Source organism: Burkholderia sp. Ac-20345 (genome assembly GCF_017104825.1).
Taxonomy (GTDB): domain Bacteria; phylum Pseudomonadota; class Gammaproteobacteria; order Burkholderiales; family Burkholderiaceae; genus Burkholderia; species Burkholderia lata_B.
This window is the reverse complement of record NZ_JAAGPO010000023.1, coordinates 1-57671: the sequence shown is the minus strand read 5'-3', so window position 1 is coordinate 57671 and position 57671 is coordinate 1. Positions and strand designations below refer to the sequence as shown.

Annotated in this window: 45 protein-coding genes and 1 pseudogene (1 of these 46 running past the window's edge); 28 read left to right on the top strand and 18 right to left on the bottom strand. The window is 64.9% G+C overall.

The window, feature by feature from the left end:
- From G3O06_RS11555 to G3O06_RS11525, 7 genes are all read right to left on the bottom strand, one after another.
- Positions 1-1975 carry the 5' portion of an AMP-binding protein gene (locus G3O06_RS11555; RefSeq protein ID WP_205816086.1) on the bottom strand. The gene continues 1844 nt to the left of window position 1, outside the view, so only the first 1975 of its 3819 coding nucleotides appear in the window; it begins with the start codon at positions 1973-1975; the stop codon falls past the left edge of the window.
- An 89-nt stretch (positions 1976-2064) separates the two neighbouring features.
- Positions 2065-2961, bottom strand: a complete 897-nt coding sequence (locus G3O06_RS11550; protein WP_205816085.1) for an MBL fold metallo-hydrolase — start codon at positions 2959-2961, stop codon at positions 2065-2067.
- Between the two features lie 5 nt (positions 2962-2966).
- Positions 2967-3965 (bottom strand): ketoacyl-ACP synthase III, encoded by a 999-nt coding sequence (locus G3O06_RS11545; protein WP_205816084.1) that lies wholly within the window; start codon positions 3963-3965, stop codon positions 2967-2969.
- The gene (locus tag G3O06_RS11540) at positions 3962-5071 is read right to left on the bottom strand and encodes a 3-oxoacyl-ACP synthase III family protein (RefSeq protein ID WP_205816107.1); all 1110 of its coding nucleotides are present in this window, start codon (positions 5069-5071) and stop codon (positions 3962-3964) included. Before G3O06_RS11540 ends, G3O06_RS11545 begins: the two co-directional genes overlap by 4 nt.
- Positions 5071-5958: a hypothetical protein gene (locus tag G3O06_RS11535; protein ID WP_205816083.1), complete on the bottom strand. Its 888-nt coding sequence runs from the start codon at positions 5956-5958 to the stop codon at positions 5071-5073. Before G3O06_RS11535 ends, G3O06_RS11540 begins: the two co-directional genes overlap by 1 nt.
- A complete protein-coding gene (locus G3O06_RS11530; RefSeq protein WP_205816082.1) occupies positions 5955-7610 on the bottom strand; it encodes an AMP-binding protein in 1656 nt (551 codons plus the stop codon). The genes G3O06_RS11535 and G3O06_RS11530 overlap by 4 nt, the downstream gene beginning before the upstream one ends.
- A gap of 806 nt (positions 7611-8416) precedes the next feature.
- A complete protein-coding gene (locus G3O06_RS11525) occupies positions 8417-9328 on the bottom strand; it encodes a LysR family transcriptional regulator (RefSeq protein WP_205816081.1) in 912 nt (303 codons plus the stop codon).
- Between the two features lie 183 nt (positions 9329-9511).
- Between G3O06_RS11525 and G3O06_RS11520 the strand changes: the two genes are divergently transcribed.
- Genes G3O06_RS11520 through G3O06_RS11510 form a run of 3 tightly spaced genes read left to right on the top strand, consistent with a single transcriptional unit; the run spans position 9512 to position 15394 of the window.
- Complete coding sequence (locus G3O06_RS11520; protein ID WP_205816080.1) at positions 9512-12958, top strand: molybdopterin-dependent oxidoreductase; 3447 nt, start codon at positions 9512-9514, stop codon at positions 12956-12958.
- A gap of 23 nt (positions 12959-12981) precedes the next feature.
- Complete coding sequence (locus tag G3O06_RS11515; RefSeq protein ID WP_205816079.1) at positions 12982-13917, top strand: ornithine cyclodeaminase family protein; 936 nt, start codon at positions 12982-12984, stop codon at positions 13915-13917.
- Between the two features lie 25 nt (positions 13918-13942).
- Positions 13943-15394: a TIGR00366 family protein gene (locus G3O06_RS11510; RefSeq protein WP_205816078.1), complete on the top strand. Its 1452-nt coding sequence runs from the start codon at positions 13943-13945 to the stop codon at positions 15392-15394.
- 119 nt (positions 15395-15513) lie between these two features.
- Here G3O06_RS11510 and G3O06_RS11505 read toward each other — a convergent pair whose 3' ends face one another.
- The gene (locus G3O06_RS11505; RefSeq protein WP_205816077.1) at positions 15514-16179 is read right to left on the bottom strand and encodes a TetR family transcriptional regulator; all 666 of its coding nucleotides are present in this window, start codon (positions 16177-16179) and stop codon (positions 15514-15516) included.
- A 94-nt stretch (positions 16180-16273) separates the two neighbouring features.
- Between G3O06_RS11505 and G3O06_RS11500 the strand changes: the two genes are divergently transcribed.
- Together G3O06_RS11500 and G3O06_RS11495 are read left to right on the top strand one after the other, a co-directional pair.
- The gene (locus G3O06_RS11500; RefSeq protein WP_205816076.1) at positions 16274-17104 is read left to right on the top strand and encodes an NAD(P)H-binding protein; all 831 of its coding nucleotides are present in this window, start codon (positions 16274-16276) and stop codon (positions 17102-17104) included.
- The gene (locus G3O06_RS11495; protein WP_205816075.1) at positions 17101-17586 is read left to right on the top strand and encodes an anthrone oxygenase family protein; all 486 of its coding nucleotides are present in this window, start codon (positions 17101-17103) and stop codon (positions 17584-17586) included. The genes G3O06_RS11500 and G3O06_RS11495 overlap by 4 nt, the downstream gene beginning before the upstream one ends.
- A 9-nt stretch (positions 17587-17595) precedes the next feature.
- On the opposite strand, the gene G3O06_RS11490 is transcribed toward G3O06_RS11495, so the two are convergent.
- Together G3O06_RS11490 and G3O06_RS11485 are read right to left on the bottom strand one after the other, a co-directional pair.
- Entirely contained in the window at positions 17596-18711 is a 1116-nt protein-coding gene (locus G3O06_RS11490) for a hypothetical protein (protein ID WP_205816074.1), read from the bottom strand.
- A gap of 32 nt (positions 18712-18743) precedes the next feature.
- The gene (locus G3O06_RS11485) at positions 18744-19544 is read right to left on the bottom strand and encodes a helix-turn-helix transcriptional regulator (protein WP_174969563.1); all 801 of its coding nucleotides are present in this window, start codon (positions 19542-19544) and stop codon (positions 18744-18746) included.
- 90 nt (positions 19545-19634) lie between these two features.
- On the opposite strand from G3O06_RS11485, the gene G3O06_RS11480 reads away from it, so the two are divergent.
- Positions 19635-20543 carry a DMT family transporter gene (locus tag G3O06_RS11480; protein WP_205816073.1) on the top strand — a complete coding sequence of 303 codons (909 nt, stop codon included), beginning with the start codon at positions 19635-19637 and terminating at the stop codon, positions 20541-20543.
- Between the two features lie 26 nt (positions 20544-20569).
- The gene (locus G3O06_RS11475; RefSeq protein ID WP_205816106.1) at positions 20570-21517 is read left to right on the top strand and encodes an ATP-binding protein; all 948 of its coding nucleotides are present in this window, start codon (positions 20570-20572) and stop codon (positions 21515-21517) included.
- Positions 21518-21720: 203 nt separating this feature from the next.
- Here the strand turns inward: G3O06_RS11475 and G3O06_RS11470 are convergent, their stop codons facing one another.
- Positions 21721-24528, bottom strand: coding sequence for a TonB-dependent receptor (locus G3O06_RS11470; RefSeq protein WP_241019812.1), 2808 nt, complete (start codon positions 24526-24528; stop codon positions 21721-21723).
- A 1118-nt stretch (positions 24529-25646) separates the two neighbouring features.
- Here G3O06_RS11470 and G3O06_RS11465 point away from each other — a divergent pair.
- From G3O06_RS11465 to G3O06_RS11420, 10 genes are all read left to right on the top strand, one after another.
- The gene (locus G3O06_RS11465; protein WP_205816104.1) at positions 25647-26351 is read left to right on the top strand and encodes an energy transducer TonB; all 705 of its coding nucleotides are present in this window, start codon (positions 25647-25649) and stop codon (positions 26349-26351) included.
- Positions 26352-26423: 72 nt separating this feature from the next.
- Positions 26424-27317: a MotA/TolQ/ExbB proton channel family protein gene (locus tag G3O06_RS11460; protein ID WP_205816072.1), complete on the top strand. Its 894-nt coding sequence runs from the start codon at positions 26424-26426 to the stop codon at positions 27315-27317.
- 18 nt (positions 27318-27335) lie between these two features.
- Positions 27336-27758 carry a biopolymer transporter ExbD gene (locus G3O06_RS11455; RefSeq protein WP_174969567.1) on the top strand — a complete coding sequence of 141 codons (423 nt, stop codon included), beginning with the start codon at positions 27336-27338 and terminating at the stop codon, positions 27756-27758.
- A 9-nt stretch (positions 27759-27767) separates the two neighbouring features.
- A complete protein-coding gene (locus G3O06_RS11450) occupies positions 27768-28193 on the top strand; it encodes a biopolymer transporter ExbD (RefSeq protein WP_175006785.1) in 426 nt (141 codons plus the stop codon).
- Between the two features lie 309 nt (positions 28194-28502).
- Positions 28503-29078: an XRE family transcriptional regulator gene (locus G3O06_RS11445; RefSeq protein ID WP_205816071.1), complete on the top strand. Its 576-nt coding sequence runs from the start codon at positions 28503-28505 to the stop codon at positions 29076-29078.
- A gap of 352 nt (positions 29079-29430) precedes the next feature.
- Complete coding sequence (locus G3O06_RS11440) at positions 29431-32181, top strand: TonB-dependent receptor (protein WP_174969570.1); 2751 nt, start codon at positions 29431-29433, stop codon at positions 32179-32181.
- Between the two features lie 113 nt (positions 32182-32294).
- Positions 32295-34181 (top strand): extracellular solute-binding protein, encoded by a 1887-nt coding sequence (locus G3O06_RS11435; protein ID WP_205816103.1) that lies wholly within the window; start codon positions 32295-32297, stop codon positions 34179-34181.
- 14 nt (positions 34182-34195) lie between these two features.
- Positions 34196-35248 (top strand): ABC transporter permease subunit, encoded by a 1053-nt coding sequence (locus G3O06_RS11430; RefSeq protein ID WP_205816070.1) that lies wholly within the window; start codon positions 34196-34198, stop codon positions 35246-35248.
- Positions 35202-36308 (top strand): ABC transporter permease, encoded by a 1107-nt coding sequence (locus G3O06_RS11425; RefSeq protein ID WP_174969572.1) that lies wholly within the window; start codon positions 35202-35204, stop codon positions 36306-36308. Before G3O06_RS11430 ends, G3O06_RS11425 begins: the two co-directional genes overlap by 47 nt.
- The gene (locus G3O06_RS11420) at positions 36308-37984 is read left to right on the top strand and encodes a dipeptide ABC transporter ATP-binding protein (protein WP_241019792.1); all 1677 of its coding nucleotides are present in this window, start codon (positions 36308-36310) and stop codon (positions 37982-37984) included. Before G3O06_RS11425 ends, G3O06_RS11420 begins: the two co-directional genes overlap by 1 nt.
- 132 nt (positions 37985-38116) lie before the next feature.
- Here the strand turns inward: G3O06_RS11420 and G3O06_RS11415 are convergent, their stop codons facing one another.
- A complete protein-coding gene (locus G3O06_RS11415) occupies positions 38117-39076 on the bottom strand; it encodes a LysR family transcriptional regulator (RefSeq protein ID WP_205816069.1) in 960 nt (319 codons plus the stop codon).
- 122 nt (positions 39077-39198) lie between these two features.
- Between G3O06_RS11415 and G3O06_RS11410 the strand changes: the two genes are divergently transcribed.
- Both G3O06_RS11410 and G3O06_RS11405 read left to right on the top strand, forming a co-directional pair.
- On the top strand, positions 39199-40587 hold the full coding sequence (locus G3O06_RS11410; RefSeq protein ID WP_205816068.1) for an MFS transporter: 1389 nt from the start codon (positions 39199-39201) through the stop codon (positions 40585-40587).
- A 131-nt stretch (positions 40588-40718) separates the two neighbouring features.
- A pseudogene (locus G3O06_RS11405) lies at positions 40719-40928 on the top strand (LysR family transcriptional regulator); the annotation flags it as partial.
- Between the two features lie 169 nt (positions 40929-41097).
- Here G3O06_RS11405 and G3O06_RS11400 read toward each other — a convergent pair.
- Complete coding sequence (locus G3O06_RS11400) at positions 41098-42570, bottom strand: PLP-dependent aminotransferase family protein (protein WP_205816067.1); 1473 nt, start codon at positions 42568-42570, stop codon at positions 41098-41100.
- A 190-nt stretch (positions 42571-42760) separates the two neighbouring features.
- Between G3O06_RS11400 and G3O06_RS11395 the strand changes: the two genes are divergently transcribed.
- The 6 genes from G3O06_RS11395 to G3O06_RS11370 all read left to right on the top strand — a co-directional run bounded on the left by G3O06_RS11395 (position 42761) and on the right by G3O06_RS11370 (position 51666).
- A complete protein-coding gene (locus G3O06_RS11395) occupies positions 42761-43408 on the top strand; it encodes a response regulator transcription factor (protein WP_174998321.1) in 648 nt (215 codons plus the stop codon).
- An 857-nt stretch (positions 43409-44265) separates the two neighbouring features.
- Positions 44266-46854, top strand: coding sequence for a YadA-like family protein (locus G3O06_RS11390; protein WP_241019790.1), 2589 nt, complete (start codon positions 44266-44268; stop codon positions 46852-46854).
- 142 nt (positions 46855-46996) lie between these two features.
- On the top strand, positions 46997-47890 hold the full coding sequence (locus G3O06_RS11385; protein ID WP_205816065.1) for a LysR family transcriptional regulator: 894 nt from the start codon (positions 46997-46999) through the stop codon (positions 47888-47890).
- Positions 47891-47992: 102 nt separating this feature from the next.
- Positions 47993-48775 (top strand): aldolase, encoded by a 783-nt coding sequence (locus G3O06_RS11380; protein ID WP_205816064.1) that lies wholly within the window; start codon positions 47993-47995, stop codon positions 48773-48775.
- A 37-nt stretch (positions 48776-48812) separates the two neighbouring features.
- Positions 48813-50141, top strand: coding sequence for an MFS transporter (locus G3O06_RS11375; RefSeq protein ID WP_174998325.1), 1329 nt, complete (start codon positions 48813-48815; stop codon positions 50139-50141).
- Between the two features lie 118 nt (positions 50142-50259).
- On the top strand, positions 50260-51666 hold the full coding sequence (locus tag G3O06_RS11370) for a PLP-dependent aminotransferase family protein (RefSeq protein ID WP_205816063.1): 1407 nt from the start codon (positions 50260-50262) through the stop codon (positions 51664-51666).
- Between the two features lie 211 nt (positions 51667-51877).
- Here the strand turns inward: G3O06_RS11370 and G3O06_RS11365 are convergent, their stop codons facing one another.
- On the bottom strand, positions 51878-52636 hold the full coding sequence (locus G3O06_RS11365) for a Tat pathway signal protein (RefSeq protein WP_205816102.1): 759 nt from the start codon (positions 52634-52636) through the stop codon (positions 51878-51880).
- Positions 52637-52667: 31 nt separating this feature from the next.
- Positions 52668-53489: a hypothetical protein gene (locus G3O06_RS11360; RefSeq protein WP_205816062.1), complete on the bottom strand. Its 822-nt coding sequence runs from the start codon at positions 53487-53489 to the stop codon at positions 52668-52670.
- 346 nt (positions 53490-53835) lie between these two features.
- On the opposite strand from G3O06_RS11360, the gene G3O06_RS11355 reads away from it, so the two are divergent.
- From G3O06_RS11355 to G3O06_RS11345, 3 genes are all read left to right on the top strand, one after another.
- Positions 53836-54390, top strand: a complete 555-nt coding sequence (locus G3O06_RS11355; protein WP_205816061.1) for a four-carbon acid sugar kinase family protein — start codon at positions 53836-53838, stop codon at positions 54388-54390.
- Between the two features lies 1 nt (position 54391).
- Positions 54392-54718 carry an H-NS histone family protein gene (locus G3O06_RS11350; protein ID WP_205816060.1) on the top strand — a complete coding sequence of 109 codons (327 nt, stop codon included), beginning with the start codon at positions 54392-54394 and terminating at the stop codon, positions 54716-54718.
- Between the two features lie 260 nt (positions 54719-54978).
- Positions 54979-55878, top strand: coding sequence for an amidohydrolase family protein (locus G3O06_RS11345; protein WP_174998330.1), 900 nt, complete (start codon positions 54979-54981; stop codon positions 55876-55878).
- A gap of 25 nt (positions 55879-55903) precedes the next feature.
- On the opposite strand, the gene G3O06_RS11340 is transcribed toward G3O06_RS11345, so the two are convergent.
- From G3O06_RS11340 to G3O06_RS11330, 3 genes are all read right to left on the bottom strand, one after another.
- The gene (locus G3O06_RS11340) at positions 55904-56770 is read right to left on the bottom strand and encodes a DUF2071 domain-containing protein (protein WP_205816059.1); all 867 of its coding nucleotides are present in this window, start codon (positions 56768-56770) and stop codon (positions 55904-55906) included.
- 76 nt (positions 56771-56846) lie between these two features.
- A complete protein-coding gene (locus G3O06_RS11335) occupies positions 56847-57149 on the bottom strand; it encodes a helix-turn-helix transcriptional regulator (protein WP_205816058.1) in 303 nt (100 codons plus the stop codon).
- A gap of 13 nt (positions 57150-57162) precedes the next feature.
- The coding region (locus G3O06_RS11330; protein WP_241019773.1) for an MFS transporter at positions 57163-57671 on the bottom strand (509 nt) is incomplete at its 5' end.

Sequence of the window (57671 nt, the reverse complement as noted above, 5' to 3'; positions counted from 1 at the left end):
GGTTCCCGAAATCGAGCACGATGTGCGGCGGAATAGTGCGACGCTCGTCGATGGTTCGGGAATCGATCCGCGTGCGGGCGTAGTGCCTGAGCCAGTCGTTCAGTTCGTCGACGGTGGCGCTGTCATCGCGCCGGCGATCGTTGGCCGCAGGCTTGTCGACCACGGCTGCCGGGTGCGCGGGCTGCCGGCGCTCGGGCGCGGGCGCATGGACGTCGTCCTCGACGTCCCACTGTGCGAGGATCGTCAGCGCGCCGTCGTGCAGCTGCGTGCGACACATGCTGCGGCGCACCTTGCCGCTCGACGTTTTCGGCACGCTGCCGGGCGACACCAGCACGATCGCGCTCGGGCCGATGTCGAGGCGGTTCCAGATCGCCTGGCGAATCGCGTCGATGAAGCTGTCGAGATTGCCCTTGCGCTGCGTGCGCTCGACTTCCGCGACGACGATCAGGCGCTCCGCGTCGACCTGGTCGTCCATGAAGGCCGCGCAACCGTTCGGCACGAGTTCCGGCACGCCGACGATCAGCGCGTACTCGATATCTTCCGAGTAGTAGTTGCGGCCGGCCAGGATCACCATGTCCTTGAGCCGGCCGGTGACGTAAAGTTCGTCATCCAGAATGAAGCCGAGATCGCCGGTACGCATGAACACCTGATCCCGATGGCCCGCCAGGCTGTGCCGGAAGGTCGAATGCGTCTGCTCGTCCAGACGCCAGTAGCCGGCGGCGACGCTCGGGCCGGCAACGCAGATTTCGCCGATGGTCCGGTCGGCGCAACGCTCGTTCGTCTCCAGGTCGCGCACGATCACGTGTTGTTCGCCGTCGGTGCGACCCACGCTGACCAGAACCCGTTCGCCCGGGCGATCCAGCGGCTGCTGCGACACGCCCACGCATTCGCCGCGCAGCACCACGGATTGCCGCTGGAGGGCCGCCTGGTCGACGCATAGCGTCCGGATCGGATGCCGCTCCGTGCGGCCGGCGACGTACAGCGTTCCCTCCGCCAGCCCGTAGCACGGCAGAAAGCCGTCGGCGGCGAAACCCGCGGCGGCGAAGCGCTGCGCAAAATCGGTCAGGGTGCTGGCGCGGACGGACTCGGCGCCGTTATAGGCGACCCGCAGGCACGACAGGTCGAGCGTCGCCAGCTGTTCGTCGGAGATCCGCCGGCAGCACATCCGGTACGCGAAATCCGGCGCGCCCGTCAGATCCGCACGGTACTGGCTGATTGCACGCAACCACAGGTACGGATGCTGGATGAAGCGTTCCGGGGCCATCAGCACGCTCCGGAAGCCGCCGTAGAGCGACGTCAGGATCACGCTGATCAGGCCCATGTCGTGGTAGGGCGGCAGCCAGCTGACGATCGTGCTCTGCTCGTCATAGGCGAGCCATTCGCGCATCAGCCCCAGGTTGTGCATCAGGTTGCCGTGCGACACCATCACGCCCTTGGGGCTACCGGTGGTTCCCGACGTGTATTGCAGAAAGGCGATCTCGGAAGGCTGCACGCTGACGGGCGAATGCACGGGATCCAGCACCTGCGCGCCCCCGACGTCGAGCAGCGTGCTGCCGGATGCGTCGGTATCGGCGAGCCAGGTCGCGCAGCGCGCATGGTCCTCGGCCGAGCACAGAATCGTGTTCGCGCCTGCGTTCTCGACGATGCCGGCGATCCGCACCATATGCTGCCGGTTGCGCGGCGGGTAGGCGGGAACGGCGATGGCGCCCGCATACAAGCACCCCATGAACGCGCTGACATAGTCGAGCCCCGGCCGGCACAGCAGCAGGACCCGGTCGCCGATGTCGATCGCGTTCTGCCGCAGCAGCGCGGCGACCCGGCGAGCGCGTACGTCGAGTTCCGCGAACGTCATCGATTCGGGCTGTTCCTGTTCGGGCGGGCCGCTCAGGAACACGTAGGCGGTCTTGTCGCCGAGTGTGGCGGCCCGGTTCTGAAGCAATTCGCTAAGCGTGGTCGGCAAAATCGCAGTGGTCATGATGTCGTCGGAAGAGGAATGAAAACAGCGAGCAGCGGCCTGACGCCGGGCGGCGCCGATGCGTTGCTGCGGCGGGAATCCGAAGGAGGCTATTCGGCGCGATGGAACAGATCGATCATGTGCATCATGCTTTTGAGATGCAGGAAATGCGGCACCACCCGTTCGCTCCTTGCCGCATAACGTGCCGTCCAGTGGTGGGCCAGCTCGTGCGTGGCGGCGGCGTTGCCGCGCACCGCGCGCGCGTCGGCCTCGCGCGCATCGAGGGCTGCGCGTGCGTGCCGAACGGCCGATCGGGCGAGCTCGCCGGTGAGGATGCCGTGGTGTCCCAGTGCGAGCCGCGGCGGCTGCAGTTGCTCGATGACGTGCAGCGAGTGCCGATAGGCGAACAGGTCCTGAAAGACCAGCGGCAGCCAGCTGGTGGCGCCGTGAAACTCGCCGAGCGCATCCGACACGAAAGCGATGTCCAGCTGCGGGCAGTAGTAGCCGAACTGGCAACGGCTGTGGCCCGGCAGTGCGATCGCGCGAATCTGCATCCCGGCGCCGATGTCGAGCTGCGTGCCCGGATTGACCGGGTAGAACGGCAGGTCGGCCAACTCGGTGAAATCGACGCCGGCGGCGGGCTGCCACGACCGTGACGCGTGCGTGTCGAGCTGACGAATGGTCCGGCACGCCGACGGGCTCTGGAACGCATCGAACGCGTCGGGAGAGCCGGATACATGGAGCCACGGCATGCGCGACTTGAGCGTCATCAGCAGGCTGCAATGGTCATAGTGCGAGTGGGTGATCAGCCAGTAGCGCAAATGCCGGATGCCGCCGAAATCGCGCAGCAGCGCGTGAAGCTGCTGCCATACGAGCTCCGTCATGCCGCTCAGGCCGCCTTCGATCAGCGTCGCTGCCTCGTCGTTGACGATCACGTACAGCGGCACGTCAGCCGTGCCGACGAGGGCCAGCCGCGGCTCGATCCACCCCGGGGTAGCGATCAGCATGTCGTTCAGCTCCGATAGAGCGCACAGGCCCATGTCGCGCCCGCGCCGTAGGTCACGAGGAGGTTGAGCTGCCCGCTCGGCATGCGGCCTTGCTCGCGCGCGAGGGAGAGCGCAACCGGAAACGCCGCACTGGCCATGTTGCCGAGCTGATCGACGGAAATCATGCACCGCTCGCGGGGCAGCCCGAGTTGCCCGATGACCGCGTCGAGGATGCGCAGGTTCGGCTGGTGCGGTACGACCAGACCGATATCCGACAGCGTCAGCCGGTGCTTGTCGAGCATCTGCCGGCACGCGTCGACGATGCGCCGCGTGGCGTCTTCGAACATCGGCCCGCCTTTCATCCGGAAATGGTGCCGGCCGACCGCGAGGTCGTCTGCGTCGATGAAGCGTGGGCGTCGCGCGCCGGGCGCTTCGGTGCTGAGCAGGTCGAACTGGGTGCCGTCGGCGCCGAGCGTCAGGTCGATCAGCCCGTGCGCCGGGTGGTCCGTCGCTTGCAGCAGCATCGCGGCGGCGCCGTCGCTCAGCAGGATCGACAGATTGCGGCCGGCATTGCTGGTGTCGATTCGCCGCGACAGCGCCTCGGCGCAGATCAGCAGCACGTTGCGGTACAGGCCACTCGCGAGGAAATGGCGCGCGATCTCGATCCCGTAGAGGCCGCCGCTGCATTGCGCGCGGATATCGAAGCACGGAATCTCCCGCAATCCCAGCCGAGGCTGGATGTAGCAGGCCTGCGACGGATCGTGATGATCCGGCGACAGCGTATTGACGATCAGCAGGTCGACGTCGTGCGCCGTGACGCCGGCGTCGGCCATCGCCCGTTCCGCGGCCGGGCACGCGAGATCCGCCAGATGCTGATCGGGCGCGAGATAGCGTCGTGCCACGACGCCGGTTCGTTCGCGAATGAACGCGTCGCTGGTGTCGATCATGCCGGCGACTTCGTCGTTGCTGACGATCCGGTCCGGCAGCGCGTGGCCCATCCCGGCGATGACGAGTCTGGCGGTCATGCCTGCACCTCCTGCTCTGTCACGGCGTCGACGGCATCGCCCGCATCGGTCACGACGGTTTCGCCCCAGCGCCACAACTGCGCGCCGAAGCCCCAGCCTGCGCCTGCGCCGGCAAGCACGACCAACGATCCCGGCCGGATCACGCCTTCGCGGATCGACTCGTACAGTGCAAACGGCACGGCGGCCGACACGAGGCACGCACAATCGGCCACGCGAATCACGTATTGGTCGGGCTTGAGCCCGAGCCGCTGGGCCCATGCGCGCACGAGCAGGGCAGACGGCTGATGGAACACCATCGCATCGACATCGGCGATGTCCGTTCCGCTCCGGTGCAACAACTGCTCGACGATATCGGGAATGGCCACGGGCATGAAGCGGGCGATCGCCTCCTGCGCTTCGGGCTTGAGCGTGAAATACACGCCGAACGGGTTGTCGGCGTCGGTTGCCGCGCCGTCGTCCGTCGCGGCGCGGGCGTTACGCCACTGCATCGTCACGAGGTCGTAGTGGGTTGCATCGCTGCGATACGCGGCATCCAGCCAGTCGGCACCGTCGGGATCGGCCGGCTCGGCGACGAGCACGGCCGCGGCCGCGCCGTCGCCGAAGTTCGTCGACGATTTGCTGGTGTAGTCGACCACGGCCGACATGCGCTCCGACGAGCACACCAGCGCACGCTTCACCCGTCCCTGCTTGATGAGGTTGGCGGCGATCTGCAGTTGCAGCACGAAGCTCGCGCATTCCATCTCGACATCGGCGTCGAGCGCGCGCGTGGCACCGAGCCGGTCGCGCAGCGTACGTGCAAGCCGCGGCGCGAAACGGCGCCGGCCGTCGGCGAGCGAGACGAACGGCGACGTCATGTTGAACAGCACCAGATCGAGATCGGCGGCTTCCACGCCGGCACGGGCGAGTGCGTCGCGGGCTGTGCGCTCGGCCAGCGCAAGCTCGGATTCGCCGGCATCGGGATCGATCATGTAGCGCGATTCGATACCCCAGAATTGCCACCATTCCGGCGGAATGGGCTCGACGCCCGCGAACACGGGATCGTCGTTGGGCACCTGGCGTGCCGGCAGGCGGCAGGCGAGACTTGCGATTCGGACGTTGTGCACTATCAGATCTCCATCGTGCTGCAGGCGATGCGCGGCCTGAACGGATCCAGCGTCATGGCGACCACCGTACGTTCATCGTCACGCAACGACATCGAATGTGCGACGCGGGACGAGAGCCACGCCGGCAACTGGAACGGGTTCGGGATGTCCGTCGAACCGGCGACGACATCGACGTGGAAATCGCGGCTCACGCCGACGGCGATCGATGGCCATCCGCTCAACCACGATTCGCAAAACAGCGAGGTGGCGCGCCGGTCGATGCGGCTCTGCACCGCGTCGACCATCGCGCGCACCGCGGTGGCCGCATTGGCCGGTTCGGCGTCGAATCGGCCGGTTGCGTGATCGAACCGGCTCTCGAAGCGGGCCAGCGACAGGATGCCGTTCACGCGCCGGGCGGGAAGGGCGTCGAGCGTCGCGAACGGCGGCGCGTCGAGGTCCGCGTAGCGGCTGGCATGATCGCGGTCCTGCCCGGCAGGCGTCAGGACGATCGCTCCCGCGCCGTCGGCGAAGCCGCTCGTGGCCACCTGTTCGACGTCCGCGAGCGCCTCCGCGCGAACGACGAGCGCGCGTCGATAGCCGAGCTGTTTGCAATGGCTGTGCGCGAGATCGAGGGCGAGCGTCCAGTCGGCGTCGAGCAGATCGAACACGGCCGCATGTCGCGCACGCAGGTCGCGCTGTACCGGGTGCGCCAGCCGCGGCCCGGCGATCGTCGGCGCGTCCGCCATCCGGCTGGGAGAAATCGACAGGCTGACGATCAGGTCCAGTTCCGACGGCAGGCAACCGGCTTGCAGCAGCGCCTGCCTGGCTGCCTTGATCGCGTAGTCGTTGGCGTAGGATTGCGCGGTGGTCGCGGGGTCCGGAATGGCCACCGCGGCTCCGAGAATTTTCATAGGGCGTGCTCGTTCTGGACGGTTTGATTCAGGGGACGCGTCGCGCCATGACCCGCCTGCCGGAGCACGGCGCGACGCAATTTGCCCGATTCGTTACGTGGCAAGCTGGCGGCGTGATAGGTCACGCGATGCGGACATTTGTACGGTGCGATCACGTTCTTGACGTGCTGCTGCAGTTGGGTCGTCAACGCGTCCGAGCCGCCGACGCCCGGTCGCAGCACCACATGCGCGCAGATGAGCGTGCCACCCAATTCGTCGATTTGTCCGACGACGCCGCACTCGGCGATATCCGGATGGCGCAGCAGTGCCTGCTCCACTTCGCCGGGAGACACCGTGTAGCCGGAGCTGATGATCATGTCGTCCGCGCGTGCCTGATAGAACAGATAGCCATCCTCATCGAGGTAGGCGCTGTCGCCCGTCAGGTTCCAGCCGTGCTTGACGTAGTCGCGTTGCCGCGCGTCATTCAGGTAGCGGCACCCGGTCGGCCCCTGCACGGCCAGATAGCCGATTTCGTAGGGCGGCAGGCATTGGCCGTGCTCGTCCACGATGGCAAGGCGGTAACCGGGCACCGCCTTGCCGATTGAGCCGTCCTTCGTGCCGGTGTCGCCGGTGGACGCGAAGATATGCAGCATCTCGGTCGACCCGATTCCGTCGATCAGGTGCAGGCCGGTGCATGCCTGCCATGCGTCGCGCGTCCACGACGGGAGCGCCTCGCCCGCCGACACGCATTTGCGCAGGGACGTCACGTCATGCCTGTCGAGATGGTCGAGCATGGCCCGATAGGCCGCCGGCGCCGTAAACAGGATGCTGACCCGATGCCGGTCGACGGCGGCCAGCAGCCGTTCCGGGCTCGCTTTCTGCAATAGCACGACGCTCGCGCCGACACTGATCGGAAACAGCAACAGCGCGCCGAGGCCGAACGTAAACGCAAGCGGCGGCGACCCGCAGAAGACGTCATCGGCCGTGGGCCTGAGCACGTGTTGCGGAAAGCAGTGGCAGGCCGCCATCACGTCGCGATGAAAATGGACGGTGGCCTTCGGTTCCCCGGTCGTCCCCGACGTGAACGCGATGAGGCAAGGATCGTCCGCACGCGTGTCGGCGGCCGCGAATGCCGCTGAATAGCCGTCGAGCCAGCGCGCGTGCGGATGCATGTCGTCCGTCTCGTAGCGCCGAACGTCGCCGCGCCACTGCATGCGCGCCATCGCCGCGTCGAGCTCGGCCGACAGCCCGGCTTCGCAGATCACGTGCGTGACCCGGGCTCGGCCGATGACGGTCGACAGTTCTCCCGCGCGCAGCTTCGGCATCGTCGCGACGGCCACACCGCCGGCCTTGACCACGCCGAACCACGCGGCGGCCAGCATCGGGTGATTGGTGCCGTGCAACAGCACCCGATTGCCGGGCACCAGGCCCGCATCGCGCACCAGCATGTTGGCGATCCGGTTGCCGGCATCGCGCAATTCGCGATACGACCACGTGATGCCCGACTCGGTCCTGATCGCAACGCGATCGCCCCAGCCCCGTTCATCGACTGCGATATCGAGCAGCGCGGCGGCGCAATTGAGAAACGGCGGAAACTGCAGCCCCGGCAACTCAAAGACAAACGCCGGCCAATCTTCGGCAGGGGGCAAGTTCGCGCGGCAAAAGTCGTCCATTGTCAGCGCTCGCAAGAGTGTGAGTTTGAAGTCCGCGATAGCGGTGCGGCGCCGGCCGGGCCCTATGATCGGGCCCGTCCCGCGCAACCTGAATCGCGATGCCAAAGAGACGTGGTCGGGGCGGCAGGCACATGTCGCCGGGCGACGCACGGAGAGCCCGGTCAATCACATGATGGCTTGCCGGTTTTTATGGATTTATTCAGTCTCATTTTATTTTTAAAACGATCAATAATCGATCGGTTTAATTCGGGTTGCTTTGGATTTGGGGTTCATCGATATATTGGGTGAGTTTAAAAGCGTGCCGTAAGCTTAACGGAAGAAAACTCGGAAAGTAAACTGTAATGCAGGTGAATGATGGGAATTATCTTTGAAATCGATTCCATTCTGCATCGGCATTTCGTTGAATTAACCGATTTCGGTTAACCATCTTGCGATTTGTTGACTTCGGTGGAATCTGCTCGCCGGAGCGCTGAATAAAGCATCGGGAAGTTCAACTAGGCGAAACGAGCGCCGCGTCACGAAGTGGACTGCCCTGCAAGAAAGGCGAAAGACCCATGCTCTCGGGAGCGGCGGGGTATCGAGTCGATCTGGAAGGAAAATCAGGGATTCGAGCGCCGGGGTCTCGGATTGCGCCCGTATGGATTTATGTAATTGTATTAACGAATATTTTGTTTCAAGCGGGAAATCGGAATGTCCCGGTTTGATGGTTCACGCACATCCTGGCTGTCAGGCACCGGTAAATCTTCCGGAAATATCTGCTTGAACATCGTGAGAATTGTGCGCGCCGTCGTCGGCATGGCGCGCGTCTATCGCGCGCTCTTTTTCCACGACCGAAACAATTCCAGTAGCGCACGGCACGGCGTCGACGTTGCACCGCCCCGTCGCCATACCGCACCGACATCCATCGTCGGTACGGTCACACTAAGATTGCGGCGGCTGATCCGGTTTCCTTCCAGAGACCAGGGGCGATAGACAAGATCCGAGAGGATCGTGACGCCTTGTCCGAGCGCCACGAGGCTTCTTACGGCCTCGATCGATTTGCTCTGCATCCAGACGTTCGGCGTGATGCCGTAGCTTCCCCAATACTTGCCGACGGTGCGCAGGTGCTCGTCCATGTCCAGGAGCAGGTAGTTTTCGCGCGCGACGTCCTCCAGCGTGACCCGATGCGCTTCCTGCAGCGGATGATCCGGATGGGTCCACAGCCTGCGAGGCGAGCGAAGCATCGTCTCGTATTTCAAATCCCGAATCTCAGCGGTATTCGACACCAGCAGCAGTGCGATATCGAGGCGGTCATCGACGAGCATTTCCTCGATCGCTTCGCGCTCGCTTTCGACGATGCTCACGCTCAGGTTGCCGAACCGTTGGGAAATGACCGACATCAGCGACGGCATCAGATAAGCCGAAATGGTTTCGGTCACGCCGATACGCACATGCCCCGAGATCTGCTCGGGCTCTTCCTGCGCCGCCGCCACGGCGCGATCGATCGACAGGGTCGCGTGTTGCACGTGACGCAGGAATCGCTCGCCTGCCGGTGTCAGTCGCACCCCTCTCGAATGACGCTGAAGCAGCGTGACGCCCACCATGTCCTCGAGATTCTTCAGCGCGATGGTCATCGACGACTGGGATACCGAGCACAGGTTGGCCGACTGCGAAATCTGGCCGGTGTCGGCAACGGAGACGAAATACTCGATCTGGCGGACGGTGATGTGCGTGCTCACGGGCGAGGCTCCGAGAAATCCGGGCGGTTGCGGAAAGGCGCCGCCTCGAGGGTCCGAACGGTACACCGGATCGGGTCGCGCGATATTGATTCAATATATATCAAAGCATCAAAAGGATGAATTTGTCATGGCCCGTTCCGCTTCTTAGCATGGAGTCAAACATGAAGCGGACGATGCAAACTGATGGAAACGCAGGAGAAAAAAGGCTATTGCACGTTGTGCCGGTCACGGTGCGGCACGATCAACGTCGTGCGTGGCGACCTGATGATCAAGGTGCGGCCCGACGAAACGCATCCGACCGGCCATGCGATGTGCATGAAGGGGAAAGCCGCACCTGAACTCGTGCATAGCCCGAACCGGGTGTTGTATCCGATGCGGCGGACCCGGCCCAAGGGGTCCGCCGATCCGGGCTGGAAGCGCATCGACTGGGAGGAGGCCCTGTCCGAGATCGCCGAGCGTCTTGCGCATTTCAAGCGCGAGAACGGTGCCGAATCGGTGGCGTTCGGCGTCACGACGCCGAGCGGAACACCGATGAGCGACAGTATCGACTGGGTCGAACGATTCGTCTGGTTGTTCGGAAGTCCGAACATCTGCTACGCGACCGAGATATGCAACTGGCACAAGGACAGCGCGCATGTCTTCACGTTCGGCTGCGGCATGCCGACCGCGGATTATCAGCATGCCGATCTCATCGTTCTGTGGGGCAACAATCCCGCCAATACGTGGCTGGCCCAAGCCGATGCGATTGCAAAAGGCCGCCGCCGAGGGGCCAAGCTGATCGTCGTCGATCCGCGGCCGACGCCCCTCGCACGCGAGGCGGACCTGTGGCTGCGAGTCAATCCCGGAACCGATGGTGCGCTCGCGATGGCCATCGCGCGGCAGATGATCGAGATCGGCAACGTCGACGATACCTTCGTGCGGAGATGGACGAACGGCCCGTTGCTGGTGCGTGCCGATACCGGACGGTTTCTGCGTGAGCGGGATATCGACGCACACGCATCGGGCAATCGGTACGCACTCTGGAACCAGACGCTCGATCGGCTGGAACTGGTTGAAGAGGAAGCCGGTACGGCACTCTCCGATCTGTTGATGAGCGGCACGCGCCACGTCGGCGTCACGGACTCGACCGGCCGTTGCAGGCAGGTGGAATGCACGCCTGCGTTCGATCTCTATTCGCGTACGCTCGCAGCCTATACGCCGGAACACGCAAGCACGATCACCGGCGTCGATGCAGCCGACATCATGAAGGCTGCCGAAATGCTGCATCCCGGGCAGGGAATTGCCTATCACGCGTGGTCCGGCGTGGGGATGCACACCAATGCCACGCAGACGGAGCGATCCATTGCGACGCTGTATGCGTTGACGGGCGCGTTCGATACGCGCGGCTCCAATCGGGAATGGACGAAGCAGCCGGCCAATGCGGTCAGCAGTTACGCGATGCTGGACCCGCGGCAACGCGCGAAGGCGCTCGGCCTGGCGGAACGACCGCTCGGTCCGCCGTCCCAGGGTTGGGTGACGGCACGCGACGTCTATTGCGCCATTCTCGACGCGGAGCCCTATCGGATACGCGCGCTGTTCGCGTTCGGCACGAACATGGTGCTGTCCCAGGCGGATGGCGGCATCGCCCACGATGCGCTTTGCGCGCTCGATTTTCACGTTCACTGCGATCTATTCGAGACGCCGTCGTCCCGCTACGCGGACATCCTGCTGCCCGTGAACACACCGTGGGAGCGGGAAGGCTTGCGGCTCGGTTTCGAGATCAACGAGCGTGCGGTCGAACTCGTCCAGTTGAGACAGCGCATGGTGCCGCCGAGAGGGGAAAGCCGTGCCGACTACGACATCGTCCTCGATCTGGCCGTTCGGCTCGGCATGAAGGACCGGTTCTTCGGCGGCAGCATCGAGGCGGGATGGAATCATGTGCTCGAGCCGCTCGGGCTGGACGTCGCGTCGCTGCGCGCGCATCCGGAGGGCATATCCAGGCCGTTGACCCAATGCGAGCGTCGATACGCGTCGTCGACACCTGACGGCGCACGCGGTTTCAACACGGAGACGTTGCGGGTCGAACTGTATTCCGAGAAGTTGCATCGTCACGGCTACCCGCCGGTTCCCCGATATGTGCCGCCGCAGCATGGACAGGGCGGGGAGGCGAACGATCGCCGCCGATTCCCTTGCACGCTGACTTCGATGAAGAACGGGTACTACTGCCACAGTCAGCACCGCGGGCTCCCGAGCCTGCGCCGTCGCGCGCCGTACCCCGTGGCGGAACTCAATGACGATCTGGCGGCGGAACACGGCATCGTCGATGACGACTGGTTCCTGATCGAAACGACGAACGGCACGGCGCGCTTCAGGGCACGTCTCGTGCCGGAGCTTGCGCACGACGTGATCGTGGCCGAATACGGCTGGTGGCAGGCCTGCGACGAGATCGGCATGGATTCGCTCGCCGTGGAGGGGCGAAACAACAGCAACTTCAATCGGCTTGTTTCGGCGGCCAGACTCGACCCGGTGAGCGGCTCCTCGCCGCTGCGTTCCGTCCGCTGCCGCATCCGTCCGGACCCGTCGATCGATCCGTTGCGCCGTTCGTGGAAAGGGCTGCGGGATTTTGTCGTATCGGCCATACACGAGGAAACGAGCGGCGTGCGAACCGTCACGTTCCGGGCGTCGGACGGAGGGGCATTGCCGGACTACTTGCCCGGGCAGCACGTGACCGTGCACGTTCCGACGCTTGGCGACGGCGGTACGACACGCGCCTATTCCTTGACGGGAGCCGCCTGCGAAGACGATCGCCGGACTTACTCCATCTCGGTGCGCCACCAGAAAGGCAGAACTGGGGAGGGTGTTCCGTTCGAAGGTGCGATGTCCTCCTACATACATGGATCGCTCAAGGTGGGAGATCCCGTTCTGCTCGGCGCTCCCGCCGGTACCTTCATCGTACCGCCGGCGTCGAAGCAACCCGTCGTGATGTTCGCGGGCGGCATCGGCATCACGCCATTCATCTCCTATCTGGAGTCGATCCGGGATCGGGGGGCGCAGGCGCCGGAATCGAGACTCTTCTATGCAAACCTGAACAGCACGACGCACGCATTCCGCGAGCGCATCGAGATATTGAAGCAGCGGCTGCCGAAGCTGGAAGTCGTCAACTGCTACAACCAGCCGCACGACGAGGTACTCGGGCGCGCTTACCAGATAAAGGGTTATCTGACGGCGGACGTAGTCAGTGACGATCTGATTCAACGGCGCGCACGGTTTTATTTGTGCGGCCCGGAACCGATGATGCAGGCGATTACCGCGGGATTGATCGAACGTGGTGTTCCGCCCTTCGACATCTTCAAGGAGGCGTTCAGGTCGCCGTCCAGGCCGGCGCCCGACCCGTCGAAGCGATTCGTCGTCCAGTTCACCCGATCGCGTCGCGTTGCCACCTGGACGCCTCGCGACGGAAGCCTGCTGTCGTTCGCGGAGTCGCTCGGGGTCGCCGTGCCGAGCGGTTGCCGTGTCGGACAGTGCGAGAGCTGCGCGGTCAAGGTCGTATCGGGCGAAGTCGCGCATTTGAGCGGGCACGGGCCCGATGAACCGGATGTGTGTCTCGCCTGCCAGGCCATTCCGGCAACCGACGTTGCCATCGATGCATGAACCCGCCTAAGGAAATGTTCACCATGAAATACTTTGACGCCGTGGCAACACGCGATGCACTGGATTTTGAATCGCTGGTATCGCGCTTGAGGCAAGCGTTCGTCGAGGGTTGCAACGTGCCGCTTCGCCATGCGCATGCCGTCAATTCCGGCGGTGAGGACGAGGGCACGGTTCTCATCATGCCTGCGTGGGAAGACAACGGCTATCTGGGCATCAAGACGGTCAATATCTTCCCGGGTAATGCGAGGCACGGATTACCCGGGTTGCACTCGACTTATGTGCTCTATGACGGGCGGACGGGAAAGCCGCTTGCGCAGCTGGACGGGGACGAGATCACATCACGCCGCACCGCGGCTGCATCGGCACTGGCCGCGACCTATCTGGCCCGTCAGGATGCGTCGCGTCTCGTCCTGCTGGGCGCCGGACGAGTCGGCAGCCTGATTCCGCTCGCGTATCGCAGCCAGTTGCCGATTTCGGACGTCGAAGTCTGGGACAGGAACCCCCGGGCAGTGGCCGACCTGATCGGCCGGCTGACCGGTCTCGGCTTCAACGCGGTGCCCGTTACCGATCTCGAGAAGAGCGTCAGGCACGCGGACATCGTTAGTTGTGCGACGCTTGCGACGGAACCGATCGTCCGCGGCGAATGGCTCGCACCGGGATCGCATCTCGACCTGATCGGCAGTTTTACGCCGCGCATGCGCGAGGCCGACGACGATTGCTTCCGGAATGCGGAGATCTACGTCGATACGGACGAGGCGCCACAAAAATCCGGTGATCTCCTGGGCCCGCTGTCGCGCGGTGTCATGGCGATCGGCGACTTGAACCGGACATTGTCGGCATTGTGCAAGGGCGAAGCGAAAGGCAGGCCGAATGACAGCCGGAGGACGGTGTTCAAGGCCGTCGGTACCGCGATGGAAGACCTGGCTGCTGCCATCCAGGTCTATGAAAAATCAAACTAGTGTGTTGATGGACAAGGAGACCAGAATGAAGGATCTGATGGAGGTGCCGCGCGTCGATGCGCCGGCGACGGACCGTGAAGGCACGCTCGAGCGAATGGCCGCCGGCGTGGCGCGCTGGTCGGAGAAGTGGTTCCCGGACGCTTATATCTTCGCTGCGATCGCCGTCGTAGTCGTGGCGGTGGGCGCGACTGCAATCGGCGCGCCGATCAGGCAGGTCGGCGTGGCGTTCGGCGACGGCTTCTGGAGTCTCATCCCGTTCACGATGCAGATGGCGATCGTTGCAATTTCGGGTTATGTCGTCGCGGTATCGCCACCCGCGTCGAAACTGATCGGCGCGCTCGCGCGTTTGCCGTCGTCCGGCCGGGCGGCCGTGACGTTCGTCGCGTTCGTCAGTATCGTCGCATCGTTGTTCAACTGGGCGATCAGCCTGATCTTCAGCGGCCTTCTGGTTCGGGCACTGGCGCGTCGCGCCGATCTGCACATGGACTACCGGGCAGCGGGCGCGGCCGCTTATCTCGGCATGGGGGCGACGTGGGCACTGGGATTGAGCTCGTCCGCATCGCAACTGCAGGCGAATCCGGAGAGTCTGCCCAAGACGTTGCTCGCCATCTCCGGCGTCATTCCCTTCGCGGAAACCATCTTCCTGCCGCAGTCGATGTTGATGGCTGCCGTGCTGACGGTCGTTTCGCTGCTGGTTGCCTGGCTGTCCGCGCCCGGCGGCACGCGTGCAAAGACGGCGGCGGCGCTCGGGATTCATCTCGACGAGGCCCACGCGACGATCCCGCGCCCGACTCGCCCGGGAGACTGGCTCGAGTACAGCCCGCTCATCACCCTCGCGATCGTGGCGATCGGGTCGATCTGGGTTGCGCACACGTTCGCGACGAAAAATCCGATGATCGCGATTTCGAATCTGAACACGTACAACTTCCTGTTCCTGATGCTGGGCATGCTGCTGAACTGGCGGCCGAGGCGATTCCTCAATGCCGTCGCGCGTTCCGTGCCATCGGTTGCAGGTGTGCTGATCCAGTTTCCGTTGTACGGCGGGATCGCCTACATCCTGACCAAGGCGTCGGCGCCTGCAGGGCTGCCGCTCTCCGATCATCTCGCGCATTTCTTCGTCGCGCTGTCCTCGCAATCATCGTTTCCCGCGGTGATGGGGGTGTACTCGGCGGTCCTCGGATTCTTCGTTCCGTCCGGCGGTGGCAAGTGGATCATCGAAGCGCCCTACGTGATCGAAGCGGCAAAACTGCTGCACGTCCATCTGGGCTGGGCGGTGACGGTCTACAACGCGGCCGAGGCCTTGCCGAACCTGGTCAATCCGTTCTGGATGCTGCCGCTCCTCGGAGTGCTCGGGCTGCGTGCCCGCGACATCGTGGGGTTCACGTTCACGCAGCTGATGGTGCATCTTCCTTTGGTGATTTTCATGCTCTGGGCCTTCGCGAGCACGCTCAGCTACCATCCGCCAGTCATGCCGTGACGAACGTCAGGCTCGTTTGCCGTCGGCGGATGTCGTGCGATGCGTCGATGGGCGACCGATTCCGTATCCGGTAGGCGCGGTGTGAAGTCGGTGCCGGCCGCGCACTTCGTTTGACACGACTACGCGCCCAGCACCGACAGATCCCGCGGTAGCCCCCGCTTGAACATCGCAAGGATCTGTCGCGCCGCCTTCGGCGGCAGCGTGATCGCATGGCGCACGGCCGCCGCGATCTGGATCATCATCAGCTCGGCGAATGCGCTCCGTTGCGCCTGCGGGGTGCCGGGCGCGACTTCTCCCAGCGCATCCGCGAACATCCCCGCCAGAAACTCGCCGTCCGCCCGGTCGAGCGCCTGCAGCGCGCGGTCGGCCTGCGTGGCCCGCCAGATGTCGCGCATCAGCGGCTCGTCGACGAACATCCGGTAGTAGCTGTCCGTGATGCGGGCGAGCGTGGCGTGCAGGTCGTCGAGCGTCTTCATCGCGGCCAGGTCGCGCCGCACGCAGTCGTGCCCGGCCTCGTTGTAGCGCTCGGCCAGCGTGCCGATCACGGCCGCCTTGTCCGGAAAGTACTGATACAGCGAACCGAACGAGATGCCTGTGCGTTCGACGATGTCGCTCATCCGGAACGCGTCGCAGCCTTTCTCGATCATCACTTCCGACGCGCACGCGAGGATGCGCTCGAACCGCTCGCGGCTGCGCTGCTGCGTCGGCACCAGCCGCGCGCGCGCCGGCGCGTCCGCTGCCGCCGCTTCGGGCTCGTCGTTCTGCCCCGATTTTTGTCGGCCCATGCCGCCTCCGGAAAAACTTGACGTTGCTAATGCGAGAGTCTATCGTGTTTTTAAAACGCGAGACGTTCTCGCATTTTAGTCAAAGGAGACGGTCATGTCGGCACTTCCCATCCTCATCGTCGGCGGTTCGGGCAAGACGGGCGCCCGCGTCGATGCACGGCTGCGCGCGCGCGGCATGGCGACCCGGTCCGTGTCGCGCACGTCGGCCGTCCGCTTCGACTGGACGGCGCCCGAGACGTGGCCCGCCGCGCTGGAAGGCGTATCAGCCGCGTACGTGACCTACCAGCCGGACCTTGCCGTCGAAGGCGCGGTGGACGCGATCGCCGCATTCGCGCGGCTCGCGCGGGAAAGCGGCGTCGAGCGCGTGGTGCTGCTGTCCGGGCGCGGCGAGCCCCGCGCGCAGGCTGCCGAGGCCGCGTTGCAGGCGTCGGGTGTCGGCTGGGGCGTGGTGCGCGCGAGCTGGTTCAACCAGAACTTCTCCGAGGGCTACCTGATCGACGGCGTGCTGGCCGGCGAAGTCGCGTTGCCGGCCGGCGCGGTGCGCGAGCCGTTCGTCGATGCGGACGACATCGCGGACGTGGCGGTGGCCGCACTCACCGATGCGCGTTTTGCGAACCGCGTGATCGAGGTCACGGGCCCGCGCGCGCTGACGTTTGCCGAAGCGGTCGGCGAAATCGCACGGGCCGCTGGCCGGCCGGTCGCCTATCGCGAGATTCCGGCCGATGCGTTCGTTGCCGGATTGCGCGAGGTCGGCGTGCCGGAGCCGATCGTCGCGCTGCTCGACGATCTGTTCGGCGTGGTGCTCGACGGGCGCAACAGCGCGGTGACGCATGGCATCGAAGAGACGCTCGGGCGGCCGGCACGCGATTTCGCCGACTATGCGCGCGCGACGGCCGCGACCGGCGTGTGGAGCGCACGATCATGATCGCGTTCGTGACTGCCGCATTGCTGTGGGGCTCGGCCATCGGCTGCGGGCTGATGGCCGGCGTGTATTTCGCGTTCTCGACGTTCGTGATGACGTCGCTCGGACGGATCGCGCCGCATGCCGGCGTGGCCGCGATGAACGCGATCAACGTCGACATCGTGCGTTCGCCGTTCATGCCGCTGTTCCTCGTCACGACGCTGATGGCGCTTGCACTGGTCGTGATCGCGCTGCTCGATCGTAACCAGCCGGGCGCGATGGCGGCGGTCGCGGGCGGCGTGCTGTACGTGTTCGGGATGTTCGCGGTGACGATGGCTGTCAACGTGCCGCTCAACGATGCGCTTGCCGCGGCCGATCCGTCGACCGCGCACGGCGCGGCGCTGTGGACGCGCTACGTGCACGACTGGACGATGTGGAATCACGTGCGCACGGTGGCGTCGGCAGCCGCGTGCGTGTTTTTCATTGCGGGGATTGCGGCGCGGTAACGGCGGGCGTCATGCGGTGTGCGCGGCCTGCCCGGGCAACCGGTATTCGGCGATGGTGCCGGCATCGAATGCGATCAGCGAACCGCGCACCGGATCGTGCCGCCGGGCGACGAAGCCCGGAAGGGCCCCGAGCGGCGCACCCGAGGCGATGCGCCAGATCGTCGTGCCGGCGGGCGTCGCCACATATAACGACGCGCCATCGCTGAACAGGCCGCCGATCCGGTCGGGTTCGGTCGCCATCGGGATGCGCCGGTCGTTCGATTGCAGGGCTACGGTCACATCCAGGATGCGTACGCCGGCGTCCTGCCCGGTTTCGGCGAATTCGTCCTCGTCCCAGTCGGCGAGCCCCCAGTACGCGATATGCCGGTTGTCGATCCAGCAGGCGGGCGTGTCCCAGTCGTCGCGCTGGGTCAGGTCGACGACCGATGCGCCGTCTTCGCTTTCGAAGGGGTTGGCGTCGAGCCACACGGCGACCGACCAGGCGCGCGGGATCGAAACGGGATGCCAGACCCAGCCGTCATCGAACAGCCGGCTGCCGTCGGGGCTCGGCACGAGCCGGCCGTGGAAGTAGTCGAGGAAATGCGCGGGCCGGTCGTCGTTGGTGTACGGCGCGATGTCGCGCGCAGTCAGCGATGCACCGGTGGCCGGGTCGGCCGCATCGAGCCGGTTCCAGGCGGTGCGATGCACGAAGATCGTGCGATCGCGATGACGGAGGAAGCACGCACTGAACGGCACGGTATGCGGGTAGTAGTCGCCGCCGTCGAGCCGCATCGTCGGTGCGCCGGTGGCGAGGTCGACGACGAGGCCGTGCCGCCCGTAGTCGGTCACGATCGCCGCGTACCGGCCGTCAGGCGAAGCGTGCAGGCGATAAGCGGGCGTGCCGAACGCGGTGTGACCCGTGGCAGGCGGGAGCGGCGGTAACGACACCGAACACAGCGTCGTGGGGCGCCCCGTATCGAGATCGACGCCATGCAGCGAGCCGTCCGCCGTCAACACGAGCAGATGGCCGTAGCCGGCCTGAACGATGCAGGTATCGACGATCGGCGCGTGTTCCCACGTGTGCGTATTCACGGTACGGGATTCGTGCGTCGATGCAGACAAACGGTGCTGGCTGGTCGTGTTCATGAGCGCAATTCTATCGCTCACGGCGTCCGTGCCTACGCATAAAACGCCGACGGCGACACGCCGAAATGCCGCTTGAACATCGCGGAGAACGCACTCTGGCTGCTGTAGCCGTGATCCATCGCGACGGTCAGCACCTTCTCGCCGTGCGCGAGACGCTTGAGCGCGAGCAGCAGCCGCGCCTGTTCGCGCCAGCGGCGAAAGCTGAGCCCCGTCTCGCGCCGGAACGCGCGATGGAGCGTGCGGACCGACAGCCCGAGCAGGTCGGCCCATTCGGCGATCGTGCGCAGGTCGTCGGGCGCGGCGACGAGCGCGTCGCAGATCGTGCGCAGGCGCGGGTCGTGCGGCCACGGCAGGTACAGCGGCAGCAGCGGCGCGACCGTCACCTCGTCGAGCAGCAGGTGCATCAGGTGATCGTGGCGCGAGCCCGGCGCATAGTCGAGCGGCACGTCGACCGCGGCGAGGATCAGCTCGCGCAACAGCGGATGCACTTCCACGACGCAGCTCCGCGCGGGCAGGTGCTCGACCGCGCCCGGCTCGACGAACACGGTGCGCATCTGCACGTCGCCGCTCATCTGCACCGTGTGGTCGAGACCGGCTTCGAGCCACACGCCGCGCGTCGGCGGCACGACCCACGACGCGCCTTCGGACTGCACGTGCATCACGCCCTCGATCGCATAGAGCAACTGGGCGCGGCGATGCCGGTGCGGTGCGATCGACGTGCCGTGCGCGTACGTCGCCGCCATCGCCGACACGGGCATCGGCGTCGATTCGTAGCGCAGGTGTGCGCCGGGCGGGGTGGACTCGAGTGTCCGATTCGCGACAAGTCGTGACATTTTGGCGTGAGACAGGCAGTTGGGCGGGCGGGCACGATGGCGTTCCCATCCACGCCAGATCCCTGTCAGGATATTAATCCGTCAAATGCGATGAACAAGTCCCCTTTTCTGTTTCCCTTCTGCGCGATCGCGCTGTGGGCCGGCAACGTGGTCGTGTCGAAGCTGTCGGCGTCGACGATCGACCCGTCGGCGATCACGTTCTACCGGCTGGTGCTCGCCGTCGCGCTGATGAGCGTGTTCACGCTGCGCCCCGCGTGGCGCAATCGCGCGGCGCTGGTCGCGCACCTGCCGAAGCTCGCGGTGCTCGGCTTTCTCGCGATGGCGCTGTTCCAGAGCCTGTCCTACGAGGCCGCGAAAACGACCAGCGCGACCAACATGGCGATCATCACGGCGCTTGTGCCGCTGATGACGATGCTGCTCAGCTCGCTGCTGCTCGGCGATCCGCCGGGCGCGGGCATGGTCGGCGGCGGGGTGCTGTCGCTCGCCGGCGTGGTCTACCTGATCGCCGAGGGGCACCCGACGACGATCGCCGCGCGCGGCGTGCACACGGGCGACCTGCTGATGCTGGCGGCGTCGGCTGCGTATGCGTTGTACGGCGTGCTGCTCAAGCGCTGGCGCATCGGTGCGCTGCCGGCATGGCAGTCGACCTACGTGCAGGCGCTCGCCGCGCTCGTCTTCATGGTGCCGATGCTGCTGCGATTGCCCGCGCAGGCGGCGTGGCCGACGCGTGCGAGCGTGCCGCTGATCCTGTATGCCGGTGTGCTGGCGTCGGTGGTGCTGCCGTATCTGTGGATGCAGGGCGTGCGGCTGCTCGGCCCGAGCCGTTGCGCGATGTTCATGAACCTGCTGCCGGTGATGACGGCCGGCGGCGCGATCGTGCTGCTCGGTGAATCGCTGCGCCTGTATCACCTGATCGGCGGCGCCGTGGCGCTCGTCGGCGTCGCGATCGCGCAGCGGTTTCCGTTGCAGGCGAGCGCATCGCAAGGAGTGCGGCAATGAGCGGCGATCGCGACATGCAGAGCTTGATGGCCGCGCTGCCGGCCGCTCGCGCATCCGTCGGTGCACCGGCGCTCGCGCACCAGCTCGAACGGATCGCGACCGCGCTCGAAGCGCTGGCGGGCACCGGTCAGCCGGCGCCCGTCGATTTCGACGCGGGCGTTGCATTCCGCTGGCGCGGCTTCGACGGCGGGCCACGGACAGCACCGCTCGAACCGGTCGCGGCGCCCGCGCTCATCGCGTTCGATGCGCTGCGCAACGTCGAGCGACAGGTGGCGATTGTCGAACGGAACACGCGGCAGTTCGTGCGCGGGTTCGCGGCGAATCACGTGCTGTTGACCGGTGCGCGCGGCACCGGGAAGTCGTCGATCGTGAAGGCGTGCCTGCACGCGTTCGCGCCGCACGGGCTGCGGCTGATCGAGGTCGGCAAGGAACGGTTGAGCGACCTGCCGGCGATCGTCGAAATGGTACGTGCGCGGCCCGAACGATACATCGTGTTCTGCGACGACCTGTCGTTCGAGGCGGGCGAGACCGGTTACAAGGAACTGAAGACGGTGCTCGACGGCTCGGTCGCGAGCGACCTGTCGAACGTGCTCGTGTACGCGACGTCGAATCGCCGCCACCTGATGCCCGAGCAGGCGAGCGACAACGCGAACGTGTCGCGTGCGGAGAACGGCGAGCTGCATCCGGGCGACGCGGTGGAGGAGAAGATCTCGTTGTCCGAGCGCTTCGGGATCTGGGTGACGTTCTACGGGTTCACGCAGGACGCGTATCTGGCGGTTGTCGAAAGCCGGCTCGGTGAGGCCGGGTTCGATGCGGCGCAGATTCGTGCGGCGCGCGAACCGGCACTGCAGTGGGCGCTGGAACGCGGTGCGCGGTCGGGGCGGATTGCCGCGCAGTTCGTGCGGGATTATGCGGGGCGGCTAGCGGAAGAGGGGGCCGCGGGTGAACGCGCGCACGTGCGGCGCACGGGTTGAGCGGGGCAGCCGCCTGATTCGCTGCGCGTTGCCTTCGTAGGCAAGGCCTTCACTTCGTCGGATGCGGGGCAGGCGTTGCTCGCCACGCGTCGCGCGTGGCGTCGCCGTCAACCGCCGGCTGCCGCATCGATTGCGGCAGCCGGCGCCGCAGGGTCCCGCTGAATCGCGGCCCCGGCGCGCGGGCCCGCGCGGACGGGGGGGGATCAACTGAAGTGATGGCTGAATTCCAGCCACAGGGTACGGCCGTAAGGCATGTAATAGCCGACCGTGTAGTAAGGCCAGCCGGCGGAATCGTCGTGCTTGATCGTGTTGAACACGTTGTTCATGACGAAGGTCAGCGACGTATCGCGCGAAAACTGGTGCGAGATGCTGAGGTTCGCGAGCGTGGTCGGCGTCAGGTACGCGGTCTGGGCCGCATTCGGCACCTTGCCGTAGCGCTCGACCTGGATCGTCGACGTCCACTTCGGAATCGACCAGGTCAGGCTCATCGTGAGCTTGTCCGGCCACTCCGGGTTGCCGGTCGGGTTCGCGAGCGAATGCAGGAGATCCTGCACCGGGCCGTTCGTATATTGCTGGTACTTGTGGCTGAGGACCTTCGTGAAGTTGGCGCTCAACAGGAACGTGCCCGCGCGGCCGGCGCGAACGCGCCATTTGCCGCCGAGGTCGAAGCCTGTCGTCTTTTCCATCGCGGCGTTGATCGGGTTCACGAGGATCGTGTTGATCGCGCCGGGATCGAGCACGGCCGTCAGCGGGTTGCGGATCACGCGGCTCAGCGCGTCCACGCAGTTGGGCGAACTGGCGCTCAGTTGTCCCGTACGGCATGCGGATTCGGTTCGCAGCAGATTGTCCGGATCGATGGTCGTGACGAGATTGTCGATGCGGATGTTGTAGTAATCGGCCGACAGGTCGATGTCCGGTGTGGGCGCGAGCACGAAGCCGGCACCCCACGATTTGCCGTTTTCCGGCTTCAGGTTCGCATTGCCCTTCTGAATGAAGTTCGAGCCCGGCGACACGTTCGCGTATTCGCACGATGCGAGCGATTTCCCCGACTGGTTGCAGCGGAAGTAGTCGGTGGTCGATTCGAAATAGCCTTTCGACTGGCTCATGAAGATGTAATTCATGTCCGGTGCGCGAAAGCTCGTACCGTAATTGCCGCGCAGCAACAGCTCGCGCAGTGGCCGGTATTCGAGCCCGAGATCGTACGTGAGCTTGTTGTTGCGGGTGCCGGCGAACGAGTAGTCGTCATAGCGCGTTGCGACGTTAGCGGTCAATTGGCTCAGGATCGGGATACGCAACTCGACCGCGGCCGCGTAGCGCTTGCGATTGCCGCTCGCACCGGTCGCGCCGGCCGAGTTGTAGTACACGCCTTGATTGAGCGCGGGGTCGAGGGCGTTGCTGAAGCCCTGCGTGCCGTATTCGATCACGCTGGCGGCACGCACGGGGCCCGCCGGCAGCGAGAACAGGTTGCCATTGGCGGCGAGGCTGAAGGTCTGCGTCCACGTGTTGTTCCTGCTGGTCGATTCGCCGTACATCGACGCGAACTGGTTCGGCGTGAGCGGGGTCGCGAAGCGTGCGGCGCTGGGCGCGTAGATCGGCGCGCCGTCGGCCGCGGTGCCGAGCTGCGGGCCGAGGTAATAGCTGTCGACGTTCGACAGCAGGCGCGGCACCGTCGCGCGGCTCTGGTAGCCGGACGCGCTGTACGTGAGCTCGTAGTTCCAGCTGCTGTCGGGCAGCTTGCCGCGCAGGCCCGTGATCAGGTTGCCCGCGACGTCGTCCCAGCGCTTGTTCCACACCGATGCGCCGCCGATCTCCTGCGGCGAGATGCGCTTGGTCCACGCCTCGTTCGCACCGGTTTCCTGGTTGAAGAAGTAACCGGTCGTCGCCGCGGCCGACGTCCAGCTCGGGCCGCGTGTGTTGTTCTCCGTCTGGTTCCAGGCAGTCGACACGGAGCCGAACAGCGTGACGAGATCGCTCAGCCGGTATTCGACGCCGCCGTACAGGTTCTCGCTGACGTTGTTCGTTTGCGTCGTCCAGTACGACGGCTGCGCGCCGCCGCTACCGCAGTACGCGCCATTGCGCGTGTTGACGGGGGACGTGCCGCCGAATGCGCCGACGCCCGCGAGCGGGCCGCACGCGCCAGCGGCACCGACGTAGCGGCCCGTGTCGAGGTTCTGGCGGGCCCAGGTCTTGGTCGGCGTTTCACCTTCGAGCGTCGAAGCCGACATGAAGTCGCGCTGCCCGGACCATATCGGATTGGTCTTGCTGATCTCGAGGCCGAACACCGTGCTCAGCGCGCCGAATTCCTTGCCGCCCGACACCTGCAGCCGGCCGTTGCCGCCACCGCCGTCCCAGGTGCGGCCACCCTTGACGTTGACCTCGATGCCGTCGATGTGCTTTTTCATGACGATGTTGACGACGCCCGCGATCGCGTCCGAGCCGTATACGGCGGAGGCCGCGCCGTTCAGGATTTCGATCCGGTCGATCATCGCCGACGGAATGTTGGCCAGGTTCACGAAGTTGACGTTGCCGTCGTACGCGATCGGATAGTCGGCCACGCGTCGGCCGTCGACGAGGACGAGCGTGTGATTCGGGCCCAGGCTGCGCAGGCTGAGCGCATTCGCGGCCGGCGTGAACGTGTTGCCGAAGTCGGCGCCTTGCGTGAAGCCCGTGTTCTGGGTTTGCGACTGGAGCGCGTCGAAGACGTTTCGGTACCCTTTCGATTCGAGTTCCTGACCGGTAATGACGGTGACGGGCGTCGCGCCTTCCTTCTCGGAGCGTGGAATGCGCGAACCCGTCACGACGAACGTTTTCAGCGATGCGGCGACAGGCTTTTGCGTCGTATCCGCGCTGCGCGCTGATGCGGCCGCGCTGGCCGGATTTGGCAGAGCACTGACGACAGCTGCGCTCGACGCGGCTTCCTGCGCCGCTGCGGGCATCCATGTTGTCGCGAGGCCGGACAGGCAGAGCGCAATCGCGCTCCCTCTCATGATGTAGAGCGACGTGTTTTGCATCTTCAAGTATGTTGACGAGCAAGTTCAATGGCTGGCAGTTGCCGGGCATCCACGCCGCTCACGGCGGCATATCGACTCGCAACCCCCTTTTCGTTCGCGCAATTCCAGCGTCTGATGCGTGCTCCCGGAATGACGGACGCGATCTGAAATCAGTCGAATGAATCGATTTCTCTTTCAGATGCCGTATTCGCGAGTAATGGCCGGTGGCGTGGCGAGAGACTTTATCGATCGCCTTTTGGCACGGCAAATGATCGTTGCGTATATTGATGTGGTGGAGGGTGGGTAAATTGAAATGACTTGCTAATTCAATTTGTCTTCTGAAAACAAGAAAAACACTCGGCTCCGTGCGATGCGTGGCGTCGCGGTCGGTCATTCTCTGCAGGTCGCGTCATCCGGGCTGTTATGCGTAATGGCCGATCGCTGCGCGTAAAACCTGCGCGCCGACGGCCGGATCGGCCGCTTGCTTCGAACCGCAACCTGAAATCCGCCGGAATGTACGAGGCGCGCGGTGCCTGATGGAACACATGGCGCGTGAGAGCGTGGTTCGTCGACGACTTCCGGCGGCCGGATATCGACCTCGCTCGAGTGGACTCCTGCTTCGGTAAACATCGCTGCAGGACGAATAAAACAACGTGAAAGTTTGATGTGATCAAACTTGTCTGGATTGCCGATGCCCCGAAATTGGGAATGTTTGATGTGATGAAACTTTTAAAGTTTGAGTTATAAGAGCGGTAAGTTTGATCTAATCAAACTTTGAATGTTTCATCAAAAAAAGTTTGACGGTCAAAATTTTTTCTTGATATTGTTCGCAATCAAGGAGCGGCGGTTATTGAGGTATTCATTCCTTTCAGAATATCTTCCATTTTGATCCGTGTGATCGAGGTAGGGCTGCGCTCCACCGACTGCTGTTCGAGCGGACGGGCATCCGTTTTATTTTCCGGAATCTAATCAATTTCGATAAGCAGTAATTTTCCCGTGTCGAGCGATCGACGGGCGGGAAACGCATTTTCTGGAATTAGCAATTCTGGTTTTCCGGGTATCGAATCAAACACTGCCGTCATCCGGGCCGTGGGGCATCGTGCATCGGCGACATTCGCATTGGGGGACTGAAGGTGGGTATCAAGATCGAGGACGGCGTGTTCGCGTCCGGTGGTGGACCGGCGATGCCCGGGCGCCCGCGGCAGTTCGGCGGGAAACAGCGGAACCCGGTGCGCCGGTTCGGCGGCATCGCGGTCGTGCTGCTGCTGCATGTGTTGCTGGTTTATGCGCTCGTCAACGGCCTCGCGACCAAGGTCGTGCAGGTGATTCAGCATCCGATCGAAACCCGCATCATCGAGCCGGTGAAGCCGCCGCCACCCCCGCCACCCTTGCCGGTGGTCAAGCTGCCGCCACCGAAAGCGACGCTGCCGCCGCCGCCGTTCGTGCCGCCCGCGGAGGTGCCGGTGCAGGCGCCTCCGCAGGCAACGATCACGCATCAGGCCGCGCCCGTGCAGTCCGCGCCGGCCGTGCAGGCACCGGTCGTCGCGCCACCGGCGCCGGTGGCGAAGTCGGTCAGCCACGAGGTCGGGGTGGTCTGTCCGAATTCCGACCAGATGCGCGCATCGATGCAGTATCCGAAGGAAGCGCAGGAAAACAACATCACCGGCGACGTCACGATCGAATTCGTCGTCGATGCGGACGGCAACATCACCAACGTACGGGTGGCGCAGTCGGCCGATCCGATCCTGGATCGCGCTGCCTACAACACGGTCAAGCGATTCAAGTGCACGGCTCAGGGGCAGCCGGTTCGCGTCCAGGTTCCGTTCTCGTTCAACCTGAACTGAACCGGTGCAGGGCGCCGGGCGGGCAAGACGGGATTTTAAATCGATCAGTTTAACGAAACAAATGGAGTAGGTATGGCAAAGCGTTCACTGGCCGCACTGGCGGCCTGCATGTTGATTTCCGCTGTCGCGCTCGATGCGCTCGTCGCGCCGCAGGCGGCGTTTGCCGAGTCGAGCGCGCCGGTGGCCGTGGCCGCGACGGCATCCGCACCGCAGGCGGCCGCGGACGAGCCGTCGCCGCCACCTGCACCGGCGACGACGAAGGCCGTCGAGAATCCGTACGGGCTCGGTGCGCTGTGGAAGAACGGCGATTTCGTCGCGCGATTCGTGCTGATTCTGCTCGTGATCATGTCGATGGGTAGCTGGTACATCATGATCGCCAAGTTCCTCGAGCAGTTTCGCGCGAACCGGCGCGCCAAGCTCGCGGACGAGCAGCTCTGGTCGGCCCCGTCGCTGTCGGCCGGCGCGAGCCTGCTCGACGAGGCATCGCCGTTCCGCTTCATCGCCGAGACCGCGATCGAGGCCGGCGAGCACCACGACGAGGCGCTGCTCGAAGCGGTCGACCGCAATACGTGGATCGACGTCTCGGTCGAGCGCGCGATTACCAGCGTGTCGAACCGGCTGCAGGACGGCCTGGCGTTCCTCGCTACGGTGGGCTCGACCGCGCCGTTCGTCGGACTGTTCGGCACCGTGTGGGGCATTTATCACGCGCTGACGGCCATCGGCATTGCCGGGCAGGCGTCGATCGACAAGGTCGCGGGCCCGGTCGGCGAGGCGCTGATCATGACGGCGATCGGGCTGGCGGTCGCCGTGCCGGCCGTGCTCGGGTACAACTTCCTGGTTCGCCGCAACAAGTCGGTGATGGAGCGCGTGCGCGACTTCGGCGCGCAGCTGCATACGGTGCTGCTCGCCGGCAGCAAGCGTCCGGCGCGGGCCGCCGGTGTGCCGGCCGCGTCGCTCGTGCACTGACGCAGGCGGGGGTGCGCGATGGCCATGAGCGTCGGACAGGACGACAACGACGACGTGATCGCGAACATCAACACGACGCCGCTCGTCGACGTGATGCTGGTGTTGCTGATCATTTTCCTGATCACGATCCCGGTCGTGACTCACACGATTCCGCTGGAGCTGCCGAAGGAAACGGTGCAGCCGTTGCAGACGACGCCGAAAAGCGTCGAGATCGCGGTGAATCGCGACGGGCAGTTCTTCTGGGGCGAAACGCATGTGGACGGCCCGACGCTGCTTGCGAAGCTGAAGGGCATCTCGCAGATGTCGCCGCAGCCCGACGTGCACGTGCGCGGAGACGAGAACACGCGCTACGAGTTTATCGGGCGCGTGGTCACCGCGTGCGAACGGTCGGGTATCGCCAAGGTTTCTTTCATCACCGAGCCGCCGGCGCGCGGCGGGTAGGAGTCGACGATGGGCATGAACGTATCTTCGGGTGGCGGCGAGCCGGACGTGATGGTTGACATCAACACCACGCCGCTGATCGACGTGATGCTGGTGCTGCTGATCATGTTGATCATTACCATCCCGATCCAGATGCACTCGGTCAGGATGGATCTGCCGGTCGGTAATCCGCCGCCGCCAGCAAAGCCGCCCGAGGCCGTGCAGATCGATATCGCGCCCGACGGCGCGACGACCTGGAACGGCACGAGGGTGGCGGATCGTGCGGCGCTCGAGCTGAAGCTCGAGCAAGTCGCGAAGGAGCCCGTGCAGGCGGAGATCCGTCTGCGGCCGGACAAGCTGGCGCCGTACAAGGCGGTCGCCGGCGTGCTGGCGAGTGCGCAGCGCGTCGGTGCGACCAAGATCGGCCTGATTGGAAACGAGCAGTACATGCCGTGAAGCAGGCGGGCGCGCGAATGCTTCGGTCACGCGGGAAGGCCGTGTCGGGAAACGGAGGGTACCGCGTGTCGGGCGGCATGGCGACCCGGTGACGATCTGGCTGAATCGACGAAATCGGAACCCGTTCCAATTGATGTGGAGTGCGAATGTATCGATGCGATGCGAAAAACAGGAAAGCCGTAACATCGAATGTTCGCCGCGCGACCAAGGTTTCCATCGGGACGCAGATTCGCCGCAAGCGGGCTGCGATCACGTTGACCGGGGGAGCGCATTCATCAAGCAGTTTCGACTACGGGTTCGTGTCTCACTATGATTTCGCCTTCCGATGAATCGATGCTTGTTGCCACGTCGATGGGAAACAAGATTCGCATGCTGCGACGGCAGCTCAAGCTCACGCTGTATGTGACCGCGGCGGCGGCCGGCATCTCGAAGCCGTTCCTGTCGCAGATCGAACGCGGGCGCGCGATGCCGTCGATCGCGACGCTCGTCGGGATCGCAAAGGCGCTGGGCGTCACGATCGACCATTTTGTCGGTTCGACGTCCGGTGCGCCACCGGCGTGCCAATGCGAATCGCTGCAGCACGTTGGTGTCGAGCTGCTTGCGAGCGCGCTTGCGCAGCTTTCGCACCTGGCGAGCGGAACGAAGCTGGATGCACGGTTGTTCCGGATTCCGGGCGGCCAGGCCGCGCCGGAAGGAGCGGCCTATGCGGGAGAAGCATTCCTCTACGTGATGAACGGCGAGCTCGAGCTGACGATGGACGACCGCACCGTCGTGCTGAGAGCGGGCGAGACCGCGCATTACGAATCGCCCCCGGCCCAGGTGTGGAGCAACACGGCCAACGAAGAAGCGGTGGTCGTCTGGTTCGGTGCGCCGGCCGGCGCCTGAGAGAACACGAGAGTGGATTCGTTTTTACGGATGCTTACATAAGGATTACTGATTGTTTTTCGAAGGAGCGGGAAGTGCGCACGGCCTGATTGGCTGCATCGGGGCGGAAGGGCGAGGACAGGCACACACCCGCCCTTCACGCCCGCCGTTGCGGTTTCTCGACACCGGGCGACGAAGGCGGAAGTGAGTGGTGCCACGCGCCGTACATGCCGCGTGGCGGGCGAGTTCGAAGGCGTGCAGGTGGCAGGTGGGCAATAACGGGGACCGGTATGCAGACGCCTGGAAGCGGGCAAGGATTCACGCGATCCAGCGCAAAACCGGCGGGTTCTTACTGACGAACGAGTGGGGCAAGATGAAGCAGAGAGCTTTGGCGTTGGCTATCAAGAGGATGATCTGGGCGGAAATGGCGCTGACGGCCACGCTGGCGGCACCGGCATTCGCGCAGAGCCAGCCGTCGCCCGGGGGGGCAGCGGTCGCGGACGCGGTCGCACAGGAGGCGCCTGCGGCGGGAGCCGGCGGGGACTCGGGGGCGCAACGCAAGAACAAGGTCGCGCAGATCAAGCGCTTCGAAGTGACGGGCTCGCTGATCCGCAGCGCGGACAAAGTCGGCTTCAACCAGGTCCAGACCGTCACGGCGAAGGACATCGAGGCAAGTGGTCAGAACAGTGTGGCCGACTTCCTACGCAGCACGTCCGCGAATTCGGCGAGCAGCTGGGCGGAAGGCACGACGAACAGCTTCGCCCCCGGGGGCGCCGGCATTGCATTGCGCGGCCTGTCCGAGAAGTACACGCTGGTCATGATCGACGGCCAGCGCGTCGCGCCCTATGCGTTCGCGACGAACGTAACGGACCAGTTCTTCGACCTGAATACACTGCCGCTGAACATCATCGATCGGATCGAGATCGTCAAGACCGGCGCGGTGTCGCAGTATGGCTCGGACGCAATCGCGGGCGTGGTCAACATCATCACCAAGAAAAACTTCCAGGGCCTTCAACTCGACGGCAGCTATGGCGGTGCGACCCAGAACGGCGGCGGTGCGGGTACCACCAAATTCAGCATTCTCGGCGGTTTCGGCGATCTCAACGCGGACCGCTTCAACGTGACGGCGGCCGCGAGTCTCTACCGTTTCAACGGTGTGTCGGCCGCGGATCGCGACACCACGCAGAACCAGAATTTCTCGAATTTCCCAGGCGGCCTGTTCAACCAGTCGCCGTCGTACTGGCGTGACCCGACCGGCGCCCGCGTGCCGCTCGCCGGGTGTCCGTGGGGCGGCGCACCGATCGCCGGCAGTGCCACCGCGCGAATCAACGGTCCGGGCACGATCTGCCAAACCAACACTGCCTATGCGACCTCGCTGTCGCCATGGACTGAACGCTTGAGCGCGAAGGTGCACGGCGACTTCAAGATCAGCGATTCGATGCAGGCCTTCGCCGATCTGTGGGAAAGCAACAATACGACGAATACCAACAACTTCGTCGGTGGTCTCGGCAACAGCACACAAGCATTCGACCCGGCAACGGGCGGCCTGCGCCCGATTTCGAACGTGGTGCCGGCGAGCAACCCGTACAACCCGTTCGGCGTGCCGTCGAAGCTGGTGTACTCGTTTCCGAACGCGCAGTCGGTGCGTACCAGCGCGAACTTCTGGCGCGCCGCGACCGGCTTGAAGGGTAGCTTCATCGCGCCGTACGTCGGGGACGTGGACTGGTCGACCGCCTATACGCATTCGCAGGATACGGTCTCGAACACGTTCTCGAACCTGATCAATGCGAAGGCGCTGCAGAACATCGTGCAGAACGGCGTGTTCAATTTCGCAAACCCCTCGGGCACGCCGAACGGCCTCGCGGGCCTCTACGGCAGCACTTCTTCGCAGGCGATCACGAAGCTCGATGCACTGGACGCGACGATGTCGACGCCGACGCTGTTCAAGCTGCCCACGGGTAACGTCGGTCTCGGGCTCGGTGCGCAGTTCATGCACCAGAGCCAGTACGTCGGCACGGGCGCGGGCTACCAGGACGGCACCTTCATTTCGCCGGCGCTGCAGTCGGTGAGCGGTCAGCGCAATGTCGCGGCGATCTACTACCAGATCGATATTCCGATCCTGAAAAACCTCACCTTCAGCCAGTCGGGCCGCTACGACCACTACAGCGACTTCGGCGGTGCGTTCTCGCCGCGTTTCGCGTTGCGCTTCCAGCCGGTTCGCGAGCTGACGATGTACGGTTCGTATAACCGTGGCTTCCGCGCGCCGACGCTGATCGAGAACACCTCGTCTCGCAGCTTCAGCGCACAGGGCGCGGTCGATCCGCACGACCCGAACAATCCGGGCGCGTACGGCCTGGTCGAGGAAGTGCAGGCCGGCAACCGCAACCTGCAGCCGGAACGCACGAAGAACTACAACCTGGGTTTCCAGCTGTCGCCGGCCCGTAATACCGATATCGGTTTCGACTGGTACAAGATCCACATCGACAATGTGATCGGCACGGCGGACATCCAGCAGAGCGTCAACCAGAACGATCCGTCGCAAGTGGTGCGTAACGCGAATGGCTCGATCGCGTACGTGCTGATGCCGTTCCAGAACCTGTCATCGCTGGACACGGATGGTTTCGAAACCACCTTCCGCCAGTCGGTACCCACCAGGATCGGGACTTTCACGCTGTCGGGCGACTGGGCCTACGTGTGGCACTTCAAGATGCCGGTCGGCGGCGTGAGCACCGACTTCGCGGGCAACAACGGGTCGCTCAACCAGCCTTTCGGCGGCAGCTTCCCGCGCTGGAAGGGCAACACGAGCCTGAGCTGGAACTATCAGAGCAAGTGGAACGCGACGCTGACCTGGATGTATACGGGCCCGTACACGCAGGCGATCCTGTCGCCGGGCCAGTATCCCAATATGGAAGGCAGCGTGGCGTCGTATAGCCAGTTCAACCTGATGGTCAGCTATACCGGCATCAAGCATTGGACGATCTATGCGGGCATCGACAACATCTTCAATCGTGCCCCGCCGTTCGATCCGGTCTACATGAACTCGAGCTACCAGACCGGCTACGACTCGTCGCTGTACACGTACATCGGCCGCTTCGCGCAAGTCGGCGCGACCTACCGGTTCTGACGGTACAAGCCCACGCGTGCCGCCGGTCGTTGCCGCGACCGACGGCACGCACCTCGTATTTCGAATCGACATCGTGCCGGCCGCGCGCCGGTGCGACCACACGAAGACCGATGATGACAGTATTGATGTTGCATGTGCGGCGTGCGCAGGCAATCGTGGTCGGGGGCGCGCGTGCCGCGTGCACGGCGGTGCTCGCGTACGGCATGGCGACCGGAGGGGCCGCGGCCGCGCCGGCGATCGCGCAGTTCGGCCAGCCGAAGTATCCCGCGGGATTCACGCATTTCGCGTACGCGGACCCCGATGCGCCGGACGACGGCACACTAGACTTCCAGAACTACGATACGGCGCAGAGCTACGATTCGCTGAATCCTTTCCTGTTGCGTGGCTCGGCCGCACCGGACATCAGGAACCTGATGTTCGACACACTGATGCAGCGCAGCTGGGACGAGCTCGCTTCCGAGTATGCGTTGATCGCCGACGACGTGCAGGTCGCGCCCGACGGGATGTCGGCGACGTTCCACATCGATCAGGCCGCACGCTTCTCGAACGGCGACGCGATCACCGCGGCCGACGTCAAGTACTCGTTCGACACGCTGTCGAGCCGACAGGCATCGCCGCTCGTCAATGCGCAGTTCGCGGTGATCCGGCGCGCGGTCGTCGTCGGCCCGCAGACCGTCCGCTTCGACTTCAGGCACCCGGAACGCAATGCCGCGCTGATCGCGGGCGATCTGCCCGTGTTCTCGCGGAAGTGGGGCATGCGCGCCGACGGCACGCGACCGTCGTTCGACCAGATCGCGACCGTGCCGCCGATCGCGAGCGGAGCGTACCTGATCGGGCAACGCAAGAACGACAAGGAGATCGTCTACGTGCGCAACCCGCGCTACTGGGCGGCAAACCTGCCGTCGCGACGCGGCATGTACCGCTTCGCGCGCGTGTCGTTCAAGCTGTATCTCGACCAGTACACGATGCTCGAGGCGTTCAAGGCCGGCGACACGGACGTGCGGATGGAGTACAGCGCGACGCAATGGGCGCGCCGCTACGTCGGCAAGAATTTTCGCAACGGGATGCTGAAGCAGGGCGAATTCCCCGACGGCCCCGCACAGATGCAGGGCTTCCTGATGAACATGCGCAAGCCGATGTTCCAGGACGTGCGGGTGCGGCATGCGTTCGCACTGGCGTTCGACTTCGACTGGATGAGCCGGATGATGTTCTACGGGCAGTATCGCCGCACCCACAGCTTCTGGGCGGCGAGCCCGTTCGCGGCATCCGGCATGCCGAGCGAGAAGGAGCTCGCGCTGCTCGAGCCGTTCCGCTCGACACTGCCGCCGGAGGTGTTCGGCCCGATGATCCAGCAACCGTCGACGTTGCCGCCGAACTCGCTGCGCGCGAACCTGAAGCAGGCGCGCGACCTGCTCGCGCAGGCTGGCTGGAACTTTCATGACGGTGCGTTGCGCGACGCGAACGGCACGCCGATGACGATCGAGATCATTGACGATCAACCGGGCATGGACCGGCTGATCCTGCCATACATCCAGGCGCTCGGCACACTCGGCATCCGCGCGTCGCTGCACGAACTCGACAGCGCGCTGTATCAGCGACGCATGGACAACTTTCAGTACGACATGACGACCTTGATCTATCCGCCCGTCACGATCCCGGGCGCGGAACTCGCACGCCGCTTCGGTAGCGCGGCGGCGTCCGAGGTCGGTTCCGAGAACTATCCGGGCGTGCGCTCGGAGGCGGTAGACGCGCTGATTCGCGCGGCATCCGCGGCCAATACGCTGAACGATCTCGAAACGGCGACGCGCGCGCTCGATCGCGTGCTGATCAATCTTTACGTCATCGTGCCTCAGTACTACCTGCCGAACGCGCGGATCGCCTACAAGGCGACTTACGGGCATCCGGCGGTCATTCCGGATTCCTACCAGTACGAGGACTGGATCATCAACTACTGGTACCGGAAGCGGCCGACGGGCGTCGCACCGGTTTCCGGCACCTGACGGGGAGCGCAACGATGATTGCCTACATATTCCGGCGGCTGCTACTGATGATCCCGACGCTGATCGGCGTCGTGACGATCACGTTCGCCGTCACGCAGTTCGTGCCGGGCGGCCCGGTCGAACAGATCCTCACGCAACTGCGCCACGGCAATGCACGCGGCGGGGAGGCGAGCGGCGGGGGCGGTGGCTATCACGGCAACCAGGGGATTGATGCGCAGCAGATCGAACAGATCCGCAAGCAGTTCGGCTTCGACAAGCCGCCGCTCGTGCGCTACTGGATGATGCTGAAAGCGTACGCACGCTTCGATCTCGGCGAGTCGTACTTCGTGCATGCGCGGGTGTGGGACGTGATCCGCTCGAAGCTGCCGGTGTCGATCACGCTCGGGTTGTGGACGGTGTTCCTCACGTACCTGGTGTCGGTGCCGCTCGGCATCGCGAAGGCGGTGCGCAACGGGTCGCGGTTCGACACCGTGACGAGCGTGCTGGTGCTGGCCGGCTACGCGGTGCCGGGCTTCGTGCTCGGCGTGCTGCTGCTGATGCTGTTCGGCGGCGGCACGTTCTGGCAGGTATTCCCGATGCGCGGGCTCACGTCCGACAACTTCGACGACCTGACGCTGATCGGCAAGGCGCTCGACTATCTGTGGCACATCGTGATGCCGGTGACGGCGTCGGTCATCGGCAACTTCGCGATCGTCACGATCCTGACCAAGAACACGTTCCTCGACGAGATCGGCAGGCAGTACGTGCTGACCGCACGCGCGAAGGGCGTGCCGGAGCGCGACGTGCTGTGGAAGCACGTGCTGCGCAATGCGTCGATCCCGCTGCTGACCGGGCTGCCCGCCACGTTCGTCGGCGCGTTCCTGAACGGCAACCTGCTGATCGAGACACTGTTCTCGCTCGACGGCATGGGGCAACTGTCGTACGACTCGGTGATCCGCCGCGACTATCCGGTCGTGCTCGGCTCGCTGTTCCTGTTCACACTCATCGGTCTCCTGACCAAACTCATCGCTGACGTCTGCTATGTCCTCGTCGACCCCCGCATCCAATTCAACCGCCTGGACCACTGAGCGCGGACGTGCCGGCCATTCCACGTCGCCGTGGCGGCGCACGTGGCGACGGTTCCGCGCCCAGCCGCTCGGCTACTGGAGCTTCGTGATCTTCGTTACGCTGTTCGCGATCAGCCTGTTCGCCGACGTGTTGTCGAACGACCGGCCGCTCGTGCTGCGTTATGACGGACACTATGCGTTCCCGATCGTGACGGACTATCCCGAGACGCGGTTTGGCGGCGATTTCCCCGCGAAGACGAATTATCTCGATCCGGCCATCCGTGCAAACCTCGATGCGCACGGCAACTTCGCGATCTATCCGCCGAACCGCTACCGCTACGACACGATCGACTATTTCGCGTCGCGGCCGTATCCGGCGCCGCCGTCGTCGAGCAACTGGCTCGGTACCGACCAGTTCGGCCGCGACGTGCTCGCGCGGCTGCTGTACGGGTTCCGGCTGTCGGTGCTGATGGCGTTCGCGCTGACCGCGTCAGGCATGCTGATCGGCGTGCTGACGGGCGCAGTGCAGGGCTTTTACGGTGGCCGCACCGATCTGGTCGGCCAGCGGCTGATCGAGATCTGGAGCGCGTTGCCGGACCTGTACCTGCTGATCATCTTCGCGTCGATCTTCACGCCGTCGCTATGGCTGCTGTTCATCCTGCTGTCGATGTTCGGCTGGCTCGTGCTGTCCGACTACGTGCGCGCCGAATTCCTGCGCAACCGCGGGCTCGACTATGTGAAGGCCGCACGCACGATGGGGCTGACCAACACGCAGATCATGTGGCGCCACGTGCTGCCGAACAGCCTCACGCCGGTGATCACGTTCCTGCCGTTCCGGATGAGCGCGGCGATCCTGTCGCTGACGAGCCTCGATTTCCTCGGGCTCGGTGTACCGCCACCGACGCCGAGCCTCGGCGAGCTGCTCAAACAAGGCAAGAACAATCTCGATGCGTGGTGGATCTCGGTGTCCGCGTTCGCGGCGCTGGTGGTGACGCTGCTGCTGCTGACGTTCATCGGTGACGCGCTGCGCAACGCGCTCGACACGCGCACGCGCGGGTCCGCCTTCGGTGGAGGCGAATGATGACGACCCCGTTGCTGGAAATCGACCGTTTCTCCGCACAGTTCGGTACCCGGACCGTCGTGCGAGAACTGAGCCTGTCGGTCGCGAGCGGCGAGCGGGTTGCGCTCGTCGGCGAATCGGGCTCGGGCAAGAGCGTGACCGCGTTGTCGATCCTGAGGCTGGTGCGGCAGGCGAGCCTGTCGGGGCGCGTGCTGTTCGACGGCGAGGACCTGCTGACGAAGACCGAGCAACAGATGCGCGGCATTCGCGGCGCCGATATCGCAATGGTGTTCCAGGAGCCGATGACCGCGCTCAATCCGCTGTATACGATCGGCAAGCAGATCGCCGAAAGCCTGCGGCTGCACGAGGGGCTGCGCCCGGGCGATGCGCGCGAGCGCGGGATCGCGCTGCTGCGTCGCACCGGGATTCCGGAGCCGGAGCGCCGCATCGACAGCTTCCCGCACCAGCTGTCGGGCGGGCAGCGGCAACGCGCGATGATCGCGATGGCGCTGGCGTGCCGGCCGCGCTTGCTGCTGGCAGACGAGCCGACCACCGCGCTCGACGTGACCGTGCGACAGCAGATCGTCGATCTGCTGCTCGAATTGCAGGCGCAGGAAGCGGGCGCGCGCGGGATGTCCGTGTTGCTGATCACGCACGACCTGAACCTCGTGCGGCGCTTCGCGCAGCGCGTCGCGGTGATGGAACACGGCGTGCTCGTCGAGACGAACGAAACCGGTGCGCTATTCGATGCGCCGCGACACCCCTATACGCGCCGGCTGCTCGACAGCGCGCCGCGCCGTGCGATCGAGCCGGTCGCGGCCGACGCACCGGCGATGCTCGACGTGAGCGGGCTCGCGGTCGACTACCGGACCGCGGCGAAAGGCTGGCGCGCGGTGTTCGGTCAGACCGTGTTCCGCGCCGTGCATGACGTGCAATTGCGCTTGCGCCGTGGCGAGACTGTCGGGATCGTCGGCGAATCGGGCTCGGGGAAATCGACACTCGCGGCCGCGGTGCTCGGCCTGCAGCAACCGGCGGCCGGCGAGATCGCGATCGACGGGCTGCCGCTCGCGACGCTGCGCGCGAAGGCGGGGCGCCGTGCGCTGTACGGGCGGCTGCAGGTCGTGTTCCAGGATCCGTTCGGCTCGCTGTCGCCGCGCATGACGATCGAGCAGATCGTCGGAGAGGGGCTCGCGCTGCATCGGCCGGAACTGGCGGGCGACGCGCGCCGCGCGCGGGTCGCGGCGCTGCTGGAGGAGGTCGGGCTGCCGGCCGACGCGATGCCGCGCTATCCGCACGAGTTTTCCGGCGGACAGCGGCAGCGGATCGCGATCGCGCGGGCACTGGCGGTGGAACCCGAGCTCCTCGTGCTCGACGAGCCGACCAGTGCCCTCGACGTATCGATCCAGAAGCAGGTGCTGGCGCTGCTGACGAACCTGCAGGCCCGGTACCGGCTCAGCTATCTGTTCATCACGCACGACCTGGCCGTGATACGGGCGATGGCGCATCGCGTGATCGTGATGAAGGCGGGGCGCGTGGTCGAGGAAGGCGAGACGTTGCAGGTGCTGCATTCGCCGTCCCATCCCTATACCCGTGCGTTGATGGCGTCGTCGATGCTCAACGACGACACTGGCGCACGAACCGTGCAAGCGCGTGCATCACTGGCGGATATCCCCGCGAATGCGTCGGGCTCTGAATAGCCCGGAGGAATGCGTCGGTTTCCATCCGTGTACGCGGATGAAGGAAGGTTCGGTTGAACACGGCAGCAGCAACGCGGTAGCCGTTTCCGCGCGGTACGCCTTGCACATCGATTCCGGGTTCGCAGGTTCGGGTCAGTCGTGTCCGGGTGCTTTCGGACCACCGGGGCCGGCGTCGGGCGCCGCGCGCTGCGGCGACAGGTGCTCCACCAACGCGTCGATCGTGACGCGCAGCCGTGCGGTCATGCGCGTGGTCTTCGACCAGAGCACATGGATGGGGAGCGGCTCGGGTTGCTCGTCAGGCAGGACGACAACGAGCCGTCCCGCGCGGATGTCGTCTTCGACAAACCAGCCGGGCAGTTGCGCCAGCCCGAGTCCCGCCAGCACGGCATCCCTCACGGCAGCGACGTCGCTCAGGCGCAGGCGTGCCCGCCACGGCTGACGCTTGCCCCGGCTCGAATCGCCGGAGAACTGCCATGCTTCTTCGGCTTCGTCGCGCAGAAGCGCGATGCAATGGTGATCGCCGAGCGCTTCCCGCGACGACGGCGTACCGTGCCGATCGAGATACCCGGGCGCGGCGCACAGCCGCAACGCTTGTTCGCCCAACTGGCGAGCAATATGCGAAGTGCTGTCCTCCAGCCGGCCGATACGCACGGCCAGATCGATGTTTTGCTCGACCAGATCGACCGTGCGGTTGGAAAACAGCATGTCCAGATCGAGTGCCGCATGACGTTCGGCAAGCGTGTTCAGCACGGGCAGCACGCGAATGCGGCCGTAGAGCACCGGTAACGCGATGCGCACTCGGCCGGTCGGAGTCAGGTGCCGCTCGGCCAGCGCGGATTCGGCCTGATCCAGCTCGGCCAGTGCACGCAGGCACTTCTCGTGATAGGCCTCGCCTTCGTCGGTCAGCGTCATGCGTCGTGTCGTGCGCTTGAACAGCCGCACGCCGAGGCGCTCCTCCAGTCGGGCCACGGCCTTGCCGACGCTGGACGGCGATTGCCCCAGCTGGCGCGAGGCGACACTGAAACTTCCACACTCCACCGCCTGGACGAACGCGAGGATGCCCCGAAAGCGGTCGGTTGGCTGGATGGGCAATTTGATCGTTCCTGTCTCATATCTTGATAAAGATTCTATCAATTGCCTCCGTGATGTATCCAATATCATTTTTCCTTTCCGCATGGACCGCGGAGTCATGCTTACGAAAGGAGTCCCGTACCGTGTATCGTTCGCCGCACCGAGCGCGCTGGGTGGCATTGGCCGGTGTCGCCATCGCCAGCTTCCTGGGCTGCATCGACTTCACCATCGTCAATACCGCCATTCCTGAAATCCGTTCGGCTTTCCATGCTGGCATCGACCAGGTGCAATGGATCGTCACGGCCTTCGTGATGGCGCTGTCGAGTTGCACCATTCCGGTGGGGCAACTGGCCGATCGCCATGGCCGGCGCCGGTTGATGTTCGCGAGCATGGCGGTGTTCGGCGGCGCGTCACTGGGGGCCGGACTGGCATCGGGGCTTTTCACGCTGGTGCTATGGCGGACCGTACAGGGCATGGCCTGCGCCGGACTCTATACCGCATCGGCTGCGCTGGTCGCGGCGATGTTCCCCGAGCAGGAGCGCGGCAAGGCGCTCGGGCTATTGTTCAGCGTCAACGGCCTCGGGCTTGCGCTCGGCCCCGTGGCCGGCGGATTGCTGGTCGACGCGCTGGGCTGGCGCTGGATCTTCCTCATCAACGTGCCGTTGATCGCGGCGAGCTTCATGCTCTGCGCAGGCCGGCTCACGCAGCAGACGGTCATATCGGCGCGAGAGCGCTTCGATTGGCCCGGCGCCGTCCTGCTGCTGACGATATTGCCCTGCGGCCTCGGCGCCGTGGTCCGTGGCGCCGACCGGGGCTGGACTTCGCCGGCAACGCTGGGGCTGCTGCTCGTCGCCTGTCTGTCGGGCGCCGCGCTGACCTGGGTCGAACGACGCGCTGCGGCTCCCGTGCTGCGGCTCGCGTTGTTACGGCAGCGGCCGTTCGCGCTCGCCGCGTGCGCGACCGCCGGACTGGCTTTCTTCTATTGCGCGGCATTCCTGCTGATGCCGTTGTATCTGGGAGAACTGCGCGGACAAGACAGCGCAGCGACGGGGTGGCTTCTGCTGCCCACGACCGCCGTCATGGCGATGGTTTCACCGCTGGCCGGCCGTGGCTGCGACCGCTTCGGAGCAGGGCCGGTCATGGCGCTCGGATTCGTTGCGTTGCTGGTATCGGCGCTGATGCAGTCGGACTTCAGTGCGACCACGGCGTGGTGGCGGGTTCTGGCAGCGTTCGCCTGCATGGGGTTCGGCTGGGGTTGCATCCTGGGGCCGTCCATGACCGCCGCGCTGGCAGCCGTGCCGGAAGCGCTGGCAGGCACGGCGCTCGGCATGGCGACGATGGTGCACAACGTAGGCGGATCGGTGGGCCTCGCAGCCGCGACTGTGTTGTACCGGGTCTCGACGACGCGCGGTGGAGGGTTCGTCACGGGCTACCACGCGGTCATGCTGATGCTGGTTGTCGCGTGCATCGGGATGCTGTCGATACTGATGCTCGAACGGCGTACCCTGCGTGCGTCCAGTTCCGTCCGATGACGCAGCTGCATCTGCTGAAACCGGCGATACGCGTTTTCCCGGTCAGAGATCGCGGGCGACTTGCGTGACGAACGCCGGATGCCCGAATCGTCGCGGGCGACGAAGCGCCACTGGCCGATCGTCTCGAGTCGATGTCCATGCTGGTGGCGGTCATCGATGCCGGCAGCATGTCGGCCACCGCGCGCCAGCCCGGCATTCCGCTGGCGACCGTGAGCCGCAAGATCGCGGACCTCGAGGCCTGCCTGAACACGCGGCTGCTGCATCGCATGACGCGGCAACTGTCGCTGACCGAGGCCGGCGAATCGTATGTCGCCGGTTGCCGGCGCATTCTCGACGACATCGCGATACATCGTGTTCTGCGAGCGGGATTTCATCGGGCGGCAGGCGGACGACAGCGACGCGGATGAAATCGCACGCGGGTTGAGCAAGGCTGCTACGCTAACGTCGCCGATAGCACGTGGAACGCGACATCGGGCTTAGTTCATCCCGGTGCGCACGGTGCCATCATGCTCATGAGGCTCCGCCAGTCAGCGCCCGAATGCAATCGTCGATTTCGTCGAGCGAGCGCTCCAGCATTGCAGGCGTCAAGTACCCGTACCCGAACACGAATCCGGGCACATCGCCGTTCAGCGTGGAGAAGCGAGCGACTTCGTTGAAGCGGATGCCGCGCGACTGCAGCGCGGCCCGCAGTGCGCGATCGAACGCGGGATCGCGGCCGGCGATCCACACGTGTAGCCCGACGCGGTCGCCATGCAGGTCGATGTGGTCGGCATGCACCGCGAGCCGGGCGAGCAGGGTGTGGCGCATCGCAGCATAGTGCCGCTGCATGCGCCGCAGATGGCGGTCGAGCTGGCCCGATGCGAGCAGGAACTCGGCGACCCGCTGCGCGGGCAGCGACACGTGCCTGCATTCGCGATCAACGAATGCGGCGAGCGCCTCGGCAACCGCCGAGGGCGCCACGATGAAGCCGAGCCGCAACGACGGGCCGACCACCCTGGCAAACGTGCCGACCAGCATCGTGGTATCGGGCGCGCTCGCGAAGATCGGCGGCAGCCGGGTGCCTTCGTGCTGGAATTCACTGTCGTACTCGTGTTCGACGATCAGGATGCCGTGCTGTCGGGCCAGTTCGATCAACGCTTCACGGCGCGATCGCGGCAGGCGCCCGCCAAGCGGATACTGATGCGCGGGCGTGATGTGTACCATCTGCGGCACGGCTCCGTCGGCGACGACATGCTCGACGAGCAAGCCGTCACGGTCGACGGGCACCGGCCTGACCGTCGCGCCCGCCCGCGTGAACGCGGTCATCGCCCTCTGGTATCCCGGATCTTCGATCACGCACAGATCTCCGCCGTTCAGCAATGCCTGCGAGACCAGTTGGAGATCGTTACCGACGCCGTGCGTGACGACAACGTGATCAGGATCGACATCGACAGACCGATGCGTACGCAACCATCGTGCGATGCCACGGCGCAGGCCGCGTTCGCCTCGTGGATCGCCGTAGTCCTGCGGGGGAAGATGCCGGCCTGCCTCCCGGCATGCGTTGCGCCAGACGTCGAGCGGCAGCGCATGAGCATGTGCGCTTTCGGGCCGCCAGTCTAGCGACGCTGCGCCCCCGGTTTCGTCGGCCGGTGTGGGCGCCTGCAGGCGTTCGAGTACCGCGGGAAGCGGGGTATGCGGGGCGGGACGCACGCTGCCGCCGGATGCGCCCGAGCGGACGAACGTGCCGTGGCGGCCACGCCCTTCGAGCAGGCCGACCGCGATCAACTCGTCATACGCGTTGACCACGCAGTTGCGCGCCACGCCCAATTGCGCGGCCAGGTCGCGGCTTGCCGGCAGGCGGGCGTCCGACTGCAACCTGCCACTGTCGATCAACCCCCGCAGTTGCCGCACGATCTGGCGAACGATGGGCTCGTCCAGATGCCGATGCACGTCGATTTCGACCAAGGTCGGCGATGCATGCCGGGACACGTGCTTTGCAACCATTGACGCCTCGAATTGAGCCGGTTTTGGCTCTTAAAGATTGTGTGGAAATGCCGAAGAATGCCGACTCCGGGAAACCATGACGCGCGCCGGCGCGACGATTGCGTTGGCCCGCGTGGGCGACGTTCCCCCCGCCACCCCGGGGGAGCGGCGATGTCGGCGATGCGGCGGAGCAATAACCTGCATTGAATTCATGAACAAGTTCATCAATCTGCGCGTGCTGGTTGCGGACGCGCACGCGGCCGTTTGCGCGGGCGTACGTCTTGCGCTGCAGGCCGACCCGGTCGTCGGTGACGTCGTTGAAGCGCGTTGCGCGGACGATCTGGTGAGGCACCTGGATCAGAACCATTTCGACATATTGGTGTGCGAGCTGACGCTGCTTGGAAGGAACGACGGCGGCGGCGTCAGCCTGGAAGGCGTTTACCGGCGTCGCCCGGCAACGCGGATCGTCGTGCTCACGCAATCGGACAACGCGGGCGTGATGCACGCGTTGCTGACGCAAGGTGTGCAGTGCATCGTCAGCAAGGCGGACGATCTCGATCATCTGCTTTGCGCGATTGTTCGTGCACATGCGCACGAACCCTATTTGTCGCCGCGCATTCTGGCGCTTGTGCAAGGCCTGAAGGCGGGCAGGAACGGGTTGAACATGCTGACCGCTCGAGAGGCAGAGGTTGTGCGGATGTTCGTATCCGGGATCGGGATCGATGAAATTGCGTCGCGAGTAGGACGAAGCAAGAAAACCATCAGCACGCAGAAGGGCACGGCGATGCGCAAGCTGGGGCTTTGCAGCGATATCGAACTGTTGAGATTCGGCATGGAAGTCGGGCTGACGGAGCTTTGATTGCGAATGGACGACAGTGTGCGGTCGTTTACGAATCAATTTCGCACAGCTTGCAATGTATTAAGTTATCTAGTCCAAGTCCGATGTACGAGCCACCGAGTGGCCCGCACAATTCGTCACAGCTCACCCGGATGACCGACGTAAAACCGGCATGGGCCATTGCTCGTGTGATACGAGCAGGCGATCGCCGGAATTCCATGGCGATCGTCACGATTTCCTGGTGATGGTGATTGAAGGCTGATCATTCCGTTTCGACAAATCAAAAGAGCACGCACAATAAGTCGCAGTCCTGATTACTTGGCATGCGTTAGTTGATGCGTGGTCTTCAAACAGACTGCTACACGCAAATGAACCGAATGTACAAAGTGATCTGGCGCGCGGCGCTCGGGATCTGGGTTGTTTCGTCCGAATTGGGCAAGACGCAAGGCAAGCAGACGGCGCGCGCGTCGGTTGCGCAGGGGGCGTCTGCTCCATCCGTGTCCGCGCCGGTGCCGCGAGGGGGCGTGGTGCGCCTGACTTTTCGGAGATCCATGGGCATGCTTTTGATCGGCGGGTCGATGGTGTTGATGCCACGCGCATACGCCGGGCAGAATCCCCTCGATGTGCGGGTTCCACTTGATAGATACGCCAATCAAGCGTCGATTATCGAAAACTTCTATTCGAAGACGGGAGCGACGGCCGATCTGGGGATCCCTCCTGGAGCGAAGCCGAGTGCCAACCCGTCGCCTTGTCTCGGGAGGCTCTTCGATCGAGGAAATCCGGGCTATCAAGGCTCACGTTTTCAAATTCCCACTGCCAACCAAGGTGTGAGTGGAGCGACTTATGTGGCAGACCTTGGCTGTTCGGTAGCTTTGGGCATGGGTGCAAGCGCTGATGCCCAGGCCAGCATTGCGATCGGTGACAGTGCTCGCGCTGCGCAGGTTGGTGTCGCGCTGGGTTTCGGCGCCGTGGCCACGAATGGTTCGGGTGTTGCGATCGGACCGGTCGCGCAGGCAGGGGGGAGCTCGAGTATTGCGATCGGCAGGCAGTCGGCGGCAAACGGTGGCTACTCGGTAGCGCTCGGCAATGTCTCCAATGCGCCGGCACTAGGCGGTATTGCGATCGGAAATTCGGCGGCTGCGGAGGGCTACCGTTCGATCGCGATCGGTGCATCGGATATCAACGCGGGAAATGCGTCGACGAACGGTCCGGTGGCGGGGGGCGCACTCTACGGCAACAACCAGACACGAGCCATGGGTATAGGCTCGGTGGCGCTGGGGGCAAGCGCGACGGCAAGCGACGCCGACAGCGTGGTGCTCGGATCGTGGAGCGTCAGCTCGCCGAATGCAACGGGACGCGCAATGTACAGCGGCGATACGATCGCTTCGAACGGCGCAGTGTCGATCGGCAAGGCCGGCAGCGAACGCCAGATCAAGAATGTCGCGGGCGGCACGGCCGGCACCGATGCAGTCAACCTGAACCAGTTGACCGCGGTGTGGAATGATGCGGTGAAGTACGACGACCCGAAGACCGGTGCCATCAACACCGTGACGCTGAAACCGGGGACGACGCTCACGAACGTTGCGGCGGGCCAGCTGTCGGCAACGAGCACGGACGCGGTCAACGGTTCGCAGCTCTACCAGACGAATCTGACCGTGAACAACCTGGGCATCAGCACGGCATCGGTCATCGGCGGTGGCGCAACGTACGATCCGGCGACGGGCAAGATGACGGGGCCGACGTTCAACATCGCAGGCGGCCAGCAGACGACGATCAGCGACGCGATCAACGCGTTGAACGAAGGCTGGAACGTGACGACGAGCGGCAACGCGAGCGGCACGTCGGTAACGGCAATCAAGCCGGGGTCGACGATGACGGTCGACGGCGGGAAGAACATTGCGCTGACGCAGGACGGTTCGACGATCTCGATCACGACGAGCGAGACGCCGACGTTCACGAGCGTGGGGATCGACAACGGCGGCCCCGTGCTGTCGGGGTCGGGGCTCGACATGGCGGGCCAGAGGGTCACGAACGTGGCACCGGGCAATGTGTCGGCGACGAGCACGGACGCGGTGAACGGTTCGCAGCTCAACGACACGAATCGAACGGTACAGCAAGTCAGCGACCGGGCGGTGAAGTACGACACGAACGTGGACGGCTCGATCAACACCAACAGCGTGACGCTGAACCCGGGCGGTACGCCGACGACACTCACGAATGTGGCGGCGGGCCAACTGTCGGCCACGAGCACCGATGCGGTCAACGGTTCGCAGCTTTACCAGACGAACCAGACCGTGAACAACCTGAGCAGTCAGATCGACGGCATCGTGAACGGCGGCGGCGTCAAGTACTTCCACGCGAACAGCGGTGGCACGACGCCGCTGCCCGATTCGCAGGCGAACGGCGCGGGCAGCACGGCGATGGGCCCGGCGGCAACGGCCAACGGTGCGAACACGGTCGCCGCGGGCAACGGCGCGGTCGCGAACAAGGACGGCGACGTCGCGCTGGGCGCGGGATCGGTAGCCGATCGTGGCGCCGAGTCGTACACCGGCAAGTATTCCGGCGCGGACAACAAGACGGCCGGTACGGTGTCGGTGGGCGCACCGGGTGCCGAACGCACGATCAGCCACGTGGCCGACGGCCATGATGCGACGGACGCGGTAAACCTGCGCCAGCTCGACGGGACGCTCCAGGCGGCGAACGACTACACCGACCGGCGCGTGCAGGACCTGACCGGCCAGATCGTGGACGGCAAGTTCGAGCAGATCACCACGCAGACCACCAACCTGGGCGATCGGGTGACGAGTGTCGAAGGCAACGTGACGAACCTCACGAACGGCGCCGGCGGCATGTTCCAGGTCAGCCAGGACCAGGTTCCGGTCGCGCCGATCGCGAGCGGCAGCAATTCGGTGGCCGGCGGTACGGGCGCGGTCGCGTCGGGCGCGAACAGCGCGGCGCTTGGCAACCATGCAAGTGCGACGGGCAGCAATTCGACGGCGATCGGCAATGGCGCGGTGGCGTCGGGCAACAATTCGGTTGCGCTGGGGGCCGGTTCGGACGGCAGTCGAGACAACGCAGTGTCGGTGGGTTCGGTCGGCCAGGAGCGCCAGATCGTGAATGTCGCGCCGGGCACGGCCGGCACCGACGCGGTCAACGTCAACCAGTTGCGCGAGACGGAACGCAATTTCGGCAACCAGATTGCCGGCGTGCGCGGCGACATGCAGGGCATGGACCATCGCCTGAGCGCGGGCATTGCCACGGCAATGGCGATGGCCGGCCTGCCGCAGGCGTACGTGCCGGGCAAGAGCATGGTTGCGCTCGGCGGCGCCACGTGGCGCGGCGAAAGCGGTGTCGCGCTCGGCTTGTCGACCGTCTCCGACAGCGGAAAATGGGTCGTCAAGGGCAGTGCGAGCAGCACGTCGCGCGGCGATATCGGCGCGTCGGTGGGTGTCGGTTACCAGTGGTAAGTGTGCGGATCCGATAAAGGCCGTTGATATCGTGGGGTAGCCGGAGCGGGACTTCCTGCTCCGGTTGCCCTCAGCAACCTTCCGTCGTTATGCAAAAGAGCGATAGGATTGTTGAGGATACGAAACCACTGTCGAGAAGAACATGGAAGCCACGGACCGGCAATTGCGCTACTTCGTATGCATAGCGGAATCGGGGACACTGTCGAAGGCCGCGGATGTGCTCGATCAGACTCAATCCGGGCTGAGCAAGCAACTCGCGGCGCTGGAATCGTCGATCGGACAGCCGCTGTTTGCCCGTACCGGGCGCGGCGTGGAACTCACGGAAGCGGGGATGTTGCTGTACAACGCAGTGCAGCCGGCCTATCGCGACATCGACTTCGCGGTCGAGAGCGTCCGGCGCCAGGGCGTCACGCAAGGCACGGTGCGCCTGGCCACGGTGCATACGTTGAGCTACTACTTCACGGCCGACCTTGTCGCGCGCTTTATCGGCACGCACCCGCAGGTGAATCTCTCCATCCTTGGGCGCAGTTCCCCTGAAGTGGTTGCGCTGGTCGAATGCGGCAAGGCGGATATCGGGCTTGTCTACGATTCGGTCGTGGATGCGGAATCCCTTGTGTCGCACCCGTTGTTCGACGATGACATGGCGCTGATCGTGCGCGCCGAAAGTCCCCTCGCGGGTCCGCAGGACTTGACGCGCATTCCGTTGCGGCTGGTCGGATTCCCTGCTCATTACGCGCTGCGGCGCATGCTGCAAAGCGCTGGACTGCAGCCTGAGTTCTCCGCGGAAGCCGAAACCATCGACACGATGCTCGAACTGGTCTCGTCGGGCATCGGAGACTGCGTTCTGCCGTCGAACATTCCCGACCGGCTCCTGGCCAACTACGGCTTGCGCAAGCTGCCGGTCGAATCGCCGATGCTGCGCCGCCGCGTGGTGGCGATCACGCACGCAGGAAAACGCCAAACGCCGCTGATGAAGGCATTCCTGCAGTGCACCACGAAACTTGCCGATGAACTGCGAGGGGGACGGCCGGAATAGCTGCTATGAGTCGGGCTTCATGGCTCTCCGTGGCCGGTGTCGACAGTATTGGGTCTTCGCGCGCACACCGCGCCGACAGCCACCTTATTGGAGACACATCGCATGGATACCCAGCTCAGAGAGAAATCGTACTTCGACCAGCGCGCAACAGATGACATGAAGAAGCATCTGCGCGGCGTTGAGCGCAGCGTTCAGGAAACCATGGCCTACGCGTGCCGCATTCTTGCGATGACGGAACAGGAGGCAGGGCTTGCCGGGCAGATCAGCGTACGGTCGAAGCGCCCCGGTGCGTACTGGACGCTTCGTTTCGGGCTGGGTTTCGACGAAGCCACGCCGGACGACTTCATCGAGGTCGACGCCGACCTGAATACGTTGACGGGCGAAGGCATGGCCAATCCCGCCACACGCTTTCATCTGTGGGTTTATGACGCGCGTCCGGACGTGAACGCCATCATCCACACTCATTCGCCATGGGCCACGGCCCTCGCGACGGCACGCCAGCCGCTGGTGATTGCCCAGATGGACATGACGCCGCTGCACGACGATTGCGCATTTCTGGCCGACTGGCCGGGCGTGCCCATTGCGGACCAGGAAGGTGTGCTCATTTCCGATGCGCTGGGATCCAGGCGAGCGATCATTCTTGCCCATCACGGGTACCTGACCGCAGGCTCGACCTGCGAGGAAGCCACCTACCTGTCGGTGTACCTGGAGCGCGCCGCACGCCTGCAGGTTCGCGCACAGGCCGCCTTCGGCCCGTTGACGCCGGTGAGCGATGCGCTCGCCGCCGAGGCGCATGACTATCTGCTCAAGCCCTCGATCGTCAATGCGACCTTCAATTACTGGGCGCGTCAGACCCGCGGCATTCCTGCGTTGTCGGTCGCCTGAGCGCCGGCTTTCTCGAATCGTTCTCCCGGAAGTCACTATGACAACGTCAGCTACGCGTGCGGCGAACTCTCGCCGTCAATATGTCACGGCCGGCCTGGCCAGCATGATGGGCACCACGATCGAGTGGTACGACTACTTTCTGTACGGCACCGCCGCGGCCCTGGTCTTCAACAAGATTTTCTTCCCTGCCTTCGATCCCGTGACCGGCACATTGGCCGCGTTCGCGACCTATGCAGTCGGCTTCTTTGCGCGTCCGCTGGGCGGCATCGTATTCGGGCACTTCGGCGATCGGGTCGGGCGCAAGTCCATGTTGCTCATCACGCTTTTCATGATGGGTGTCCCGACCATTCTGATCGGCCTCATTCCGTCTTACGACAGCATCGGCTACTGGGCCGCGGTGCTGCTCGTCGTGATGCGTGTCCTGCAAGGGATCGCGGTGGGCGGGGAGTGGGGCGGTGCCGTGCTGATGGCCGTCGAGCATGCGCCGGAAGGGAAGAAAGGCTTCTTCGGCAGCCTGCCGCAGACGGGTGTTGCGCCGGGCCTGATCCTTTCGTCGCTCGCAATGGGCGCCGTCGCGAAACTGCCGGAACAGGACATGTTGTCCTGGGGATGGCGGATCCCGTTCGTGTGCAGCGTCCTGCTGTTGCTCGTGGGGTGGTTCATCCGCGTCAAGGTGGCCGAGTCCCCCGACTTCGCACGCGTGCAAACCAAGGGCGACAAGGTCGAGGTGCCGGCCATGGTCGTGCTGCGCCGCTATCCCAAGGAAGTGCTGATCGTGATGGGCGGGCGGTTGGCCGAGGTGACGTGGTTCTACACCGTCGTCACGTTTGCGCTGGCGTACACCACGGGAACGCTGGGCATCCCGCGCACGGTGATGCTGGATGCAACGGTCTGGGCCGCTGCCGTGGCACTGTTCACCATGCCGATAGCCGGCGTGCTGGGTGACCGGATCGGCTTCAAGTGGGTTTTCATGGCGGGAGCAGCAGGCATTCTGGTGTTCGCGCCGGTCTTCTTCACGATGCTGCAAAGCAGGAATCCGGCCACCATCACGGCCGCAGTCGCGATTGCAGTCGGCGTGGTCTATGCGGCGCTGTATGGTCCGGAGGGCGGCCTGTTTTCCGCGCAATTCCCGCCCGAAGTGCGCTACAGCGGGATTTCGATGGCGGTGCAGGTCTCCGGGGCCATCGGCGGCGGGCTCGCGCCGCTCGTGGCGACGTCCCTGCTGGCTCTGGGCGGCGGCGATGCACGTTACATCGCATGGTATCTGAGTGCCCTGGGTGTCCTTGCCATCATCAGTGCTCTCTTCATGCATCACCCGTCACGCTTCGCATTGCCCGTCGGTGATCGCCTGGAAGCCCGGCCATGACGCCGGCCGGCTGCCAGTTCCGCGCAATCGTCAAGGGCCAAAAGCGGCTCGATTCGAGGCACGAATGGTTGCAAGGCATGTGACCCGGCAGGCATCGCCCACACTGATCGAAATCGACGTGAATCGTCATCTGGACGAACCCATCGTCCGGCAGATCGTGCGGCAACTGCAGCAGTTGATCGGCTCGGGCAGGCTGCCCCACGGGGCCCGCTTGCCCGCAAGCCGCGACCTGGCGGCCCAACTGGGCGTGACGCGCAACTGTGTGGTCGACGCTTATGACGAGTTGATTTCGGGCGGCCTGCTCGAAGGGCGTGGCCGCCACGGCACCTTCGTCAGGTCGGGCGCATCGACCGGCAGCCCGTATCCCGACCGGCAGAACCCGCTTCCCGCGGTACTGGCGCGTTTGCTGGCGCGGCCATCCGTCGATGGGACCGGATCCGCCGCGTCACTCGACTGGCGGCCGGGCCTGGCGCATGTCGATGCGCTGCCGCTCGACGTCTGGCGCAACGCCTGCCGGGAAGCGGGGCGGCATCTTCCGCCGCAGGGCTACGGCGATCCGAAAGGCGAGCGCGGCCTGCGTCGTGGCATCGCGACCTGGTTGCGTACGCATCGTTCGATCGACGTCGATCCGGATCACATCATCGTCACGCACGGCATCGGTAACGCGCTTCAGACGATTGCGCAGGCACTGCTTCGACACGGTGATTGTTGTGTGACCGAGAATCCCGGCTACGCGGGGGCGGTCACTGAGTTCACCCGGGCGGGTGCGGCGGTCCGGGCCGTCGCCGTCGACCGCGATGGCATGTGCGTCGACCAGGTCGTGCTCGATGGTGCTGCGCCGCAGATGGTGCACGTCACGTCCGCGCATCAGTATCCGCTTGGGGGGCGGCTGCCGAGGTGGCGCCGTGACGCGCTCACCGGGCTGGCGCGCAAGCACGGCATTCTGATTCTCGAGAACGAATACAACAGCGAATTCCAGTATGAAGGCGCGAAGCTGCCGCCGATCTTTGCCAGCGCGCCCGATACCACGCTGCTGTTGGGTACGTTCGCAAGAGTGGTCGGCCCATCGTTGCGGCTCGGGTTCATCGCGGCGCCACCGGCAATTGTCGACGTGCTCGTCGAGTTCGTCGATCGCGAACGCAGGCATGTGTCGCTGCCCACGCAGAAAGTCGCCGAGTTCCTGCTCGTGTCCGGTCAGCTCGATCGTCATCTGCGGCGCTTGCAACGCCATTACGCGGCGATGCGGGCTACCCTTCGCAGCAGGCTGTCGGTACACGCCGAGCGGATCGACATGTGCGGCGACAGCGGCGGGTTGCATGTGTCGATTGCCGGTCGTGTCCCCGCATTTGATCGCGAGCTGCGAACGGCACTGAGGTCATGCGGGATTCGCTTCAACGACATCGCGCAGTTCTCGACGCCGAACGACAATATCCCCGGTTTCGTGTTCGGGTACGGGCACATGTCTCCGGCGATGCTCGAGCGCTCGCTCGACGAAATCGATGCGTGCATCGCGGAGCTGACCTAGTGGGGAAATAGCGGCGGCTGGCGGGGCGTGATGCCGTAATGCGCGTGATACGGGTTGGTGCGCTCCGTGGAGCCGACGTGATCGTTCGATGCGCATCCTTGTCCAGCCACGGCTACCAACCCGTTCCAGATTCGGCACTGTCGTGCGGCCGTTGGCGACCGAGTCGACTGGTGATGGCCGGCCTCACGCCCGCCAACGGCGGCCGTCGGCCTCAGCCGTTCGGGTATTCGCGATTGATCAGTTCGAGCCGCAGCATGCCGAGCTGCACGCCCAGGTTGCTCATCAGATAGAGATCGCGCCGCCGCAATGCCGGCATCTGCGCGGACGTGTCGTAGAGCAGCGGCAGCGTCAGTGCAGCCGGCACCGCCGCCTGCATCCCCGCGGCCTTCGATGCGCGCACGGCGATCGACGCCTGATCCGAATGGGTGACGACGCCGATCTTGCCGAGCGCCGCAGCGGAGCCGGCCCGTTTGACGATAGCGGCAGCCACGCCGTCGGGCGCCGGTATCGGGCTGCCGGTGGCTGCGGCGGGCGTCGCGATCGACGTCACGCCGGCGGTCAGTCCGTACTTCGACGCAAGCGCGCTCGCCACTTCCTGCTGCGCGAAGATTGGCGCTGCAACCTTCTGTCGAAGCTGGAACACGGCGTCGGCGATCGCCTCGTTCACGGGGTCTGGCACGGGCGCAGCACCCGGTGCCCCTGCATGACTGCCGAAGCTGAACGCGGCAATCGTATCGATGCCGGTGGTGTCGACGGTCGGCGGCGTCCACGAGAAAAATGTGTCGAACAGGTAGCCGGTTTCGTCGGAGGCAGTCGCGCGGTCGTTCAGCTCGTTCGTCAGCTTGCCGAGAATCTGGCGCTGCAGCTCCGTGTCGGAATCAGGAACCTCGTTCGCGAACGCGGGGACAACGGACGCGCGTGAAGCGGCAAGCAATGAAGTGGAAGCCAGGAAATGGCGGCGGGTCGTCATGATCATCAAGTTGGCGTGGAGAACGGAAGGCTCAGCCCTTCGGGAATGCTTGCGTCGTTGCGCTGGTCGCGCGAGCAGGGAACTGAACGGACATGTCGTGTACGAGGTACAGGCTGCGGTTGCGTGTCCACGGCTGGCCCGATTGCGGGTCGTAGAGCGTCGGTAGCGGCACCTCGGCTACCGCTGCCGCCTTCATGCCCGTTTGCTGCGAGGTCTGGATGCAGCGCTTCGCGTGGTCGCGATGGCCGACCACCGCGACGGTGCCCATTGCGGATGCACCACCTGCGCGCGACACGGCTTCTTTGGCTACGCCGACCGTGTTCAGGTACACGATCGTACCGTCGCTCGCGATCACCGGCTCGATCGACGACAGCACGTCGGTGCCCATTCCGTATTTCGACACGAGAAAACGGGCGATCTCCCACTGCGCGTAGACCTTGACCGGCTTCAGCTGCCGAATGCGGTACACGGCATCTGCGAGCGCTTCGTTGACGGGCCCGGGGTCGGGCAGCGCGGACTGGTTGCCGCCCGTGCTCGACGTATTTCCGCTCGCCGCGTTCGGGCGATTGCCGAAGCTGTATGCGACGATCGCATCGATCTGCGCGGCGGGCACCGTCGGCAGGTCCCACGTGAAGCCCACGTCGGTCAGCACGGGCAGGATCGCACTGACCGTCGCCGCGTCGTCGAGCTGCGCGTTCAGCTTCGCGGACATCTGCGCGGCCAGTGCCGCATCGGTGATGGGCACCGGCGCGACGTCGTCGCCGCCGCACGCGCTCAGCAGCGGCACCACCGCGGCGGCTGGCGCGGCCGCCAGGAATTTTCTACGTGAAGGAGTCTGATTTTTTAAATTCATAAGATCTGCGAAACGATGTGAGTGGCGTCCGGGCATGTCATTGCGTGGCGTATCACCTGTCAAGGGGAGTGGTAATCGGGCGAGCGCGTCGTTGCTCGACGAACGGCAGAGTCGCGGCGCAGGTCGCTGCATATCGGCCGATAGACGATGCCGGATCGTAGGCGGTGTTTATTAAATTTGAGTGAAGTCGTCGATCGGATTCGGCCTTGCGATACGCTCTCTATTTATATTGAGTGGTCTGTTGAATTCGAGTTTCTGAATGAATGATGGCAACGCGACTCGATCCATGAAATGGCTCGTCTGCCTTGCCCTATAAGGCCGATGTGGTCGGCTACGCTCCGCGGGCATGTCGCCTTTGGGTAATGGAAATGGCTCGGAGAAAGGCCGGTTAATCGCGATTCGACGTATTGCAACCATTATCGAACCAACTTTCTCCGACTTTGGTTCTTGGAAAAACATCACTGATCGCAAACACTGCGTGTTTGAATGTATTGCGACTGGAATCATGCGCATCCGCATCATCACTGACGACCTCACGAGTGCGCTGGACGGGGCGGCTTGTTTCGCTGGTGCGGGCAGGGCGACGGCGGCTCTCGTGCGAGCCGACGACCTCGGAACGGACGACGCGGTCGCGAGCTTCGACACCGACACGCACGCACATCCCGCGGGTGGCACGGCGGCGTCGGTCGTGCAGGCCGCGCTCGCGTGGCGTGGCGCGGACATCCCGGTGTTCCAGTTGGACTCGGTGCCGCACGGGCACGTCGCACGCGATTGCCTCACCGCGCATGCCGTGTCCGGGCGTCGGAAGTTGCTGATCGCGCCGGCGTTTCCGGCGGCTGGCCGCACGATGGTCGAAGGCATCGTCGGAATCCACGGCATGCGTGGTCGGTCGGACACATGAAATGAAGACGTATCAGGAACTGCTCGAGGATTTCGATCGATTGAAACGGGAGATCGACACCGCGCGAGAATACGAAGCGGCTCGCCTGGCTGAACGCATCGCCGCGTTGCTGGCAGAAAGCGGTGTCGACATGCGCAGGTTGCTCGACGCGCTGCAGGTGGAGCCGCGCGTGCCGGAGCCGGTCAGGCCGCGCATGCCGGTCAAGCCAAAATACTGGGATCCGGTGACGGGTGCGACGTGGGCAGGTAGAGGCAAGACGCCACGCTGGCTGGTCGGCAAGGATTGGGCCGAGTATCGTATCCCGGACGACGCGTCGAACCGGGATTGACTCGGCGGAGGTACGCCGGGCCCGGGCCTGAAATGGCGCGGCCGGGATTCGGAATGTCGGGCCTTGCCGCGTGGTCAGGCAAGGTGGGTTATCGTGCCGGGTATTGCCTGACACGAACCGGCAACGCCCGAAATTTACGCAGGAAACGTAAGTCGGCCGGTGCGTGGAGATCGACCGTAAAAGGTGGGGCGGGTCATACAACGCAGAACCCGCACAGCATCAAGTTCAACCCGCGGATCCAGAATCAAGGAAGCATGCAGATGAGCGCTGTCATCCCTCTTGCAACCGCGCCGGCATGCGCACCGGCCAGCGAGCAGGTCGCGGCCCCTGTCTTCGATGTGCCGTTCGGTGCGGTCGATACGCATGCCCATGTCATATCCGACGGCGCCTGCCCGATGGTGGCAGCGCGCAGCTATACGCCGCCGCCGGCTCCGGAGGAAAAATACCTGGCCATGCTCGACGCCCTCGGGATGACTTACGGCGTGCTGGTGCAGATCAGCGTATACGGTACGGACAATCGAACCATGCTGGAGGTGCTGCGACGCCATCCTCGCCGTCTGCGAGGCGTTGCCGTTGTCGATTCGACCATCACCGACCGCGAACTGGAAGCACTGCACGAGGCCGGGGTGCGCGGGCTGCGCATCAACGTGTTGTTCGGCGGTGGCATCGGCTTCGCCGAAATGGAGAAACTGGCCCATCGCATCAAGTATCTCGGCTGGCACATGCAATTCCTGATGGATGCACGCCATCTGCCGGAACTGATGCCGCGCTTGGTCACGCTGCCGGTCACTGGCGTGATCGACCATATCGGGCATATGCCGGTCGCGCTCGGCATCGAGGATCCGGGCTATGTGGCACTTCGACGACTTGTGGTCGAGCATGGCTACTGGGTCAAGCTCTCGGGCGCCTATCGCATTAGCGATCGGTTCCAGACGTTCGAAGACGTTGCACCCGTCGCCCGGGCACTGATCGAGGATGCGCCGGATCGCATGCTGTGGGGAAGCGACTGGCCGCATGTTTCGCTGCAGCGCGTACCTGACACGGGCAGGCTTTTGAATCTGCTTCATGCATGGGCGCCTGATGCGGAAACCCGTCGACGCATCCTGGTGACCAATCCCGCTCGACTCTACGGCTTTCCGCTCTCCATCAAGTATTTCTGATTGGGGGCCGCCGCGATCGCCGGCGCTACAACACCCGCTCCGACAACACCCGGAACGCGACATCCGGCACGACGAAGCACAGCGGTTCGCCGGTCGCGCCGATGCGTGCGAGGAACTCGCCGCCGCCGACCGGTTCGACCGGTTTCAGCGGCTGGACGGCATCGATATCGATCGGCAGGTCGATCGACGCATGGGCGAGGCGGTCGCAGTCGGCGACATGCGCGACGGCCGCGTGCTGTAGCGACAGGTAAGCGATGGCATCGCGCCAGCCTCCGAAGAACGGCGCGAACGCCGCGGGCAGCGTGTAGTCGTCCGCCACGGCCGCCGCGCAGCGGAAATCAGGCGCGCTCCCTGTACCACCGGCCAGCAGCGTTCGATAACGTCCGTCCTGCACCGCATGCGTGAAGCGCTCGGCGAGATGCGACGGCAGCGCGTCGCTGAAGAGCCGGCTGCCGAGCGCATAGAGCGGATGATCGAACACGTTCTTCACGAACAGCACCGTGCGATCGGCCGGCACGCCGCCCGGCAGCGCCTCGACGTAAAGCCGCCAGTTGCTCTGCAGCGGCGACGGGAACACGCGTCGCAGCGGGCCTGCGAGACGCGGGCCGAAATGACGGTGCGCATAGGTGAGGATCGTGAACGGCGTGCGGCCGTCGCGGCTCGCGAGCGTGACGCCGCGCGGCACCAGGTGGGCGACGGCGGCGACATTGACGATCCACGTGCAGTACACGACGTTCTCGACCTCGCTCGCGAGCTGCAGGAACGGCAGCTGCGACAACAGCGCGCGGCGTGTGCGCAGCAGCGGGCGACTCGCGACGAGCCGGTTGGCGAGGCGGCCGACGGGGCCGGCGGACGGGTAAACAAACGCGTTGTCTTGGAGCATGAACGGCATTGTGCCGATGTCGCGGAGCGGGCGGAAGAGGCGTAGCAGCGCCCCTGTCGAAACTGTCAGTGCCCACTTTTGACGATCAGAGATCGCGGGCGACCTGCGTGACGAACGCCGCGATACCCGAATCGTCGCGGGCGACGAAGCGCCACTGGCCGATCGTCGTCGCCACGATCAGGCCAGCGTTGCGCAGCACGGCGATGTGCGCCGACACGGTCGATTGCGACAAGCCGCTGCGTGCCACGATCGACGAAAGCGGCACACCGTGTTGCGAGCGGAGGCGCGCGGCGTCCTGCAACAACGTATCGGGCGACTTCAGCCAGCGCAGCACGTCCCGTCGAAACGGATGCGCGAGCGCCTTGTGAACGAGGGTGACGTCGATCATGACGCGCGCCGGATCAGCGCCGCCCCACGCAGCGATGCACGAGCGCCGCGGCCAGCCCGGTCGCGATGCCGAACGCAACCACGCCGTGCCAGCCGAAGCGGGCCATCAGCGCACCGCTGACGGTCGCGCCAAGCGCGCCGCCGACGAAGGTCGCGGTCATGTAAAGGCTGTTGATGCGGCCCTGTGCCTTCGGATCGGCGGCGAACGCGCGCGTCTGGTTCGCGACCAGGCCGGCCTGCACGCCGATGTCGAGCACCACCACGCCGATCACGAGCAGCGCGAGCGAGCTGCCGGCGCCGGCGAGGATCAGGTAGGAGACCGTCACGATCGCGATGCCCAGGCCGATCACGCGCCGCGTGCCGATCCGGTCCGACGCGCGGCCGCCGAGCGTGGCGGCCAGCGCGCCCGCCGCGCCACTGAGGCCGAAGCCGCCGGCCCAAAGAATCGAAGGGGGTGGGGTGGGGTAGAGAGGGGATGTAACGAGGTGTAGCCGGGGGGGAGGTGACGGGCTGTAATAAAAGA

Excerpts from the sequence above, each read along its gene's own strand:
- G3O06_RS11435 (WP_205816103.1), top strand. The coding sequence starts at position 32,295 with ATGACAGTATTGATGTTGCATGTGCGGCGTGCGCAGGCAATCGTGGTC.
- G3O06_RS11475 (WP_205816106.1), top strand. The coding sequence starts at position 20,570 with ATGGCCGCGCTGCCGGCCGCTCGCGCATCCGTCGGTGCACCGGCGCTC.
- G3O06_RS11490 (WP_205816074.1), bottom strand. The coding sequence starts at position 18,711 with ATGAACACGACCAGCCAGCACCGTTTGTCTGCATCGACGCACGAATCC.
- G3O06_RS11385 (WP_205816065.1), top strand. The coding sequence starts at position 46,997 with ATGGAAGCCACGGACCGGCAATTGCGCTACTTCGTATGCATAGCGGAA.
- G3O06_RS11515 (WP_205816079.1), top strand. The coding sequence starts at position 12,982 with ATGAAATACTTTGACGCCGTGGCAACACGCGATGCACTGGATTTTGAA.
- G3O06_RS11340 (WP_205816059.1), bottom strand. The coding sequence starts at position 56,770 with ATGCCGTTCATGCTCCAAGACAACGCGTTTGTTTACCCGTCCGCCGGC.
- G3O06_RS11375 (WP_174998325.1), top strand. The coding sequence starts at position 48,813 with ATGACAACGTCAGCTACGCGTGCGGCGAACTCTCGCCGTCAATATGTC.
- G3O06_RS11380 (WP_205816064.1), top strand. The coding sequence starts at position 47,993 with ATGGATACCCAGCTCAGAGAGAAATCGTACTTCGACCAGCGCGCAACA.
- G3O06_RS11460 (WP_205816072.1), top strand. The coding sequence starts at position 26,424 with ATGGCAAAGCGTTCACTGGCCGCACTGGCGGCCTGCATGTTGATTTCC.
- G3O06_RS11485 (WP_174969563.1), bottom strand. The coding sequence starts at position 19,544 with ATGTCACGACTTGTCGCGAATCGGACACTCGAGTCCACCCCGCCCGGC.
- G3O06_RS11365 (WP_205816102.1), bottom strand. The coding sequence starts at position 52,636 with ATGACGACCCGCCGCCATTTCCTGGCTTCCACTTCATTGCTTGCCGCT.
- G3O06_RS11390 (WP_241019790.1), top strand. The coding sequence starts at position 44,266 with ATGGGTGCAAGCGCTGATGCCCAGGCCAGCATTGCGATCGGTGACAGT.
- G3O06_RS11495 (WP_205816075.1), top strand. The coding sequence starts at position 17,101 with ATGATCGCGTTCGTGACTGCCGCATTGCTGTGGGGCTCGGCCATCGGC.
- G3O06_RS11500 (WP_205816076.1), top strand. The coding sequence starts at position 16,274 with ATGTCGGCACTTCCCATCCTCATCGTCGGCGGTTCGGGCAAGACGGGC.
- G3O06_RS11450 (WP_175006785.1), top strand. The coding sequence starts at position 27,768 with ATGGGCATGAACGTATCTTCGGGTGGCGGCGAGCCGGACGTGATGGTT.
- G3O06_RS11545 (WP_205816084.1), bottom strand. The coding sequence starts at position 3,965 with ATGACCGCCAGACTCGTCATCGCCGGGATGGGCCACGCGCTGCCGGAC.
- G3O06_RS11420 (WP_241019792.1), top strand. The coding sequence starts at position 36,308 with ATGACGACCCCGTTGCTGGAAATCGACCGTTTCTCCGCACAGTTCGGT.
- G3O06_RS11355 (WP_205816061.1), top strand. The coding sequence starts at position 53,836 with ATGTCGCCTTTGGGTAATGGAAATGGCTCGGAGAAAGGCCGGTTAATC.
- G3O06_RS11520 (WP_205816080.1), top strand. The coding sequence starts at position 9,512 with ATGGAAACGCAGGAGAAAAAAGGCTATTGCACGTTGTGCCGGTCACGG.
- G3O06_RS11425 (WP_174969572.1), top strand. The coding sequence starts at position 35,202 with ATGTCCTCGTCGACCCCCGCATCCAATTCAACCGCCTGGACCACTGAG.
- G3O06_RS11550 (WP_205816085.1), bottom strand. The coding sequence starts at position 2,961 with ATGCTGATCGCTACCCCGGGGTGGATCGAGCCGCGGCTGGCCCTCGTC.
- G3O06_RS11445 (WP_205816071.1), top strand. The coding sequence starts at position 28,503 with ATGATTTCGCCTTCCGATGAATCGATGCTTGTTGCCACGTCGATGGGA.
- G3O06_RS11535 (WP_205816083.1), bottom strand. The coding sequence starts at position 5,958 with ATGAAAATTCTCGGAGCCGCGGTGGCCATTCCGGACCCCGCGACCACC.
- G3O06_RS11440 (WP_174969570.1), top strand. The coding sequence starts at position 29,431 with ATGAAGCAGAGAGCTTTGGCGTTGGCTATCAAGAGGATGATCTGGGCG.
- G3O06_RS11510 (WP_205816078.1), top strand. The coding sequence starts at position 13,943 with ATGAAGGATCTGATGGAGGTGCCGCGCGTCGATGCGCCGGCGACGGAC.
- G3O06_RS11455 (WP_174969567.1), top strand. The coding sequence starts at position 27,336 with ATGGCCATGAGCGTCGGACAGGACGACAACGACGACGTGATCGCGAAC.
- G3O06_RS11530 (WP_205816082.1), bottom strand. The coding sequence starts at position 7,610 with ATGGACGACTTTTGCCGCGCGAACTTGCCCCCTGCCGAAGATTGGCCG.
- G3O06_RS11335 (WP_205816058.1), bottom strand. The coding sequence starts at position 57,149 with ATGATCGACGTCACCCTCGTTCACAAGGCGCTCGCGCATCCGTTTCGA.
- G3O06_RS11470 (WP_241019812.1), bottom strand. The coding sequence starts at position 24,528 with ATGCAAAACACGTCGCTCTACATCATGAGAGGGAGCGCGATTGCGCTC.
- G3O06_RS11430 (WP_205816070.1), top strand. The coding sequence starts at position 34,196 with ATGATTGCCTACATATTCCGGCGGCTGCTACTGATGATCCCGACGCTG.
- G3O06_RS11505 (WP_205816077.1), bottom strand. The coding sequence starts at position 16,179 with ATGGGCCGACAAAAATCGGGGCAGAACGACGAGCCCGAAGCGGCGGCA.
- G3O06_RS11345 (WP_174998330.1), top strand. The coding sequence starts at position 54,979 with ATGAGCGCTGTCATCCCTCTTGCAACCGCGCCGGCATGCGCACCGGCC.
- G3O06_RS11480 (WP_205816073.1), top strand. The coding sequence starts at position 19,635 with ATGAACAAGTCCCCTTTTCTGTTTCCCTTCTGCGCGATCGCGCTGTGG.
- G3O06_RS11400 (WP_205816067.1), bottom strand. The coding sequence starts at position 42,570 with ATGGTTGCAAAGCACGTGTCCCGGCATGCATCGCCGACCTTGGTCGAA.
- G3O06_RS11350 (WP_205816060.1), top strand. The coding sequence starts at position 54,392 with ATGAAGACGTATCAGGAACTGCTCGAGGATTTCGATCGATTGAAACGG.
- G3O06_RS11395 (WP_174998321.1), top strand. The coding sequence starts at position 42,761 with ATGAACAAGTTCATCAATCTGCGCGTGCTGGTTGCGGACGCGCACGCG.
- G3O06_RS11360 (WP_205816062.1), bottom strand. The coding sequence starts at position 53,489 with ATGAATTTAAAAAATCAGACTCCTTCACGTAGAAAATTCCTGGCGGCC.